This is a genomic window from Natronogracilivirga saccharolytica, from assembly GCF_017921895.1.
Lineage (GTDB): Bacteria > Bacteroidota > Rhodothermia > Balneolales > Natronogracilivirgulaceae > Natronogracilivirga > Natronogracilivirga saccharolytica.
The window spans coordinates 1-47,853 of the sequence record NZ_JAFIDN010000016.1 but is presented as its reverse complement, the minus strand read 5'-3'; the positions used below and the strand labels follow the sequence as shown (position 1 = coordinate 47,853).

Genomic DNA, 47,853 nt, shown 5'->3' with positions numbered 1-47,853 from the left:
GTCAAGGCCAAGGGTATTTGTTAGTGCAGGTTATTGAGCTGGTAGGCAGGTTTTACCAGACTCATCCATGGTTACAAGCCTTTCCTAATGAACAGGAAGGGATTAGTATGAACTCCGAAAGTTGAGTATTTAATCATGTACTTGTGTACCGGGCACCGGTCCAGTCATAAAAATTTCATCTCAGTCTGTCCGTAATCTCTGGATAGATATTCAATTAGTCATTCCTCTTATGTCATTAACAGATTCTTTTCAGAAACAGGAAAATTTTTCCCGGTTTCAACAAATTGCGTATCCATATAAACCAACTTGTTTTCAGGTTCAACAACTCCGTTAATCTCCTTTAACAATAACTCCGTCGCCTTTTTGCCGATATCCATACCCGGTTGATCAACATAATACCGCGGATAAGGGAGAATTCCTCTGACTCCACTGTCACCAAAAGCCAGCATGGCAATGTTGTCTATCATGTTGGCATCTACTTCTCTCATTGCTATATAAGACCCTAAGCCTACCGGAAAGGTAACGGCAAATATGCTGTCAAATTCCACTCCTCGTGATGCAAGCTCCTTGAATCCATGATAACCACTGTTCTCACCGAACCCACCTTCAACAACCAGAGACGGATCGTATTCAATACCTTGTTTTTCAAGTGCATCCTTATAACCCAGCCTTCGTTCTTTACCTATTGAGATATGTTCATAACCAGCTAAATGTGCAATTTTTTTTGAACCGCGCATGATCATCTCCTCTACACCGTTGCGCGCAGCTTCTTTGTCGTTGATTATAACACTGTTAAATCCAAGATCCGGAATGTAGCGGTCGAAGAATACCAGAGGGATCTGCATTTCACGAATCCACTGATAGATTTCCGTATTCTTGGTTTCCATGGATACTGAAACAAGCAGACCATCAACCTGCATTGCAACCAACGACTCAATGTGTTGTTTTTCCAGTTCCTCATTTTCATCGGAAACCGTCAACAAAATCTCATAATCATATTTGTCAGCAATTTTCTGAATACCACCAACAACGTGTGCAAAGAAATTGTGAGCGATTTTTGGGACAACCACTCCGATTGTTTTACTTTTAGACGAAGTCAAAGATCGGGCAATAAGGTTGGGCCTATATCCCATCTCCTGAGCAAGTTGCTTCACTTTAATCCTGGTCTGCTCCGAAATATCAGGATGGTCTCTCAACGCTTTTGAGATACTTACTTTGGTCAGTTTCAGGGTTTTTGCAATATCATTAAGCGTTGTCTTTTTTTTCATCTTTTTTTGTTTTATTCAATTGTAATATGATAGAAATGAAAACTATTCTTCAAAGCTATCTAATTTGGATTTCATTTTATGTCAACAGATAATTATAAATCATATCTTGTTAAAAAAAAATTTATACCAATGGCTGGCATTGAATTAAATCAACTCTCAAAGTTTCAGCTTGATATCTCCAACAATGCCAAACTATTTATATAAATTTACGAAAAGACATATACTTATGTATTATACAATATAAGATATTAGTTACCGGTAAACAAAAAAAGCCTGTCTACCTTTCCGGCAAATCAGGCTTTGAAGCATTACTGCAAGAGATACAGTGAAGGGATTGGTGGAGTGTGAAACGAACACCGATTCTCTTGCATTTTTTATTCACTCAGACCACAGGGACGAAAACCTGAGTGAACATGCTTAAAATGAAATACGTATATCAGCTGAAGTTTTTGATTTGATAAAACCATAGTAATCATCAACCCGGTAATTATTTTTGCTGACCTGGATAATCGACATATGAAAAATATTCCAGAGCATTCCTGTAACATATTTGTTCAAGCAACTGGCCAATCATATCATAGTCTGACGGAATTATACCCTGTTCAATGTCATTACCCAACATATTGCAGAGCACCCGGCGGTAATACTCATGGCGTGGAAGCGACAGAATACTGCGTGAATCGGTAACCATACCCACGAACCGACTCAGCAAACTCATGTTTGCCAGGGTCTGCAGATGATCTTCCATACCTTCTTTCTGATCATGGAACCACCAAGCCGGCCCATGTTGAATCTTTCCTGGTATACCATCACCCATAAAGTTTCCTATCATGGTAGCTAATGTTGCATTGTCAGAAGGATTCAAATTGTAAATAACCGTTTTTGGAAGCTGCCGATTAACCTCCAATCGATCCAGAAAAAGGGCAAGTGGTTTGGCAATTTGAGAATCACCAATCGAATCAAAGCCGGAATCTGGGCCCACTTGTTGATAAGCCCGAGTATTGTTGTTTCTCATCGCTCCGATATGCATTTGAAACGCCCAGCCTTTCTCATGATCCATCAAGGCAAACTCATGCATCAAAGCCGATTTAAACTTGCGGATATCATCTTCCGATAATCTGCTACCGGACATAACCGAGCCAAAAATACGATTGAGTTCTGATTCTTGATACTCTTCAGCAAAAGGCTCTTCAATTCCATGGTCCGATGCGCGGCATCCTAAGGAGTCGAAATAATCATGTCTTCGACGCAGTGCTTCAAGAAACGAAGTGTAATGATCAATCTGAATACCCGAAACCTCTTCAAGCTTTTTTATATACTGCCGAAAACTCTCGGGTTCTTCGACTTTCATCGCTTTATCCGGACGAAATGTGGGGTACATCACGAATTCACCTTCGCTTTCAGCTGCATAAGCTTTATGGTGTTCCAGAGTATCAACAGCATCATCTGTGGTACATACCACATGCACATTCATTTTTTTAAGTAACGAACGGGTGGAAAAAGCAGACTTTTGCAACAATGCCTCTGTTTGTTCCCAGATTTCCCCGGCTGTTTGTTCATTCAGGGGAAGGTCAATATCAAAATATCGTTTGAGCTCAAGGTGCGTCCAATGATACAATGGATTTTTTAGCGTTTGGGGGACAGTTTTGGCCCAGGCCAGAAACTTTTCCAAATCAGAAGAAGCCTCCCCGGTAATATAGTGCTCATCCACCCCGGCGGTTCGCATGGCCCGCCATTTGTAATGATCACCCCTCAGCCAGATTTCTGTCAGATTTCGAAAACGTTTGTCCTGATGAATTTCATCTGGTGCCAGATGGTTATGATAATCTACAATGGGAAGCGACGAAGCATAGTCATGGTACAGCTTCCTCGCAGGTTCACTTTGCAGCAGAAAATCTTCGTGAATGAATGGTGACATAATTCAACCTCCTATATATTTATTAACTGCATTTGAAAAGGCTCGGGCATTTTCACGTACCACATCAAACCGGCCGTTTCGCACCGCCTTGGTATTCACCAGTGCACTTCCTACTCCAAGAGCCGTTGCTCCGGCATCAAGCCACTGGTCAACATTATCCACATTTACACCACCAGTCGGCAAGAGCTTCAAATGCGGCATGGGTGCACGTACACCTTTGATATACGACGGACCCAGCGTATCGGCCGGAAAAACTTTGACAAAATCGCTACCGGCTTCCCATGCAGTCTGTATTTCCGTTGGCGTGTAAGCCCCTACCGATACAGCCGTGTTATAATCCTGGGCAACTTCTATAATACCTTTTCGCATGATCGGACTGACAACAAATGAAGCACCGGACTCTATCACACTTCGAGCCATGTCCTCGTTCAGCACAGATCCGATTCCGAAAACCATATCACCACCAACCCGATTGACAAGCGACGGAACATAATCCAGCAACTTGGGAATAGTCATGGTTGCCTCAATAATGCGAACGCCTCCTTTTAACAAAGAATCTACGGTTGAATCCAAATCAGCCGGATCATCAAGCCTGACCACAGCAATCAGTTTATCCTGCTCAATTTGTTCTATTACTTCCTTTCTATTCATTCTAAAGAAACGTCTTTTGTTTTAACAATTTTTCACCCTGTGATGATTCAAACACCGCTGAATGCAGAAAAACCACCATCGACCGGGACAACAATGCCGTTTACAAATTGAGACGAAGGAGCGACAAGCCACACTACAGTTGAAACCAAGTCTTCCGGATTACCAAACCGGGCAGCCGGGGTATGATCAACAATGGTTTGCCCACGATCAGTGAGACTGCCGTCGTCTTTATTTGTAAGTAAAAACCGGTTTTGATCGGTCAGCAGAAATCCGGGAGCTATGCCATTGACACGAATATCCGTTGAATAATTTTGTGACATATGGACTGCCAGCCATTGTGTAAAATTACTGACCGCTGCTTTAGCCGCGGAATAGGCAGGAATTTTGGTCAAAGGAGTAAAGGCGTTCATCGATGAAACGTTGATGATATTTCCACTTTGCTGTTCAGCGAAATATTTACCAAATACCTGGCAAGGCATAAATGTACCCAGAAAGTTCAGATCGAAAACCCATTTGATAGCATCTTGCGGGAGATCAAAAAATGGTTTCTCCGGACTGGTAGTAGCAGTGGGTTTATTGCCTCCGGCTCCGTTAATCAGGATATCAACTCGCCCGAAACGACTTATCGTTTTATGGGCAGCCTCTTCAATACTGGATTTATCCAGCACATCAGTTTTGATGGCTATATTATCTATGCTTTCGTTGTCCAAATTATGGCTTACTTCAGACATGGCATCTTCGCCGATGTCAAGCAAGGCTATCTTGGCACCGGCCCGACCCAGTGTCAATGCCATTTCAGCACATAATACACCAGCTCCCCCGGTGATAACAGCGACCTGGCCGTTTACATCAAATAAGTCAGATTTACTCATATTTTGTCAATTATTTGCGATTGTTTTTTTAAAAAATCAAAATCCGGCCAGCAAACCGACAGCCTGCCGGAATGACCTGCACTAAAGCTTTATTTACGCAAGCATATTATTTACGTTAGCTTCCAACCTGTTACTCGTTGTCATTTCTTTTCAAACGGAGCAATATGCCGCCGAAAATGTCTGTAAAGACACTTTTCATACACCTTTTCATTGCATTGCAACACCTCCATGATACGTTTACGAAAACCCTGTTCCGGATTATTTTGCGGTACATGAGTCAACACCGATCCGAAAGTAACATGAAAAACCTGCCGTGCGTTATCATCATCCAGCAGTTTGGGTAAATCATCATCCTGGTACTCAAGCGGATCTCGCAAGTGACCGGCATCAGCAGATATGTGATAGGTTTTTCGATCTGTTTCAAAACGCTGCAAAGATAACCCCATGATTTCTCGGAATAACGAGGCGTCAGAATTAGCTACCACCCGGAGTGCTTCAAGATAGCTTGTTCCGGAAGTTTTAATATGGACCCTGCCTGTTCCAAGCGCTCCGATAGACTCATATACCTGAAACTTGTCGCTTCCGGTATGAATGCTCAGTTTATAATCTCCATATTCTTCGGCAATTGCCTGATGCAGCAGATACTCATTGCAAAAAACATCCAGATCCCCACGAAAATCAATTCCTTTTTCAAAAACACCGGAAAACCGGGGTGCAAGGCTTACCAGATGTACACCAATGCGCTGCAGCTCCGAGGTGATGATTAAATGTTCATCGGGCGTTGTTGGATGAGTAGTTTCATCGACGGAAAGTTCAACCTCCACATCATTCCCGGAATAGAATTCGGAAAGATACCGGAACATTTCCTGTGTATGCATCAGCACATTGCCATATTTGACTGCTGCTCTGAGTACGGTAATTTCCGATAGTTCAAGTTCATACTCATTAGCCAAGCGGAATGTTTTCCCCATGTACCGTTTAAGAAACTGGTTGGGACTATCATTCAAGCCATACCATGGCAACTGTTTGAAAGCATCAAGCAGTTGCGGCTTGCTCATCCTCTGGCTTCGGTTGTTGACGTGATCACTCGGATCTATGGTGAACATGGTAAATCCGGCACCTATCATACGGTCAATATCTTCCGGAGTCTTCAGATGATCTGCATCCGCCCCGAATCCGGCAGTGTATCCCTCCTGTAATACCGCCCATGTAGCGGCATCCAAGACTTCCCGGGCACTTCTCCCGGTGCGATCGAGCTCCCGGATAGACTGTTGTGCCAGAACTGGTTTGAACACCGGTTCACTGTCTGCAAGAGCACGTAAATGTGCCGGACCTGCGTTGCCCAGCCGATCCCCAAAGCCGAATGAATTGGCATTTCCCAGAATTACCGGTTTGGTATATGACAGTAAAGATCTTACTGCCCTGGCATTATCGTGATTTTGATTGCATACAAGATAAGAGCACTCTTCATCATCAACTTTTGAACCACGGAATCCGGAAGGTATCCCGGAGGATTCGCCGGCAGCCAGGATCAATTTCTTTTCTGATCCTTTTATGGCCGATGCGAAAAATATGTTGTTTTGCTCAGTAACTGAAGAGGCGATGATTTCAAAATCCGGAAAGCGGTTTTGAAAAACTTCGCTGAACAGGCTCGTGTTGTCCACCATCGACATTACAATAACTGGAGCTTAGAAGTTTTATACATCATTTTTAAAACCCGAGTAATCGCGGGAGAAACAAGCTGAGTTCCTCAAACCATATGACTACGATAAGCGAGAAAATCATTGCGGCGTAAAATGGCAATAAGGGCTTTATCAACTGGGTTATTGAAAGTTTGGCCACCGCACATCCCACAAACAAAACGGTACCTACCGGTGGAGTGCAAAGTCCGACACTCAGGTTTAAAATCATCATAATTCCAAAATGGACGGGGTCCATGCCCAACTCCATGACAACAGGCAGAAAAATCGGGGTAAAAATCAGTACAGCTGGTGTCATATCCATAAAAACTCCTACGGCCAGCAAGGTTACATTGATAATAACCAAAATCAGGAACGGATTGTCACTAAGGGTCAGCAAGCCCGATGTAACCATTTGGGGAATATTTTCATAGGACATGACCCATGACATACCAAGTGATGTTCCGATAAGCAAGGCAACAATGGCCGTAGTATTGCAACTGGCAAGAACAACATGCTTCAATTCAGATAGTTTCAGTTCCCTGTTGATTAAAAACGCAAGTACGAAAGCATAGAGCACGGCAATGGCTGATGCTTCGGTAGCGGTAAAAATCCCGGCTATGATTCCACCTATCACAATTACAATCATCAACAAACTTGGAATGGCGCGTCCGAACTTTATGACCACCTCTTTTAGCGGGAGACGCTCAGATGTGGGATATTTTCGCAGATAGGCAAAATAGCCGGCCACAAACATAATCATAAGCCCGGTAAATGCACCTGGCAAATAGCCGGCCAGAAACAGAGCCGCAATGGAGACACCGCCGCTGGCCAGGGAGTAGACGATAAGAATGTTGCTGGGCGGAATTAGCAGACCCGTGGTTGCTGATGTAATGTTAACCGATGCACTGTAGCCACGCTCGTACCCCTGTTTTTCCATTTGGGGTGTCATAAATGAACCAACTGCAGAGGCGGCAGCAACGGCCGATCCGGATATCGCTCCGAAAAGCATGGCAGCAAGAGTATTAACATAAGCAAGTCCACCCGGCAACATACCCACCAGCGCTTTGGCAAAATCGATCAGCCGTTCGGCTATACCTCCCCGGTTCATAATTTGACCGGCAAAAATAAAAAAAGGAATGGCAAGAAGAGTAAAACTGTCAAGCCCGGTACCCAGTCGCTGGGCTACTGTGGTAACGGCAGGAATAAAATCTACGCTGACAAGCAACGTCAGAATTGTGGCAATTCCGATGCTGAATGCCACAGGAACACCGATAGCCAGCAACAGTGCAAAAGTAATGACCAAAACCAAAATTCCGATAATATCCATAAAAATCTCCAGTTACCCCGTATGTAAATCTTCTTCGCTTGTTGCGGTTTCCGTTACCATATCACTTTCCCTCAATCCCAGCTCCTGCAAAATAAAATCAACGGCATATATGGTAATAGCGACACCACTTAGTGGAACTGCAATGTATACAATGCCCATAGAAATACCCAGTGCTGAAGAATACTGTTCAAGAGCATAGGTCACATATACAAGCTGAATGCCACCTATTACAAGAACCGAAATGGAGAAAAGTCCTATAAGTGCATGAATTATAACGTTCAGCACTACTTTTTGACGACCTCTCATTTTAAGAATCAATAAATCCAGCGCAAGGTGTGACCTCTGTCTGTAGGCATAACTCGCCGCCATTAATCCAAGCCAGATCAGAAGAAAACGAGAAAGTTCTTCGGTAAATGTTACCGGACTTCCAATGATATAGCGCATGAATACCTGTAACAGTACTGTTAGCACAAGGACGGTCATTAATGTGATCGACAGTCGGGAAAGAAAGTAATCGAGAGTTTTAATCAGTAAATTCACGGCCAAGCTCCTGTATTTCTGTAAAAAGTTCATAAAGTTCCGGCTGCTCCGCTCGCATCCTTTCATAAAACGGCTCTGAGGCTTCCATGAATGGCTCCCGGTCGGGATAGATTATTTCGACACCGGCTTTTTCCACAGCTTCAAGTGCTTCTTCAGTGGCTTTTTCCCACTCCTCACGCTGATAAGGCACCGACTCAAGTGCAGCTTCCTGAACTATTTCCCTTTGCTCTTCACTGAGTATGTTTTCCCAGGTGTTGGAGGAAATAAGCAGTACGTCCGGAACTGCCGTATGTTCATTCAGAGTATAATATTTTGACACTTCGTAATGTCTGGAGAGATAAAAGCTGGGGGGATTATTTTCGGCACCATCCACCACCCCCTGCTGCAGAGCAGTGTACAGCTCACCCCATGATATTGGAGTTGCGGATCCTCCCAGAATATTCACCATTCGGATGGCAGAGACACTCTCCTGTACCCTGATACTCAATCCCTCGAGATCTTCCGGCTTACGGACAGGCCGGTCAGTGGTGTAAAAACTTCGACTGCCAGCATCATAATAGCATAATCCGACGAGCCGATAAGGCTCTGCAGCATCCAGAACCCGCTTCCCAATAGGGCCGTCAAGCATCTCATGCATATGCTCTTCATTGACAAACATGAAAGGAACGCTGAAAATCGAAAATTTCCTGGTGAAACCTTCCATCACCGCAGCCGAAACCTTGGTGATATCCACGCTTCCGATTTGCAGCAGCTCCAGAGTTTCCCGCTCTGTTCCCAGCTGTTCGTTTGGATAAATATCAATTCGCATCTCTCCGTCGGATTTTTCATAAACCAACTCGGCCATGCGCTCCATACCTTTATGAACCGGATGAGATGAATCAAGACCATGCCCCAAACGCAGTACCACTGTGTCATCAATGGGTCCGCAAGATGCAAAAGTCAAAAATAATACTGTAAAGCATACAGCCTTTGATTTTATTCCACTTATAACCATGCTTGAAAAATTAATAACAGACATTAGCTGGTTTCTTAACCGTTTAATTAATATATTTACAATATGAAATCGTCAAATCTATATCAAGTACTGTTGCATTTTTTTTGATACTTGCCCTACACTGTCATCACTGCAGAATGGCTGACATAAGTTCACACCGTATTTTTTTTTGTGATAATTTTAAATTTCAATGCAAGACAAGGTAAGAATTGACTTTTTTTTCAGATCTCACTACCCTACGATTCCTATTAAGCGTTTTCTGTTTAATACACAATTTCCTACACCAAGCTAATTAAATGAAACAATTTTGCTCTAAACATAAGAACCATATAGTATTTTACTTAACCGTTTAATCTTCAATAAAATGAGTTCAGACAAACCGACAGAGGTATTGAAAAAACTGAAAATACAACATGAATTTTTTATTGGTATCGATTCCGACGGATGTGTTTTCGACACCATGGAAATAAAGCATAAAGAGTGTTTTATTCCCAATATTATAAAACACTGGAATCTTCAGGCAGTATCAAAATATGCAAGGGATGCAGCCGAATTTGTCAATCTATACTCCAAATGGAGAGGAATAAACCGGTTTCCCGCCCTTGTGATGAGTTTTGACCTGTTGCGTGAATGGGATGAAGTAAAAAAAAGGGGACGTTCCATACCAGAGGTTCCGGAATTACGAAAATTCATCGATTCAGGTCGGCCTCTGAGCAATTCTTCTTTTAAAGAATACATAGAGGAAGTCGGAACAAACGACGAGCTTAAAACAGCACTGGAATGGAGCAATGCGGTCAACCAAACCGTCGATGACATGGTATACGGAATGCCGCCATTCCCGTATGTTCGTGAAAGTCTTGAAAAAATGAATGGTACCGCAGATATGATGGTCGTCTCGGCAACTCCCACCGATGCTTTGGAAAAAGAATGGAGTGAAAATGAGATCGACAATCAGGTTCGCCTTATAGCCGGACAGGAAATGGGGCCTAAAAAACAGCATTTGCAACTAGCGGCTACCGGCAAATATAAACCGGAACACATACTCATGATCGGGGATGCACCCGGTGATATGAATGCGGCAAAAGCCAATAATGCACTATTCTATCCCATTATGCCAGGGAATGAGGATGCCTCGTGGCAGCGTTTTTATGATGAAGCATCTGACCGGTTTATCCGGGGTGAGTATGCAGGATCTTATGAAGAGAACCTTATCCAGGAGTTTCTGGACATTTTGCCTGATACTCCGCCGTGGAAACGGTAGGCAGCTTGGCATGCAGCCGGTAAGCTGAAAACTGCAAAGCCAATAATGTTCTGAGAAATGCAATACGTTAAATCTGTGTGACTATGGTATTAGAAAAGATCAGTACTGAAGATAACCTGACCGAAGACCAACTCGATGAATTTTTTACCAGGGCACTTGCAGACTTGCCTCTGGATAACAAAAATGTCTTGGTCGTCATACCCGACAGCACGCGAACCGCTCCGCTTGACACGCTTTACCGACTACTGCACGAGCAGCTCGGACAACGGGTAAATACCCTTGAGTATCTTATCGCCCTGGGCACTCATCAGCCTATGTCCGAGGAGGCGATCAACAAAATGCTCGGGCGGGGTCAAAACGGTGTGCCCCACTACAAGGTTCATAATCACCGCTGGGATGATCCCGATCAACTGGTACAACTGGGTACGATCAAAAAATCAGAAATCGAAGAAATCTCCGGCGGATTGTTTGGAGAAGATGTGCCCGTTGAAATAAACAAATTGATTTTTGATTATGATCATGTTCTGATGCTGGCACCGACATTTCCGCACGAAGTAGTCGGATTCTCCGGTGGTAATAAATACTTTTTCCCCGGGATATCCGGTGCCAAAATCCTGAATTTCTTTCACTGGCTCGGAGCTGTTATTACCAATCGCAATATCATCGGAACGAGTTACACACCGGTGCGGGCGGTGGTCGACAAGGCAGCAGCCATGATCGATCTTCCCAGAACATGTTTCAGCATGGTTATCAAGGGACGGGGAATCAAAGGCATCTTCATGGGAACTCCGGAGAATGCCTACAAAAAAGCGGCCGAACTGTCGTCACACGAGCACATCCGGTATGTCGGCAAACCCTTCAAGGATGTTCTTTCTATGGCTCCGCCCATGTATCAGGACGTCTGGACTGCCGGCAAATGCATGTACAAACTCGAGCCCGTAATTGCCAAAGGCGGACGTCTTATCATATACGCTCCTCATATTACCGAGGTATCTTACACACATGGAAAATTAATTGATGAAATCGGATATCATGTCCGCGACTATTTCATGAAGCAGATGGACCGGTTCCAGCATATCCCACGCGGCATTCTTGCACATTCCACCCATGTCAAAGGAAGCGGTACATTCGAAAACGGTGTTGAAACGCCCAATGTTGAGGTCGTTCTGGCGACCGGCATCAGCAAGGAGCGATGTGATCAGATCAACCTTGGCTACATGGATCCCGATACCATCGATATTGATCAATGGAAAAACCGGGAAGATGAGGGCATTCTGCTTGTGGAAAAAGCAGGGGAAATCCTGTATCGGCTGAAAAGCGATTCATAACTGTCAATACATATCAGCCAACAGGTTCACAAGTATTAAATATTAAACAAACAACTGTTATCATTTTTAAAATCTGAGGAAGTATTATGGAAAAATTCAATATTGGTTTGATCGGTCTTGCAGTAATGGGTGAGAATCTTGTCCTCAATATGGAATCAAAGGGATTCTCCGTTGCTGTTTACAATCGTACGGAAGAAAAAACCAGAAAATTTGCCGAAAACCGGGGCAAAGATAAAAATATCTACCCGGCCTACTCGCTTGAGGAATTTATTAATGCACTGGAAAGACCGAGAAAAGTCATGCTTATGGTCAAAGCCGGCGCACCGGTGGACAAGACCATTGAAAGCTTGCTGCCGTTGCTCGACAAAGGTGATCTGATCATTGACGGAGGAAATTCCGATTATCGTGATACTGAACGACGTTCAAAAGAGCTTGAAAAAAAGGGGCTGCTGTATATCGGAACCGGTGTAAGCGGCGGCGAAGAAGGTGCTCTCAAGGGCCCGTCGATTATGCCCGGTGGGAAAAAGGAGGCTTACAAGCTTGTTGAACCTATTTTTACACGTATCTCTGCTCAGGTAGATGGAGATCCCTGCTCTACCCATATTGGTGAAGGCGGTGCCGGACACTTTGTCAAAATGGTACACAACGGTATCGAATACGGTGACATGCAGCTTATTACCGAAGCTTATATGCTGCTGAAACATGTTCTGGGAATGAATGCACAGGAACTCCATGAGACCTTTTCGGAATGGAACTCCGGAGACCTGGATTCCTATCTTATCGAAATAACGGCCGATATCCTGAGTAAAACTGATCCCGATACCGGCAAGCCTATGGTGGATGTAATTCTCGATACAGCCGGACAAAAAGGTACCGGCAAGTTGACCGTTCAGGCAGCACTTGACCTGGGAACTTCGGTACCCACAATTGCGGAAGCCGTATTCGCCCGGATCATATCCTCACTAAAAGAACAAAGAGTCAAGGCATCGAGGATACTCACCGGTCCGGATGCGTCATTCGACGGCGACCGCGAAACTTTTAAAAACGCCATACGCGATGCTCTGTACGCTTCCAAAATATGCTCCTACGCCCAGGGATTCGGACTCATGCAGGATGCCAGCGATGAATACAACTGGAATCTTGATTTCGGCGGAATTGCCATGATATGGAGGGGCGGCTGTATCATACGAGCCCATTTTCTCCAGCATATCAAGGATGCGTATACTGAAAATCCGAACCTCGAAAACCTGCTCCTCCACCCCTACTTCAAGGATTCTATAGATAAATCGCAGGATGCCTGGAGGGATGTTGTTGCTGCCGCTTCACGGTTGGGCATACCAATCCCTGCATTCAGTTCGGCTCTGAGCTATTACGACTCCTACCGGCATGAGCGCTTGGGGGCCAACTTACTGCAGGCGCAACGTGATTATTTCGGTGCTCATACATACAAACGCCTTGACAAAGAAGGGGTATTCCATACCGAATGGCTGAATATATAGTACCCCGGCAGGTTTTAATGAGCAGCAAAACCGGTTTGAAAACTGTTTAAATATATTTTTTTCACACTGCCGGGCATACTGTACAGAATGCCCGGTGCAAAAATAAAAACTTATGAAAGCCAAAAATGTACTTGTCGCCCAATCAGGCGGCCCAACGGCGGTTATTAACAATTCACTGCGTGCCATTGTTGAAACCTGCAAGCAATACCCTGATACTTTCGGCACCATCTATGCAGGGCGCCATGGAATTGAGGGCTTATTAAAGGAAGAATTGATTGACATGTCCGCACAATCCGATGAAGAAATCCGGCTTCTGCGAACAACTCCGGCAGCCGGTTCTATCGGAACGTGCAGATATAAACTTAAACCGCATCAGGAAGAAGATTTTGACCGTGTCATTGAAGTTCTGAAAGCTCATAATATCGGTTATTTTTTCTATATCGGTGGAAACGACTCTATGGATACCGCCAACAAGGTGGCAAAGATTGCCGGGGAGAGAGGACTGGACCTTATTGGAACAGGTGTTCCGAAAACCATTGACAACGATGTCGGCGACTCGGAGTTCCAGCTAATTGATCACACACCCGGATACGGAAGTGTAGCACGGTATTGGGCTCTGAACATCCAGAATGCAAACGAAGAAAATGCCGGATCGTCACCTGCTGATCCTGTTCTGGTCATTCAGATGATGGGGCGCAAAATCGGCTATATACCGGCTGCAGCCCGCCTGGCTGATCCCAATCGCGAAATGCCGCTGCAGATATTCATGAAAGAATCGGATATGACTGTGGAAGAACTCACTGATGCTGTTAATGATAATGTAGCTAAATATGGCCGGTCAATCGTGGCCATCAGCGAGGGTTTTCCATTGGGCGATATTGGTGAAACACAGGACTCATTCGGACATACACAATTTTCTGCAAGTAAAATTACCGTCGGACAAAAACTGGTAAATCATCTGAATGAAAATGGAATCAAGGCACGTGGTGCAGCCCGGCAGAATGTTCCCGGCACCGATCAGCGCCATAATATGATTTATGCTTCGGTGACTGACCTTGAAGAAGCCTGGCGCGTTGGTCGAAAGGCCGTAATGATTGCAAAAGAAGACGGATCGGGATACATGGCTACCATACTTCGTAAACCCGGTGATCTTTATTCAGTTTATTATGACAAGGTACCGCTTGAAAAAGTGGCCAACTCGGAGCGAGAGTTCCCGCGGAACTGGATTACGGAGAACCGATGTGATGTTACCGATGACTTCATCCGGTATGCGCAACCATTGATCGGGGAAGACTGGGTAAGCATTCCTCTTGTGAATGGAGTACAGCGATTTGCAAGAATCAAGCCAATATTCGCGGAAAAGAAATGCCGGGAATATATCCCTCAGGAGTATAAAACGACAAAAATCTAAAACAGAATTTTATAGCGAATGAATAAAAAAACAGACCTTGACACCCTTTGCATTAATACTATTCGAACGCTGTCCATAGACGCTGTTGAAAAGGCTAAAGCCGGACACCCGGGCATGCCCATGGGCACGGCACCCCTGGCTTATCAATTGTGGACCAAACACCTGAGACATAGTCCCGAAAATCCGCAGTGGATCAATCGCGACCGGTTTGTGCTTTCCGCCGGACACGGTTCCATGTTGCTCTACTCTCTGCTGCACTTGACTGGTTATAACCTGCCGCTCGAAGAGATAAAGCAGTTCCGGCAGCTGAACAGCATGACCCCCGGTCATCCCGAATATGAACCGGATCTGGGAGTGGAAACCACAACTGGTCCGCTCGGCCAGGGTTTCGGAAATGGTGTCGGAATGGCACTTGCCCAGAAATACCTTGCAGCATATTTCAACCGGGAAGGATTTGCGGTTATCGACTACACCATATATGGTATTGTCAGTGACGGAGATATCATGGAAGGTGTGCAAAGCGAAGCGGCCTCACTGGCCGGACATCTTCGTCTTGACAACATCATTTATTTTTATGACGACAACAGCATTTCCATTGATGGTGAGACAGACCTATCGTTTTCCGAAGATGTCGGCAAACGTTATGAAGCGTACGGATGGAACGTTGTGCATGCTGACGGAAATGATCTTGCATCCATAGAATCTGCGCTTTCCCGATGCCGGACAGACAACGAAGGCCGACCTTCTCTCATCGTAACAAAAACGAACATTGGTTACGGCAGTCCGAATAAGCAGGATACGGCCGCCTCTCATGGAGCTGCCCTCGGTGAAGATGAAGTACGTAAAACAAAAGAGGCCTACGGTTTTGATCCGGACAAGGATTTTTTCATTCCGGAAGAAGCACGGACTCATTTCCGCCAGGCCATTGATGTAGGCTCGCAGCTTGAAAACGAATGGAAAGAGCTGCTCAGTGAATATGCCACCCGTTACCCCGAATTATACAGTGAGTTCAAAGAACTTGAAGAGGGCAAGCTGAATATTGACTGGAAGTCCGTTTTGCCTAAGTTTTCTCCCGATGACGGGAAAATGGCGACTCGCAAGGCATCCGGCACGACTCTTGAGCATATCGTTAAAGAAAGTCCTCAGATTATCGGCGGATCAGCTGACCTCACTCCTTCCAATAATACACGAGTAAGCTATCACGAAGACCATTCAGCCAAAAATCGCCTTGGGCGATACATCCGTTATGGTGTGCGTGAACACAGCATGGGAGCCATCATGAACGGGATGGCATTGTCACATCTTCGACCATATGGCGGGACCTTCCTGATCTTTTCCGATTACATGCGTGCAAGTCTGCGGCTGGCAGCAATGATGAAAGCACCGGTTATTTATGTTTTCACTCATGACAGTATTGGTCTGGGAGAAGACGGTCCCACGCATCAGCCTGTTGAACACCTTTCTTCACTTCGGGCTATGCCGAACATACATGTTATTCGTCCGGCTGATGCCAACGAAACGGCCCTGGCCTGGCAGATGGCCCTGGAACGTACCGATGGTCCGACAGTACTTGCTTTAACACGTCAGGGATTGCCCATAATCGACCGTAATAAATATGCACCTGCTGACGGCGTTCTCAAGGGTGGATATGTACTCGCCGGAGGAGAACAAGACGACATGATTATTATTGCAACAGGTTCGGAAGTTCAGCTAGCGCTCGAGGCCCGTGAAAAACTTCTTGAGCAAGGTATATCCGCCCGTGTGGTTAACATGGCCTGTTTTGAAGTTTTCGATAACCAGTCAGATGAGTACCGTAATTCTGTGCTGCCGCCCCAAATCACCGGACGCATTGCTGTTGAGGCTGGTGTATCCTACGGATGGCAGAAATATACAGGAATTAACGGAGTTCATGTTTCCCTGGAACGATTTGGTGTGTCAGCGAAAGTAAATGACGCTATGCAGGCGCTCGGCTTTACCGCTGATAAGGTAGTAGAAAAAGCACTTAATTTGCAGAAATCTGGAGGTTAAGACTGATCATTATTACTTAAAACTGAGCAACAATAATATATCGGAGCTTTGGAAAAGAGCTCCGATATATTTTAAAATGTTTGATTAACCGGTTAATTCAATTAATTTTTATCTAGTTACAACCATTGTTTAATTTGCATGAACAGATAATAACGCTATGGAAAAAAAAGAGATTGGAGTGATTGGCCTGGCTGTAATGGGCGAAAATATAAGTTTGAATATTGAGTCCAGAGGCTTTTCGGTTGCTGTTTACAACCTGGAAAAGGAAATGACCGAAGATTTCATAAACTCCAAGGCACAGGGCAAGAGTATAGTACCTGCGTACTCTCTGGAGGAATTGGTAAATACGCTGAAACGGCCGCGGAAAATCTGGATGATGATCAAAGCCGGATCTCCGGTGGATCAGACGATTGACGCACTTTTGCCATATCTTGACAAGGGTGATGTACTCATCGATGGAGGAAACTCGGATTTTCGGGACACCGAAAAACGAGAAATGAAGCTTGAGAAACATGGTATTCATTATATCGGCATGGGTGTAAGTGGCGGAGCGAAAGGAGCACTGAATGGCCCGTCACTCATGCCGGGTGGTTCCAGAGAGGGTTACAAGTTAGTGGAACAGATACTGAATGGCGTTGCGGCTAATGTAAATGGCGAGCCCTGCTGCACGTATATCGGTCCGGGCGGTGCGGGACATTTTGTCAAGGCAGTCCATAATGGCATCGAATACAGTGACATGCAGTTGATAACGGAGGCATATATGATCCTGGAGCAAGTTTTGGGTATGGATGCTTCAGATCTTCACAAAACCTTCTCGGAGTGGAACAAAGGTGACCTGGAGTCATATCTTATCGAGATCACGGCTGAAATATTCAAAAAAAATGATCCCGATACCGGAAAACCACTTATAGACATGATACTGGATGCGGCCGGCCAAAAAGGAACCGGCAAGTGGACAGTACAATTAGCTCTTGACCTGGGAGTGCCGATCCCAACCATAGCTGAGGCCGTATTTGCAAGAATTATCTCATCATTCAAAGAAGAGCGGGTAAAAGCATCCAGTATACTTACAGGACCACCACTGCAACATAACGGCAATTCAAAATCTTTTAAATATGACGTGAGGGATGCACTCAGTGCATCAAAAATTTGTTCCTATGCCCAGGGCTTTTTCCTGATGCGCGAAGCAAGCCGTGAATATGAATGGGACTTGAATCCTGCTGAAATTGCCAGAATATGGAGAGGAGGATGTATTATCCGCGCCCGGTTGCTGGACAAAATACAGCATGCTTTTAAATCACTCCCGGATTTGGATAACCTTCTTCTTGACCCGCAATTAAGAAAGTCATTGGAGAATTCACAACCTGCCTGGAGGAAAACCCTGACTAAAGCAATGGAATCCGGCATACCTGTGCCCGGACTCGCTTCAGCACTGAGCTTTTTTGATTCCTATCGGCGGGAGCAGCTGGGTGCCAATTTGATTCAGGCTCAACGGGACTTTTTTGGAGCACATACCTACCAGCGTAAAGACAAGGATGGTGTGTTTCACACGGAATGGGAATAATCTATGAAATTTGAAAAAACCTGGAGGTGGTTCGGTCCCAATGACAGCATCACGCTGGATGCAATCCGGCAGGCTGATGTCAGCGGTATAGTTACTGCATTGCACCATTTACCTACAGGTGCTGTATGGACAATAGAGGAAATCAAAAAGACCAAAGATCTTATACAAAGATCAGGGTTACATTGGTCGGTAGTTGAAAGTATTCCGGTTCATGAAGATATCAAGCGCAGAACCGGAAAATACAAAACCTATATTGATAATTTTAAGGCTTCCATTCGCAATATGGGGGAATGTGGTATTCCTGTTTTGTGCTATAACTTTATGCCGGTTCTTGACTGGACCCGTACGGATATGGAGCATCAATACCCTGCCGGTTACACTACGCTTCGGTTTGATGAGGCGGCCCTTGCTGCATTCGATCTGTTTATTTTGAAACGCTCGAATGCTGAATCGGATTACACTGATGTAATCATTCAAGATGCTGAATCTTATTTCAAAAAGCTGGATAAAAAAGGCATTGCCAAATTAACTTCAAATATCCTGGCTGGACTTCCGGGATCAGAGGCGGGTTACACGTTAAAAGAGTTTCAGGCCATTCTGGAGACATACCTCAATATTTCATCTGACGACCTGAGAAGCAACCTCAGGGATTTCCTGAATGAAGTTGTACCGGTTGCAGAAGAAGCGGGTGTACGAATGGCCATTCACCCTGACGACCCCCCTTTCTCATTGTTTGGGCTACCAAGGGTTGTCAGTACAGAGGCCGATGCCAAAGCTTTGGTGGAAAATGTCAACTCTCCATCTAATGGACTTACATTCTGTACAGGATCATATGGCGTACTGCCAGAAAATGACCTGGCCGGCATGGTTCAACGACTCGGTCACCGGTTTCATTTTCTGCATCTGAGGAATGTGACTAGAGAAAAAGGACGCTCCTTCCACGAGGCGCTTCATATTAAAGGTGATATCCAAATGGAACACATCATCTATGAGCTTATCATGGAGCAGCAGCGACGCAAATCTGCCGGACGAACGGACATTCGAATACCTTTTCGCCCCGATCACGGACAAAACATTATGAATGATATGAAAATTGATTCTCCGCCGGGGTATTCCTATCTCGGACGCCTGCGCGGACTGGCTGTAATACGTGGTGTTGAAATGGGAATCAGAACTGCGATATCTTTGCATAAATAGAAGCCGGATGAGAATAGCGACATAGTTTGCTTATGTTACCATATCCGACACTCCTCAATGTAACTTAGGGTAGATAATTAACCTCGATAATTTGAAACACATGAGCCGAAGGTCGTGAAGCATTATGGCCATTACCGGGCCAGTACCCGGACACACAGGCACAGGATTACATACGCTCATGAAATTACATATTCGACATAAGTACAAACATTTAAGCCTATGAAATACACTATTTTTTTGCTTATAGCCACTTTTTTTTTGACCTCCTGTACGACGGAAAACAGAACATGTCTGGACACGGAGAAATGGCTTGATTTTTCAGTTGAACAGATGGATCAGGCGCTTGATCTTCTGGATGCTGACGAGGATCAGATTCCAAGAAATATTCCTCCCGGTGAGAAGGGCTGGAATACGACCGGCATACATGGATGGACCAGCGGATTCTGGCCTGGTCTGTTATGGTATGCTTACGAATCCACTGAAGAGGAAAAGTGGAGGGAACATGCACATCACTGGAACATGAAACTGGAACCGCTCAGACGTTGGGAAAACATAAACCATGATCTGGGATTCATGATGTATAACAGTTTTGGAAATGGTTTGCGCCTGACTGGTAACGAAGATTATCATCCGATTCTGGTTGACGGTGCTGGCCTACTCATGTCGCTTTACAATCCAACAGTCGGAACCATTTTAAGCTGGCCATTTGCAATTGAACGCTACGATGGCAGGCACAACACCATTGTCGACAACATGATCAATTTGGAGTATCTATTCTGGGCATCAAGTACCACCGAAGATACATCCTATCGCGAAGCGGCAATCAATCATGCGAGACATACTGCTGAACACAATATTCGTTCCAACTCATCCACTTACCATGTTGCTCTGTTCAATAAGGAAACCGGAGATTTCGAGGAGGCTGTCACACATCAGGGTGCATTTGATGAATCCATGTGGGCGCGTGGTCAGGCTTGGGGGATATATGGTTTTACCATGACGTACCGGGAAACCGGAATGGATGAATTCAAGGACACCGCCCGGATGCTTGCTGACAAGTTCATCAAGGAACTGCCGGATGACCTGGTTCCCTATTGGGATTTTGACGCACCCAACATACCCGATGAAGAAAAGGATGCTTCAGCCGCTGCCATAGCCGCATCAGCAATGCTTGAACTTTCAGAATTGGTTACGGAGCCTGTCGACAGAGAGTTTTATCGTGAAAAAGCCGTGAACATACTTAATTCTTTAGTAAACAACTATCGGTCTGACGGATCCAATGTGGCGATCCTCTGGCATTCGGTTGGTAACAGAAACCGTGATGAAGGCGGAGAAGTTGATCAACCGATCATATACGCAGATTACTACTTCGTTGAAGCGTTGCTTCGTGAAGAGGCTTTGCAAAAGAAGTATCCGGATTTCTGCAGTTGATAATTTTCCTACCTGGAAAATAGTTGCATCGGAAAAATGAGTAAAAGAAAGTAAAGGATAATGAAACTACATCTGACGATATTAATCCAGACATTTAAATTGAAGAGATACTACTTTACTCATGAACACGATCGAAGAATTAGATAAAAAACTATCCGAACCATCGGACCGGCTGCTGCAGGATCTTGCCGATCTTGACGGAGATGTGATGATACTTGGTGTGGGAGGTAAAATGGGTCCCAGCCTGGCAGCTTTGGCTCAGCGCACATTTCAGCAAAACGGATCCAATAAGAAAGTGTATGGTGTTTCCCGTTTTTCAGACAAGTCGCACAAAAAAGAACTGGAAAGCCAGGGTATAGTGACTATAACGGCTGACATCCTCAAAGAAAAAGAACTCCAGGCATTGCCTGATGTAAAATATGTCATCTATCTGGTCGGAACCAAGTTCGGAACAAGCGGCAATGAGCATTACGCCTGGGTTATGAACAGTTATCTGCCTGGTCGGGTAGCTGAAAAATATCGAAACTCAAATATTGTCGTTTTTTCTACCGGAAATGTGTATCCGCTGGTTCACGTCAGCACCGGTGGTTCTATGGAAACAGGTCCGACCGGGCCTGTAGGTGAATATGCACAGTCCTGCCTGGGACGTGAAAGGGTTTTTGAGTATTTTTCCAAAACCTGCAACACCCCTGTATTGATGTACCGTCTGAATTATGCCATAGACCTTCGATACGGGGTTCTTCTTGAAGTTGCCCGGTCCGTTTACAATGAGGAGCCTATCGATCTAAAAACCGGGTATGCAAATGTTATCTGGCAGGGTGATGCTAACGAAATAGCCTTGCGGTGCCTGAAACACTGCAATGTGCCTCCAACTGTTCTGAATGTAACCGGACCCGAAACCATTTCTATCCGCTGGCTGGCGCATCAGTTTGGAGCGCTCATGGATACCCCCCCAAAATTTCTGAATGAAGAGGAACCCACAGCGCTGTTGAGTAATGCCTCAAAAGCGCACCGCATGTTCGGATACCCCGGGGTAACATTGCAGCAAATGATTGAATGGACAACCGATTGGGTTCGACATGACCGGGATACACTCGACAAACCCACACATTTTCAACAAAGAGAAGGCAAATTCTGAATCTGGCTATGAAATATCCGGAACTTGAAAAAACAATTAAACAGCACCTGATCCGCGGAATGATAATTCCTGCCCACCCGCTGGCAATAAACCCGGATCGATCATTGAATGAGAGGCGTCAGAGGGCACTGACGCGGTACTACATCGCTTCAGGTGCCGGCGGATTGGCTGTAGGTGTCCATACAACACAATTCGAAATACGGGACAAGGACGTTAATCTGCTGGAACCGGTACTGAGACTGGCAGCGGAAGAAATGGATGCCGTAAATGACCGTCTCTTACTAAAAATAGCTGGAATATGCGGAGAAACCGACCAGGCTGTCAGGGAAGCTGAACTTGCTGTCCAATACGGTTATCATATGGGATTGCTGTCGATGGGCGGCCTGCAGCATTTCACAGAAGCCGACTTGCTTGAAAGGGCAAAAAAAGTCGCGCTCAACATTCCTGTATTCGGCTTTTATCTGCAACCGGCCGTAGGCGGTCGAGTACTCAGCTACTCATTCTGGAAAGAATTTATACAAATACCGGGGGTATATGCCATAAAAGTTGCTCCGTTTAATCGCTATCAGACACAGGACGTCATTCGTGCCGTTGCCGAATCGGAAAGAAATGAAGATATCGCACTATACACAGGCAATGACGATAACATTCTTGTTGATCTGCTGACTACCTTCCGGTTTAATATCGACGGTCGAATCGTGGAAAAACGGTTTGCAGGTGGACTTTTAGGACACTGGGCGATCTGGACTTCAAAAGTTTCGCAACTATTTGAAGAACTTCGCAATATTCCCCATGATAACATTCCGGCAGAATATCTCACATTAGCTGCAGAAATCACCGATGCCAATGCCGCGGTTTTCGATGTCGCAAATAACTTCAAAGGCTGTATTGCGGGTATTCACGAAGTTTTACGAAGGCAGGGGCTATTGGAAGGGATATGGTGCCTGGATTCGTGTGAAACGTTGTCACCGGGGCAAAAGGAGGAAATTGACCGAATATACAGAAATTATCCGCACATGCAGGACGATGATTTTGTCAGAAAACATCTTGATGAGTTTCTTGGGTAATGAGCCAAAAAAACGATCCTTCACGTTCCGGTTCCAGCTCCATTGATCCCGGGACCGGAACTTCACCGACCACACCGGCTTCCACAAAAAATATTAACGGCTTTTTCGGATGGTACCGATCACTGGGCCCCGCTATCATTGTGGCGTCTGTTGTCCTGGGGCCGGGAAGCATTTATCTGTCATCTGCAATCGGTGTAGAGTTCGGGTTTGCCTTGCTTTGGGTACCTTTGTTAACCACAGTATTGATGATATGCCTGGTTATATTGGCCGGCAGGTTGGGGGTCATTTATGACCGCACCCTCCTGGAAGAGCTAGCACACCGGCTTGGGAGGCCTGCAGCCGCTTTTACGGGTTTGATTGTATTTCTGATTACAACCAGTTTTCAAACTGCAAACAACGCGGCCATTTTATTTGCCGTCGATCCCATTCTTGAAATGATTTTCGGACAGCCGGCGAATGAAATACGCGGTGGTGGGACAAGCCTGGTGATATTAGTGATCCTTAATGGCTTTATTCTGGCCGTTTTGTTTGGATTCAAGCGCCTGTACCCGCCTATGGAAAAACTAATGATCGCTCTGGTTTTGGTTATGCTGGTCGGGTTTATCGCAAATCTGGTATACGCCCAACCGGCTCTTCAGGAAATCGGCCGCGGACTGATTCCCTCTATTCCGGCAGCTGCATCCGGGCAGCCTCCGCTGAACTGGACACTTGTAGTCGGGTTTTTGGGAACCACCGTTTCCATGGCCGGTGTGTTCTATCAATCCTATCTTGTGAAGGAAAAGGGATGGAGCATTCGGGATGTAAAAAGCGGTATGACCGATTCACTATTGGGCATCGGTCTCCTCGGTCTTATATCTGCAATTATCATGACCACGGCTGCTGTGGTTCTGCACAACCCGGAGGAACGAATGACCTTCGGATCTGCAGTAGAAATCGCACGTCAACTTGAACCGCTCTTTGGTCCGACTGCGGTAATACTGTTCAGCCTCGGCCTTTTTGCAGGTGCATTTTCTTCGTTTATGATCAATGCGATGATCGGAGGCACTTTGCTGGCGGACGGACTGGGGCAAGGGGGACGAATAGACCAGCAATCCACGCGTATGTTTACCGCTGGTGTACTGCTTCTCGGGATGACTATAGCCCTGGTTTCAGGAGGTACAGCTCCGGAAATTGTGATTACATTTGCCCAGGCACTGACGGTGCTCGGATTACCCGTTCTTGTCCTCGCCATGGTCTATCTGGTTACACGAAGAGAATTGAACGGATCTTATGCTATACCGTTCTGGATGAAATTGGTATTGTACATTGGGACAGTAGCTGTGGTAATAATTGCCGTCAGTATCATGTTTAATCTCTTGTTTACATGATTGATCCGGCATTCTATTCCATGTCCACAACTATTGGGGCATCAAAATGGATCGGTAGTGAGGTAAATCCTCGAAAATTCCGCCACTTTTTTTATAAAATGATTTGTCAAGATTGAATACTCCATTTCGGGACTGTACCCATGATGCATCGGGGTCAGGATGATAATCGAGCATTTCCTTCCAGTATTTATAGTTTTGATGACCGTTGGTTTCCAGAAGACCGGTATTGATTCCCGGGATTGTTGTTAGTCGGGCAGCGACATTTTTGTTCCAATCCACCAATACCGGATTGACGGTAAGGTCAGCACAAAAACAAGGAGTATTGTACTCATAAGCGATTTTCGCCATTTCAAATGTCATGCTCAACGTTTTGACAATGGGTTTCAGGGCCATGGCTCCATATCCCATTTCAATCCGTTCTTTTACATTATCAGCCGTATGCGCGCTTTCATCGGCGACGATGGTAATACCCAGGTCATCTACATGCGCTGTGTACTCTTCCGGGAACGGCTCTTCCAACAAAAAGATCTGATTCATTGCCCCGATTTTTTCGGCATGATCCAGAAATTGTTTCAGAAGCTCCTTGCTCTCGTACCTGCCGTTGATATCCAAATAATAGGGTATCAGTCCGTTTTTGGTGTATTGTGATTTGGTTTCTCCAATAGCCTGATGGATCTGTTCAAATCGCTTTTTGTCGTTTTCAAGCATTTCTTGCTGACCACCTGGTGACCCGATCTTGATTTTAAGTACAAAATACCCCTGTCGGTTCACAAGTTGTTTAATATCGTGTATGGACATGCCATATGAAGCAATAGGAACACAAGCCACTTGATCATGACGATACGAAAGCGCCGGGCGATATTTCTCGGGGATCAATTCATCAAAATTTTTAATCCCGTGATGTTTGGCATATAAAATCCATGCTGCATTATCTATTGCTACAAGAGCATTCATAACAAACGTCATGTTGAGATCCGGCAAACCGGTTATACCTTGTGCGTAGGCATAGACTTCCGGGAACAACTGATTCAAAAGGTCTATAGGAGTGTCAAAAGATCGGCCCTTTGCCAATTGAAGTGCTTTATCCGTTATCGCAAACATGAGACTGTTGCCACCGCTCTCAGATGCAGAAACAAAGATTCTCCGATCAGACCATAGCACACTCTGGCACCCAAGTCCTATGCCGGATAGTTGATCATCGGACTTCAGCAATACTGCGGTCTGCCAGATTTCTTTTAAATATCCTCCTTTAAAACCGAAAGGGTTGGCCAATGGCTCTCGTTCAAACTCGCAATAGGTATCGGTAATTGATATTGACATCAGGGCGGAAACGTTTTCGGCGTAATTATATACAATTTGGTTGACCAAGATCCGGACCTGATACATGCCATCAGAAATCGGATTTTTGCAACTGATGGAGCAATTACCGATCCAAAGCCTCCGCCCCGGCATTTGCAATAATACCATCCTGTTCAGGTGTCACCCCACTCACACCTATCGCACCAATAATCTCATCATCGACAATTATCGGAACGCCGCCTTCAAAAGCACTGAAATGAGGCAATGACAGTAATGACATATTACCATCTGCAACTCCATTCTGAAAAGCCTTTGTTGGTCTTTCGTAATATACCGAGGTTACTGCTTTCTCGATTGCTACATCAATACTTGCAATTTGTGTACCTGGCAAACGGCTAAAACTCAGCAAATGTCCACCGGCATCGACAATGGCGATAGCTACAGTCCATTCATCCTGTTCTGCCCGCTCTTCCGCAGCATTTAAAATTACCCTGGCCTCTTCCAATGTCAGTGAACGGGTATTATAAGATTCTGCCTGAATACCGGTTGTGACAATTAAAAAGACTATCAATGTCAGTAACCATTTTTTTTTCATGTGTTTATAATTATGCAATTAGTTGTCTTTCAATCTGTTAGTTTTTGTTGCTGAATGCCAGGAAGGTAAATTTTCATGTGCATGCTCGCGGCAATAGTCCTGTGTCCTTGGCATTGAAGTCAATTTCATCTACGGGGTTTCCTTGAGCAAACTACTCATGGATATTTCAACCTCCAGTAAAAAACGACCTTTAGGCAACATCTTTGATTTCCACTTGTACACCCAGTTCCTCAAGTTGTTTGAGGTGCCGGTCTATTTTTCGGTTTTTGTTTCGTTGCTGCAAGTACATGGGTCCAAGTTCCTTGTAGGCCTGCTTGTCTTTGAGGATGAAGTAGGCGGCAATCAGGATCTTGCGTCCTACGGCTACCAAAGCTCTTTTTTTGCCTCTTCTTCCTACCAGACTCTCATATTTACTTCGCAGATACGTGTTTTTGGTTCGCGTTGCCGCCCAGGCGCACTGGACCAGCAGAATCTTCAGGTATTTATCGCCATGGGTTATTCGTGTGCTTTTTTTTTTACCGGCCGACTCATTGCTGCCCGGCGACATCCCCGCCCAGCTGCTCAAATGCTGCTCATCGGGAAACTGCTCCATATTATCGCCTATTTCGGCAAGGATGTAGGCCGCGGCTTCTTTGCCTACTCCCGGGATGGTAGCCAGTAACTCCGCGTCGAGCACCAGTTCACTTTCCGCCAGTTGTCGGTCTATTTGTTCATCCAGCTTTGCTATGATCGCTTTCTTGCTTTCTATGGACTCTTTGTAGGTCCGCAGCATAAACCGGTGGTGATCGGTAAGGCGGCCCTGCAGCGAGGCGGCCAGCTTCTGCGGACTGCTGTGCATCTTGCCGTGACGCAGTTTGACCAACTCGGCCACATCTTCCTGCCCGTCCATCATCGCATCGATGATCTTGGCGGCCGTTACCCCGCTGAGATTGCTCACCACACTCGAGAGTTTGATGTTGGCATCCTCCAGCACCTTGTGCACCCGGTTCTTTTCCGAGGAGATCTGTTCGATGACCTTGCGTTTGTAGCGCGTCAGATCCCGAAGCTGGCGGATATGCCCGGGCGGGACAAAGCTGCCTTTCAACAATCCGCTTAACAACAGCTTGGTGATCCACCGGCTGTCCTTTTTGTCGGTCTTCTGGCCCGGTACGTTTTTGATGTGCCGGGCATTGACCAGCAAGATCTCAAAGTCCTCCTCCAGAATATTGTAGACCGGCTTCCAGTACACAGTGGTACTTTCCATGGCTATATGGGTAATCCCATGTTGCTTGAGCCAGTCGCGCAACCGCTCCAAAGATCCGGTGAACGTATCAAAAGAACGCGTTTGTTCTTTGATGCCACGGCCACGTATCGTGGCCACCAAAACTTCCTTGTGGATATCGATGCCACATCCACGCTCAATGACCTGCTCAAAGGCTATACTGGGCTGTTGGTTTTCCATAGTCGCAATGGCTGAAGTGGTGGTTTCGGCTTTATAATCATACCCCTGTGTGTCGAAAGATACTTCCGGCATGAATATTTCATGTGATTAAATGTTTGGATGTATATCGTCACATGTAATGCCATGACCGTATTTAATCATACGCCTGTGCATCTGGACGCCGGCCCGGTCATGAACATTGCATAATTATAATCTAATTTAAAAATTTGATTGGTTTTCTTCCGGGTAGTCACAACTGTCTAAAGTCATTTCTGCCTGAAATGGAATTTATTCCCTTAAGCTTTTTTTTCTCAATGCTGCTTCAAGCAAGTAGTAGTCCGCATAAATAAGTGGTGTATCTATTTCATATCCATGTGGATGATGACCTGTACTGCTGTCCAATAAAAAACCGTGATTACTGCCTATGGGTTGCGAACGATAGTTACTGTACAGATTATCCAGAACCTGATCGGCTGTCTCCCGGTAATATTCCTGTTTTTCCGGGACTTTTTCACTAAGTTCATAAAGAGCTGATGCCATTATTGCAGCTGCAGAGGCATCCCTGGCAGCATCAGGTATTCCCGGAGCATCATAATCCCAAAACGGCACCAGATCCTCAGGCATATTGGGATGATATAACATATAATCCGCTATCTCCTCAGCCAATTCGAGAAACTCGGGAGTTTCGGTATACCGGTACGTCATAACGAAGCCGTACAATCCCCAGGCCTGTCCCCGGGCCCAGGCTGATTCGTCAGCAGTTCCCTGATGAGTGATTTTCTTTCTTGACTCACCAGTGGTTGTATCAAAGTCAACAACATGGTAAGAGCCGTAATCATCTCTGAAGTGCTCTTCATAGGTAGTCCAGGCGTGTTGTTTTGCAATATCAAAGTACTTTTTATCACCAGTCACTTCGCTAGCCCAAAACAACATTTCCAAATTCATCATATTGTCTATAATAACAGGAAAATCCCACCGGTCTCTGTTAAAATCCCAGGAACGAATGGCGCCAACTGTTTCATTGTAACGTGTGATCAACGTATTGGAAGCTTCAATGATGATATCGTAATATTCTTCGTCATTTGTATGTCTGTAACCCTGGCCGAAACTATTGAAGACCTTGAAGCCCATATCATGTGTTCCATCATTCAGCTTTTCACGCTCTATCGGAGCTGTTCGTTCAACAGCCTTTTCCATCCAGTATTCGTCGCCGTGATATTCATACATCATCCAAAGCATACCCGGCAAGAAACCGCTGGTCCAGTCCGACGAGGGTACTACAAACATTTCTCCATCTCTTACAGATCTCGGACTTACTTTTTTCCCCTCCGGATCCTCTTGAATGGCCTCATTCAACTCCTCTATCATGTACCTTAACTGTTGATCAGAAAAATCAAATATCCTGCTGCTCAGATTTTCATTTTCTTCATTGGGTGAGCATGAAATGCTCAAAAATACAAGGGCAGTCAGAAAGCAGCAGGCACTACTAAGAAAATACTTACTAACTGAGTTAATTTTAAAAGCCATTTTTTTGATATTAAGTGAATGTTTTTTTCTCAATAAACACTGTATTGAAAAAATATTTAAATGTTGATTTATCAGAGTTGATAATCTTTCCCTACAGCTTGCCCATCATTTAAAAAAGCACGGAACTTGCATTCAATGCTTTAAAAAATGCACCTCTATCTCGCCATCCACCCACCATCTACCGTTAAGATATGGCCATTTACGTAATCAGAGGCCTTTGAGCTCAGGAATATAACTGCTCCGCTTAAGTCTTCCGGAATACCCCAGCGGCTTGCCGGAATTCTGGCAGAAATTTCAGCAAATCGTTCTTTGTTATTCTGCAACGCCTGAGTGTTATCGGTTTTAAAATATCCAGGAGCAATCGCATTGACCTGAATATTCTTAACAGCCCATTCATTGGCAAGTGCTTTGGTAAGTCCGGCGACAGCATGTTTTGATGCGGCATATGAAGGTACGGTAATACCACCTGAAAAGGAGAGTAAAGATGCTGTATTGACAATTTTTCCCTGCTTTCTTTCAATCATCTTTGCACCAAAATAACGGCTCAGAAAATAGACAGAATTGAGGTTTGTCTGTATGACTCTCTCCCAGGCTTCCGTTGGATATTCCGCTGCCGGGAAACGTTCAATGGTGCCTGCATTATTTACCAGAATATCGATAGTCCTGCTACATGAATTTGCATCTTCGGCCAATTTTTCTACTTCTGAAGAAGAAGACAGATCTCCAAATACAGACCAGCTTTTTCGTCCTTTTTTTTCTATTATCCCGGCCGTTTCATCAGCGCTACCTGGACGTGAACCCGCACAAATTACATTGGCTCCCGCATCTGCAAGAGCAATAGCCATGGCTTGCCCAAGCCCCCTGCTGGCTCCGGTGACTAATGCCGTTTTTTCTTCGAGTGAAAACAATTTCTCAATCATATTACTTACGCTTTTCTATATAGGTTTTATTAAGAATAAAATTATTCATGAAAAGTGTCATAAAATGTCCGATGGAAGAACTATAGCAATGACATATATGCACATCATATCGTTATAAATGGCCATGACATTGCTCGTGACAACATCAATCGAACATTTTAAAACACAAGAATTCCTTTTCTATTTCAGTTTGTCCAATGGCACAGCGTCCATATCCGAAAAACTTTGATTTTCACCTGCCATTGCCCAAACAAAACAATAGTTACTGGTACCAGCTCCGGAATGTATTGACCATGGTGGGGAAATGATGGCCTGATTATTAGCGACCAACATATGTCTTGTTTCTTCGAATTCCCCCATAAAGTGCCATATACGGTCATCTTCTGGAAGATCGCAGTAAAAATAGGCTTCCATTCTTCTTTCATGGAGATGTGGAGGCATGGTATTCCAAATACTTCCTTTTTTTAGCACAGTAAATCCCATCATGAGCTGGCAACTTTTGATACCATCCGGATGTATGTATTTATTAATTGTTCGTTCATTAGATCGCTCAGCGGATCCCATGTACTGTGACTCAGCTTCTGATAAACCCATCTTTGCTACAGGATACTCGGTGTGGGCAGGAGTTGAGGTGAAGTAGAATTTGGCTTTTTCGTTCTTGCCTCTACCGCTGAAAACAACAGATTTTTTTCCCCGGCCGACATACAGACACTCTTTTTCTTCCAATGTATACTTTTCACCGTCAACTGTTACCAGGCCTTCACCTGATATGAGAATAATACCCAACTCCCTTCTTTCAAGAAAATAGTCGGATTTCAACTCATCTGATGTTTCAAGCTCTAGCTCCTTACCGTCAGAAACAGCTCCTCCAATTATTATTCGATCATAATGGCTATAAACCATTTGAATCTTATTATCCTTCATTAGATCTTCGACCAGAAAATGATCTCTAAGATCTTGCGATTTCATATTTTTTACTTCTCTTTTTCCAACAGAATGCCTGATTTCCATATTGTATACTTTTTGTTTTTTTAATTAAACAGATAGAACTTCCTATCTTTTGTTTGCCTTTTACTTTATAATATTAAACTATAAATCTTAACACACACGTTACTTTAGCTTTGTATAATAATACCCATATAAATTACTTGTCAACTTTTTTTTATTTGATAAACATCATTTGTCTGGTTTGCAAAAAATTATTGGTTTGCATCTTGTACAGATACATACCAGATGATAAACCAGAGGCGTCGAAAGTAACCTCATGCATTCCCGCTGAAACAGTTTCATCCAGAAGAGTTGATATCTTCCTCCCTGACACGTCGAATACTTCAAGACGAACCTGCTCGGTATGAGGTAATTCAAACCTGATAATTGTAGTGGGATTAAACGGGTTGGGATAATTTTGATGAAGCTCAACGCTTTCCGGATGGGCTTTATCCCTTTCCTCTGAACTTTGGGTATCAGTTCCGTCACGTTGAATAAAGATCTCAAAGGGTTTCTCAGCCCAGACTTCCAATGGCCCACCAGTGGCCTTTACCGTCCATTGTCCGTGGAATGTCGAGTCGATATCCACTCCTTTTTCACTCAACTTTTGGTAAATGACGCTATGGGGAACTTCGACAAGTTGAATATCAATTTCTTTTTCCAAAAGGGCATCCGAAAAATCCCCATTTGCACGATCCAAATACCAGGTATATGTAATATCAAAATCGCTTTCAACTTCATTCCACCACAAACTCAACTTTTTGTCAGGGTCGTCAGTAACAGTCTCATGCGACCCGCTTTGCGGATCTCTCAGTATAAAATCCGACAGTTTCATATTGAAGCCGCTTTGATTTGACCAGGCTGACATTCGTCCCTGATCCTCTGCTGCAATACGATACCGATACTCATTTTCTCCTGTGTCTTCATCGGTATAGGCAGACACATCAGAGCTTACGACTTCCAATACCTCGAAGTCACCCTGATTTACTGATCGTTCAATTACAATGTCCATTTCGGTCAATCCGAGAAAGGACCACTCAAGCTTCAGGTTTTCATTGTCATCAACCGGTGTCACTTTTAGCGGACCGGGAGTATCGGGAGGCGTTCCATGTGCAAGGCGCTCTTCGAGCTGGGCTTCATACAATGACATGATTTCAGGAGTCTCACCTGTACCTTCAATATGTCCATCGGGACCTTCCCAGGGTCCATCACCCGTCACATACCCACGATTTGCGATGCCGTAGTTTTGTGCTGTGGGAGGTTGCTGAACAACCATGTAGTTGTTATTTCCCGGATCTGTATGCCACACGACAGAGTGAGCCGCACTCCAGCCGTGTCTTGTACCCCAATTTCCACGATTATATAAACCAACAACTCTTTCTCTGTTTGTCTCTCTGAATTCAAGATTATCGAACAGCATTCCCTGACTCCAGTGCCGGTGGCCTTCAGAAGCCCCGTTAGCTCCATAGGATACACTGTTATGGAAGACAGCACCGGAAGCAGAAGCCGTACCGTTGGAAACAAAACAATGCCTTCCTTCCGTTGCCTTGTTTCCTGAAAAGAAAATATTATTTGAACGAGCACTGACATTAAAATTGTAACGCCTGGAGCCGGCGATAGGTGAATGGGGATCCAGTGCGCGTGAATTCTGTATGGTAACAAAACTTGAATTGGTTGTTGAAAATCCGAAAAGTCTGAACTGCATCACCGTTACGCCATCAGCCCAGCTGTCCTCAACACCATCAAAAATAATAGCATGTAACCCATGATCATCGGATTCAGGTCCCTCACTCTCCAGTACAAGTCGAAAATCCTCTACCCCCGACTCGGTTACCAGTTCACTGAAATCAGGTTTGAAGACCTGAACTTGGGAGAGTTTACGATCAAGATGATTATAGACGGGGACATCGACGGCAATGACATTGTTTTCCATGCCAACGATTTCTCGTTTCATTTGGATATGAAGGCTATTTTGACCTGCTTCCCAGGGGTCCGGCTCTGAGAGCGGAAGGCCTCCATAGTCAACAGCCTCTACCCATTCATTCGTGGCCTGGTGCCAAATAATGATATCATCACCAACATTAAAGCCATCCGCATTTTCAACTTCAAATGTTCTTGAGCCAACCAATACCATCTCTGTGCTTATTTCTGTCAAAGGTGAGCCTTGTGCAATAAGCCAGTCTACATTACCACTTCCAATCTGAATGGAAATATTACCTATGTCTTTGTCAGCATAGACGATGGAGTTGGAAGAAGGATCATCACCATCACCGGACCCACGTAACACCACTCCGCTGTCACGAATTATTATTCGATCAGAAATGTGGTATGTACCAGGGTTTAACAACAAAGCCCCCCTGTGCCCATTTTCATCTTTTCCCATTTGACCAACTTCGTCAAGTGCTTGCTGTATTTGTTCGGTGTCATCTCCGGAATCTGAGGGATCCAATGTTTTTACTACCTGTACTTCCGGCAAATCCACGCCTCCACCACGATACCCTGCATGACTGAAATCAGGGATGCGGTTACCATCTTCATCGGAGTGATAGATCAAATGGCCGTCATCACCATGATAAATTATGGATGAATTCCATGTGCCGTTGGCAGGTGAAATACTTTCTCTGCTGACGGAGATATCTGAATTACCAGCAAATAGCAAAGTTGGAAATATAAAGGCAAGTATTAATAAAACTGCAAGGTAATTACAAACAGGAATGTAACCCTCCGGCATTTCCGGTAAATTGTTTTTAAAATACATATTTAGTGCAGTTTTATTTGAAAGGAGTATTTAAAGGATCAGAATCTGTAAAGGCAGATTTAATTACGCCTGCCATGTACTTTTTTTGATTAAATAACTCTTTTTAAAAAAGTTCATGAGTAAAGTATCAGACTTTTATTTAATAAACATCATTTGCCTGCTTTGCAAAAGATGATTGATTTGCATCCTGTACAGGTACAAACCAGATGATAAACCAGAGGCATCGAAAGTAACCTGATGCGTTCCCGCTGATACAGTTTCATCTACCAGCGTCGATATCTTTCTGCCTGACACATCGAATACTTCAAGGAGCACATGTTCGGTATGAGGTACTTCAAACCTGATAACCGTTGTTGGATTAAACGGGTTGGGATAGTTTTGATGAAGCTCAACGTTTTCCGGATGGGTTTTATCTTTGTCCCCGGATTGGGTACCGGTTCCGTCACGTTCTATGAAAATTTCAAAAGGTTCATCGGCCCAAATTTCCGATGGTCCGACAGTAGCCTTCACCGTCCATTGCCCGTGGAAAGTCGAGTCGATATCCAAACCTTCTTCACTCAGCTTTTGGTAAATGACACTATGTGGAACTTCAATAAGCTGAGTATCAACATCCCGTTCCAATAGGGCATCAGAAAAATCTCCGTCTGCATGATCCAAATACCAAGTATAAGAAATCTCATGGTCACTCTCGAAATCATTCCACCATAAACTCAAATCCTTATCAGGATCGTCAGTAACTGTAACATGCGAACCGGTTGCCGGGCTTCGCAAAATAAAAGCTGATAATTTCTGATTAAATCCGCTCAGGTTTGACCAGGCTGACATTCGCCCCTGATCCCTGGCGGCAACGCGATACCGATATTCATTTTCACCCGTATCTTCATCAGTATATGCAGACTCATCAGAGCTTACGATTTCCAAAACCTCGAAGTCACCCTGATTTACCGATCGTTCTATTACAATATCCTTTTCGGACAATCCGGTATATGTCCACTCCAGCTTCAGATTTTTACTCTCATCATCCGGTATCACTTTTAGCGGACCAGGAGCATCGGGAGGCGTGCCATGTGCAAGGCGCTCTTCGAGCTGGGCTTCATACAATGATGCAATAGCTGGTGTCTCACCTGTACCTTCAATATGTCCATCGGGCCCTTCCCAGGGTCCATCCCCCGTCACAATTCCACGATTTGCGATACCGTAGTTTTGTGCCGTTGGAGGTTGCTGAACAAAGATCCGGTTGCCCTGATCCGGATCAGAATTCCAGACTACAGAGTGAGCCGCACTCCATCCGTGCCGGGTACCCCAGTCTCCGCGATTATACACACCAATAATTCGGTTATCATTGGTCTCCCGGAAGACGAGATTGTCAAATAACAATCCCTGGCTCCAGCGCCGGTGACCTTCCGATGTATTATGAGCACCAAATGATTCACTGTCGTGAAATACTACTCCGGAAACAGAAGCCGTACCATTGGATAAAAAACAGTGTCTCCCTTCGGTTGCCTTGTTTTCAGTAAATAAAATATTATTTGAACGGATACTGGCATTATAATTGTACCGTCTGGCACCATCAATCGGGGAGTGCGGTTCCAATGCACGTGTATTTTGTATGGTGACGAAACTTGCGTATCTGGTTCCGAATCCGGTATGTCTGAAATGCATTGCCGTTACGCCATCGGCCCAGCTGTGTTCCACACCATCAAAATAAATGGCATGGTTCCCGTGTTCGTCAGATTGCGGGTCATCACTTTCCAGAACAAGTCGAAAATCCTCTACCCCCGACTCGGTTACCAGATCACTGAAATCAGGCTTGTACATCAATACCTCAGAGAGGGACCGGTCCAGGTGATTATACACTGGCACATCAATGGCAATATTGTTACCCTCCATGCCAACAATTTTTCTCTTCATGTAGATATGCAGATTACTCTCTCCGGCCCGCCAGGGATTCGGAGCTGTAAAGGGACGCCCACCAAAGTCAACCGCTTCTACCCATTCATCAGTTGCACTATGGAATAAAATTATGTCATCACCGACATCAAATCTGTCTGCGTCATTTACTTCAAACACTCTGGAACCTACCGTGACAAAATCTGTAACAATTTCAGTCATCGGTGACCCTGAGGCGGCACCCCAGTTTACGTTGCCGGTCCCGACCTGAATGGAAACATTGCCTATGTCTTTGGAAGCATGGATAACCGAATTGGAAGACGGATCTTCCCCGTCACCGGATCCGCGTAATACAACTCCGCTCTCACCGATTATGATTCGGTCAGAAATATGGTATGTACCAGGGTTCAGCAGCACAGCACCCCTGTGCCCGTTCTCATCTTTTTCCACTTGGCCAACGTCATCAAGCGCCTGTTGTATTTGTTCGGTATCATCTCCGGAATCTGAAGGATCCAGAGTTATTTCTACCTGTACGTCCGGCAAATCCACGCCTCCGCCATGATACCCGGCGTGACTAAAGTCAGGTATACGGTTACCATCTTCATCAGAGTGATAGATCAGGTGACCATCATCGCCAAGATAGATAATGGATGAATTCCAAGTACCGGAATTTGCAGTTCCGGAATCATTGTCGAATGGCATATTGCTATCCTCCGACATGACCATTGAAGGTAAAACTAAAGCGGCAAAAAAAAGTGCAGACTTTTTAAAACAAGATAGTTCCAGCCAATTGCTAAACTGGAACGAGGGTGGATAATTCATAAAAATTTTTGATAAAAAAAGATGAGGGGGATGTAATGTGTAAAAATAGCAAATGGTACTATGCAAGATTTATTTTTCCGTATATAACAGGGGACTGACTGTACCTGAGGCACAGTCAGTCCCATTACCCTGTCGTTTTAGAAATCCAAACCAATCATATCAGCTTAAATGCAGCTTACTTGACTAGCATCATTTGCTGCGTTTGAACAAAGTCGCCCGCCTCCAGTCGATACAGATATACACCGGAAGCAAGTCCAATGGCATCAAATTCTACCGTATATTGCCCCGCACTCTGAACCGAGTTATCTACCAGGGTTGCAACAAGCTGGCCGGTAACGTTGTAGACTTTCAGGGTTACCTCTGCTTGTTCGGGAATTTGATACACAATATTTGTGACCGGGTTGAACGGATTTGGGTAATTGCCTTTGAGCTCAAAAGCAACCGGGGTTTCTTCATTATCAACTCCGGTTGGCAAAGCTTCGGTTTCTACCCATGTGATATCTGTCGGATCGGTTACAAGCCCCTCAGTACTTACCGCAACGATACGATAGTGATAATCGGTTTCCGGTTCTAATCCAGAGTCAGTGTAAGTAGTATTATCGGTGCGGTCGATTTCTTCAAAGTCTTCGAAAGCCACATCATCAAAACCACCGCGATAGACAATATACTCTTCCACACTATCATCTCCTTCCGGCTCTTCCCATAAAAGTACAGCTGATGAATCGGTAATATCAGTTGCAGATACGTCTCTGGGCGGGGTTAAATGCGGGTGAAGCGGGGCATCCGGATCAGTGCTTACAAAGTCTGCAAACATCATAGGAGGGTCATCGGCATAATCGGTATCAAAATTGATCCGAAGTCCCATGCGAGCCAGATTCACATCGTCTCTCATTGTTCGGTCTTCGTCGATCCAGTGAGTTATTTTATTCCATTCCCCTGGTGTTATACCGTCATCACCTGAAAAATTGTAACTAGTTTGGCTGTAGTCAAACCCTCCACCGTGATCATACATATGAAAAATAACTACAGCATCAATTTTTTCAACCTCTGATTCCGGTACATAAACGTAGGCATGAATATCCTGCTGAAGCTGGACCCCCTGTGCATAAGGATTGTCAATAGACATACGGAAGTTATTATCATCACTTAGAGTCTCGGGATTTCCTTTGAATGCTACCGAGTTGATGCCACTATATGACAATGTATCTACCGCTTCCAGTATGGCACGTTCTTGGTACCATGTGTTTTCCTCCCTGTTTTCAGGTCTCTGATCTGAAAGTACATTGGAAGGATTTGTGAAGTGCCATGTCGCAAATGATTCAAATTCAATAGCTTCCGTCTGTGCCCAGGCAATATCAGAGGGATCCGTGTATAATGAATCTGTACTTAAGGCCACAATGCGATAATTATAATCGGTACTGTGCCGCAATCCGTCATCGGTGTATTGCAGATCGTCAGTACGTCCTATTTCGTCATAATCTTCAAGAGCTATGTCCTCGAAATCACCGCGATAAATCACATATTCTTCAACTTCATCATTTCCGGTCGGTTCTTCCCAGTTTAACTCCACTGAGTGTTCACCAACGTATGGCGTGGTTACATTTTGTGGCGTACTGAGATGAGGATGAAGAGCAGCATCAGGATCGGTTGTGATAAAATCCACAAAAATCATGGGAGGATCATCGGATTGCTCCTCATCATAATTCATTCTCACACCCAAACGCGCAATATTTTCGTAATCCTTTTCAGTATCTCTGTCAATGTGATGGGTTATGGTGTTCCATTCACCGGGTGTGATGTCATTGGGATTATAACCGGTTTGAGCATAGTCAAATCCCGTACCCGTATCGTACATGTCATAAATTACGAGTGCATTCATCTTATCCACTGCGGACTCCGGTACGAAAACCCGTACATGAACATCATGTTGCAGTCTGACACCCTGGGCATAAGGATCGTCTATGGACATTCTGACATTATCCGTTTCGGTTTCGGGGTTGCCTTTAAAAGCAACCGAATAGATACCGCTATACGATAGTGTATCGACAGCTTCCAAAATAGACCGTTCCTGGTACCAGCTATTTTGTCTGGAGTCATCTGGCCTTTGATCCGACAGTACACTGGAAGGATTCGTGAAATGCCAGGTAGCATGTGCATCGAATTCCATGTTATGCTCATCTGCAATCAATGATCCCTGTGCAGATGCATAACAGGCAAGAGATGTAATTAATGCGATTGAAAAAGTTATTGTTAGTATTTTTTTCGTCATGATCAAACCTCTTTATTGCTTTTGTTTTTGTTTTATTTAGCTTTTTGCATGGTTGTTGCAAATTTTTAAGACATGCTTATAGCAACTCCTTGCCCTATACCTATAAGCTCTTACATAAAATAAAGTCTGTGCTGCCAGACATAGAACTCAGCTTGTCTTTTTTATAAATCAAAACTTTGTAAATCATCCAGCGATTCGAATTGGCCGGAAATTTCATATTCGGTTTCTGTTACTCCACCTTTCAAAATCATACTAAAATTCCCGGCTATAATTTCTCTCTCAATTCTGGTGATCTCAACTTTTCCGGATATAGAGGCCATCCTTTCCACCGGATCGGCTTCATTGAGCACACATACCATGGCTGTGCGCGCATCTTCTTTCTCCTCCACTTGATATATATCCTGTCTTAGCGGAGTTTTCATATTGAGAAAATGCAATGCACACCGTCCATCATCAGATCTGAGATAAATTGAATAAGATGATGGCGTTCTGCCAAACTCCGAGTAACCTGAAAGAGCCGTGGAGTCTTGCTCTGAATATATTGTCAGAGAAAATCTTGCATCATTACCATTATCCAGATTGTTGTCGATATGGCCATGTTTATGCTCCTTGGAGACTAGTGAGCTAAATAAACCAAGAACAGGAGAAACCGCTTGTTTCAAATCCTTGTCCTGCTTATTACTATTCCCCTCTGCATGTAAAAGCAAATTGAGCGAAATTATCAGAACCCAAATGATGTAATTCAAAATGATCTTAACTAAAAATGACTGTTATGTATTATTAATTAAGAACATCGCCAGCCAAATTACCCGCTGGCGATATTCTTATAATCAAATCATTTGGTTACTTAACCAATGTCATCTGTATCGTTTGAACCTGTTCATTGGCATGCATTCTAACCAAATAGACACCACTACTGAGATCTGAGGCATCAAATGTTACTTCATGACGGCCCTGACTCTTTCTGCCTAATTCCATAGCAGCTACTTGCTGTCCAATCACATTGTATACCTGCATCTGAACATCCGCTGTTTCGCCAAGTTCAAACACAATATTCGTCGTAGGATTGAAAGGATTAGGATAGTTGCCCACCAATTCAAAATCTTTTGCAACCTTTTCAGGTTCATCAGCTGATGTAGGATAATCCCCCTCTTCCCAACGCTGTCTCATCTCAGGGAAGAAGTTCAGATTGCCTACCGGGAAATTATTTTCAGCATGTGTATAAGAAGGCGAATCCGTGTTATAGGCTAAGTTCCTAAACCATGCAGCTGTATTCTCGCTGTCAACAGGAGTGCCGGGTGCAGGATGATAAAAGCGTTGTCCGCTGTTGTCCGCAATATCATCCCATCGGTCATAGTGCCGCGGAGGTGATGTTTCGAACCACCAGGCACGGACCGATTCCCCAAAACTTGAAGGAGGATCCTCGAAATCTACATTTTCGTATATATTGTTTCTGATATCCACCCAAGGTTTTTCTGCTTCTTGCCAGGCAACAAGCAGACTGTCTTTAGCCGGCAAGTTAGTACGCACAACCTCTATGGTATCCCTGGCTCCCCATGCCGGATGCTCTGGATCGATATCCGGATTATCCCAAAGCCATTGGGGATCGGTAACATAATTCTCTTCATCATTTATATCGTCCCACACTGCCAAAACTTCTTCATCGGGCAATCCGCCAAAATTGTTATTCTTTATCACAATACTTCGATCCTCATCGGTTGGCTGATCGGGATCATCCGCGTCTTCAAAGTCTTCCCATGTCTGAGTCCAGAACATACCTGATTGCGAGACATATCGCTCACCGTCATACTCATACCCGTCATCACCTACGAGATCCTTGGACTCCCAGGCTCCGTCGAACCGTACGTTTTGAAAGAGGCTGTTTTTGATGGTAATATCCGGGCTCAGTTTCAAGTTTATACCGCCACCAAATACATTATAGAAATTTGTGACTGTTACATGGTCAAAATAGATATGATCAACTATAGCACCACCCAAACGAAGCAGATGCGAACTCAGGTTGTAAATACTGCTATTTCTGACAATTACCGAATCGGTATCATTTCCTCTCAAGTCAACAAAACGCTGGTTCCCGGCGCTTGTGTGCCGCCCTGCATTGGCGAGTTGCGTATCTTCGATGATGAGGGTGGTACCCTCAGCACCAAGCCACCAGAAGTAGTTACTGCCACCCATAAGATAACAGTGCTCGTACACCAGACGAATGTCTTCACCAGTGGTTCTTTGATTCGTTTCTTTACCCCCTAAATCATCTATGCCATAAAAAAAGATACCTCGAGCATGCAAGTCATCCTCGTACATACCAATTCTGTTGGACGAACCCTCAAGGTCTGTAGCAGCTCTAATGATAGGTGGATTGTCACTGGGCACTTCTTCAGCTTCGAATCGAAGGGGATGATCAAAAGCCAATGAAGCTTCTATAAAATAAGTTGCTCCGTTTTCCAATACATAAACCACATCACCGCCATGCTCTTCAATGGCGAGATTCAAGGCATCAATCTCAGCTGGAAAGTTGTCCGGTTCAACATGAATTCTTTCCAGTTCTTCTGCTTTCAGGGACTGACTTCCAATTAAAATTGTAAACATCAGAATGAAAAACAGCACAGCAGAAGATTTTCCACCAAACTGTTGATAGTTTGAATTTGTAGAGATCATATTCATACTCCAATTGATTGATTTGTCAGGTATAAAACATTGACGTTTTTCGTCAATGTGAAATGTGTTTTGTTACAGATTGCAAACCTGTAGCATAAATCTGTATCAACACAGTTACTTGTTTACTTTGGTTATGGTTTGTTCGAAGTGGTTTATCTGAATCTGCATTGTAGTTAACCGGCCAGTAAATAGATACCACTAAAAGCGGAACTCTACGCCTAAATCAACCGCAGCTCCATAGTATTCTATCGATCGGGGTCTGTCGTAAGTGAATTGAGAAGCACGATCTTCCCGGTTCGTGATATTATGCAAGTTGGCTACAATGTGAAGCTGATCACTGTAAAATCGCTGACGAATGCTTGCATCAAATCGCAGATATTCATCAGTATATTGATCCGTTTCAGGCCGGCTTCCAATGGACCGCAACGTAGCCCCCTGATACTGCATGGAAACACGGGCAGAAAAGCCTCCATAGTCATATCCCAGCGAAACATTCGCGATATGGTCAGCCTGGTGTACCATCGGGGCCGTCCGGAAGGTATCTACTCCTACAATTCCTTCCGCAGTTCGTTCAAATTCAAAACCATGATAGTGCGCTTCGGAATGGAAACGTGAGTAGTTGGCATTGACGACCAGCCCATTGAATGGTGAGGGCAAATGGGTCAGGTTACTTTGCCATTCTACCTCAAAACCCCTGACTTCGGTCATATTTTCATTATTGACCGGTTCACTGATCCTGAAAAGTCGCGTGTTGTCTGGTAACCCCTTGGCCTCGGGGTCGATTATGTTTGCGTTGCGCTGGTATATCACATCTTCTACTTCCTTATAAAATGCTCCAACCGTGAACAAACCGAATCGGTTATGGTGCAGGGTCAGAAACAGGTCATAATTGGTAGATCGCAATGGGTTTATCTGCGTGTTAGCCCTGTTGACGTTTCCGCCATCATAATCAATCCTGAACTGTGGAGAAACATTGCCGAATGAAGGACGGGAGGTTGTTACAGTGCGGGCAGCCCTGATATCCATCCAGGAAGTTACTTGATATCGTGCCTGGACCATTGGAAACCACATGCCCATATTCCGCGATTCCGTGGAATCTCTGAAATCTTCTTGCATCTGCTCCTCATCTATATCTTCCGGATTGTTTTGAAACGTTCCCACCATGGCGGTATAATCGGAATGCTCATATTCGTAGCGAACACCCGGCAGGATCATTAAACGGGGGCCAATGTTGAGTTCCGTCATCACATAACCGGATGAAATTCGCTCTCTTGCCTCGTAATCATTAAAGCGGGGATACAGAATCGTTCTGTACTCATCGCGATAATCATCCCACATTTGATTAACTGTACTAATCGAGGGAATGAAAGCCATTTCATAGTCACCATCCAGTATTGTATAGCTGTGATCAGGATCCTCAATAAAGGGAGCCATGAGCGCTCTTCCTGCATCATCAACCTCCCACTCAAAGGGCATCCCTTCAATACCGTAAAGATCGGGTATTTCCCATTGAAACACCTGATAACCGGTGGTCTCGCGGTCGCGGAAGTTGTTATAGTGTTTACCTCCAAACTTAAAATTTCCGGAAATATGTCTACCAACGACAACGGGAAACTCCAAATCAAGAGAAGCGGTAAGATTTTCCTGTCTTCGCTCTGAATTCTGATGTATCAGTGCTTCAAGATTGGACCGTTCAATCCTGTTATGAGCCAGGCCGGGCAGTTCTTTTGTGGGCATTTCCTGTAAATTCACCCCTGACCGATCAAGTGCGCTGGATTCTGAAAACCTTGCCTGATTGTCATATGGTGTTTCATTGGTTGTAACACTGCGGTTCAGCCGCCAGTCCACCTGAACCACGTTCCAGTCATGCTGACCGGCCAGAGTGGAATTCAACGTGGCAATTTCTCTTTCAATATGACGAGGCCACCATTCCTGTCTGTTGTTATCCAAACTGTATCGGCGCTGCTGGGTTATTTCGTCTCTGTTCTGATAATTATAGGTGTTGTTGAAGAAAAAGTGGCTGTTCTCCATCTCCCAGTCCAGTGACACCCCCCCGCTGTAACGCTGACGGGTGTTACTATTGTCATGAAGTCGCAGTGTATTAATACTAACAGGTGCGTGCGGTTCTCCCGGCCGGCGATCCCGCTCCACTTGATAGTTTGCCGCAAGTTCATGAGAGCTGCGATCTACCTGCTGAACATTAGCTGAAACCATTACGCCAAGACGGTTATCCAAAAAACGGTCATTTCCGCGAAAGTTTATTTTGTAGTTGCTGACTTCTGAAATATGGTTATTGTACCCGCCCTCTGCACTCAAGCGGTATTGGGTTTCTTCCGGAGCTCCGCCCATCCTGAAGTTCACAGAACCTCCGATGGCATCAGCATCCATATCCGGTCGTATGGTTTTATACACTTCAATACCTGCCAGCATATCAGGCGAAATCATACTCAAATCAACGGACCTGTCCTCATGTGTTCCCGGTATCTGATTGCCATCTATGGTAATCGAACTATATTCAGGGCCCAGACCCCGAATAGCTATTCGTTGCCCTTCACCGGCATCCCGCAGTACCGACACCCCGGGCAAGCGGCCGATGGATTCGGCTGCATTGGCATCAGGCAACTCACGGAGCCGGGTCTCAGAAACTACGTTCATTATCGTATTAGAACCGAGTTGCTGGCGAATAGCCCGCGCCTGACCCAGAGCCTGGGTATGAATGATCACTTCCTCGCCTTCAACATGGTCCGGGGTCAATTGGATGTTCAGTTCTATAGTTTCATCAGCTACAACCTCAACCTGAATTTCCTTTCTGTCATATCCCAGGTAACGAATCTCCAGGGTTTGCTCACCTGCCGGAAGTCTGCGAAGAGTAAAATTGCCGTCATCATCAGTTGAGGCACCTATTGACGTATTTTTCAGTACAACATTGGCCCCGGGAAGTGTTTCGTCAGTGGAAGCGTCCACAACGCTGCCGGTAACCGATCCGTGCTCTTCTTCCATGGAAGTCGCTTCTGCAAATGGACCGGCCTCGCCGGCAAAAGTCGCTTTTGCCCCGAATGCAATCAGCAGACAGGAGGTTAACAGCGTAAGTAATCTTAGTTTTTGAAGAGCTTTTATACCTAGCTTATGCATGACAATATGAGCTTATGCATGACAATATGATTTGTGTAATTGCGAATGTATAATAATCAAAACCGGTAACCTCACCTCTGCGGATGACAGTCAAATGACCATTAGAAGATGAGTTATTAAACCCCGGAGAAAATTCAGTCATTTTTTTAAAAAGGAATTCTAATATTAAAATTCAGCTCTTAGAATATATTTAATCAATTTTTTTTGGAACCGCAAGCTTTATCGGTAAAGTTACCGTAAAAATTATGCGCACATTTTTGTTGGCATCTTCATCGAGCTATCGAGCTTCGGTTTTTTTGGTGAAATCAGTCAGGTCAAAAACGCCAGGCTAAAACTTTAAGCTTGGATTCATTTTGTGACTTTTGTTGAATTTATTAATCTCTGGTGCAAATGCAATCCTTACAGTCAAACTCTGTGATTAATGTAAATTGATAAAGTTATTTGAGCCAGATAGTTGAAAATAGAGCAAGATTCGGCTCTTGTTATTCATTGAAAAAAATTGTTGTTTACTTAAGCGTTTAAGTACTATGAGAATTGCAACCTTTTTGTGTGTCTATCAAGTCTTTTAGAATCGTTAAACCCTAAAAGCTTAAAACGAATAAGCAAATATGCCTGTCAAAATTCCATCCGTGAGCCGTCGCAAGTTTTTGACTTCAACTACAACTGCTGCAACCGGATTCCTTCTTGGAATTCCAGGCGTATTGCCGGGAAAAGAACTTTCCCAATACGATGCAGGAGAAGTTGATCCCAATTATTTTGTTCTGATTGCCGATACGCATATAGATGCGAACCCGGACTTATCAAATCGTGAAGGGAATAAAATGATGGACATAAATAGCTCTATGGTAAAAAGGATTTTGGAGAGAGAGGGTCCTCAGCCTTCCGCAGTAATTATCAATGGAGATGCAGCCAACGTCGCTGGAAGAATCGAGGCATACGAGCATTTGGTATCTGTGTTAAAACCTTTGTCAGATGCAGGAATATCAGTTTATATCACAATGGGAAACCATGACAAAAGATCAAACTTTTACGAAGTTTTCCCGGAAAAAATCCCGGAAGAAGTACCTGTTCGAAATCGTCATATAGAAGTACTGGAGACTCCTTATGTGTATCTCTTTTTGTTGGACACGCTCGACCAGGTAAATGAAACATCTGGCATCCTTGGATCTGTACAACTGCACTGGCTCGATTCTGCTCTAAAACAATATAATGATAAACCGGTCAACATCTTAGGACACCATTACCCATGGCCTAATATAGATCGTGGCCTTATGGATTATGATAAATTTTATGATGTAATAGTGCCTTATGACCATGTAAAATCTTACATATTTGGTCATTCACACAGATGGGATCTTTTAAAAGAGGACGGTGTCCATCTTGTCAATCAGCCGGCAAACGGGGGGAATCCAGGATCTGATGAACCTACAGGTATCATGCATGCTCGATTCTATTCAGATAAAATAGAACTTGAAACTGATGCTTTTGATCGAGGTCATTCATGGCATGGGCAGAATATTGAACTTAATTACAGAGAAAGGGCAACAACAAGTTCTGATCAGAATCACACAAATCCCGAAAGCATTACACTTCATGATAACTTTCCCAACCCCTTTAATCCGGAAACCAACATAAAGTATGATTTGGAGTCCGCCGGGCACGTGACTCTCACGGTTTATGATACATACGGTCAGAAGATAACGACGTTGATTGATGAAGCTCAGAGTGCCGGAAGCCACTCTGTTCTCTTCGACTCGAATAAACTGGGTCTCTCAAGTGGAACCTACGTATATCGGATAAAGTCTAATGGGACTACGTTATCTCAAACCATGACCCTAATCAAGTAACCAACCGAAAAATCACAGTTTTTAAAACCGAGAGTTTTTCACAAAAAAATAATTTAACAACCTTACACTCAAATCATCTTATTATGAAAATACAACTGAATCTACTCGCAATTTTCTTTCTTCTAATATTCCTTACACTGTCCTGCAATACCGAACGTGAGACAGAAAATACAGAAGGGCAACAACTGTTATCGGATCCTGGTGTTGTCTCATTTACTTTTCGCCATGAGTTTGAAGAAGACTTTACTGGAACGCTGGACTTCATTAAGGAGATGGGGGTTACCAATATTGAGTTTTCAAATTTATTTGGTAAAACAGCACAGGAAATTCGTGATTTACTCGATGAAAGAGGGATGAGATGCACCTCCTATGGTGTTGGTTATGACGATCTGCTCGAGGATATTGATCGCGTTGCCGAGGAGGCACACATATTAGGTGCGCGTCATGTGAGAGTTGCCACAATACCACATGACAGCCCCTTTGACATAGAGGATGCCAGAAGTGCGGTTAATGATTTCAATCAATTTGGAAGACAACTAAAGGAACGGGACTTGCTGTTTTCATATCATAACCATGGCTATGAGTTCAGAGAATATGAAGATGGTACACTTTTCGACTACATTGTTCAAAATACAAATCCGGAATATGTCAATTTTCAACTGGATGTTTTTTGGGTAGTGTGGCCGGGTCATGATCCTGTCGAATTAGTAGAGCGGTACCCGGACCGCTTCAAAACAGTGCATCTTAAAGACTTGGCCGAAGGTGTAGAAGGTGACCTGTCAGGACGTGCTCCAAGTGAACACATGGTTGTCTTGGGAGAAGGACAGGTTGATTTTAAATCACTTCTGGTCGCAGCCCAGGATTCTAATATCGAATACTTTTATCTTGAAGATGAAGTTGAAGATGTCAAAACAAGTGTTCCTAAAAGCTATGAATATATAACAAGCTTGACATACTGATTCTCAAGGTCATTATGAAACGCAGATCAAATCTGCTATAATGTTTTACATAGAACTGGAAAGTCGTCTGGCCCCGGACGACTTTCTTATGTAAGCTTCACTACTCAACTTTCGGAGTTCATACTAATCCCTTCCTGTTCATTAGGAAAGGCTTGTAACCATGGATGAGTCTGGTAAAACCTGCCTACCAGCTCAATAACCTGCACTAACAA

The 47,853-nt window shown here is 44.5% G+C and carries 33 protein-coding genes; 13 read left to right on the top strand and 20 right to left on the bottom strand.

What is annotated here, in order from left to right; translation table 11 throughout:
• Nucleotides 1-227: 227 nt before the first annotated feature.
• From NATSA_RS14570 to NATSA_RS14535, 8 genes are all read right to left on the bottom strand, one after another.
• On the bottom strand, nucleotides 228-1,268 hold the full coding sequence (locus NATSA_RS14570; protein WP_210513350.1) for a LacI family DNA-binding transcriptional regulator: 1,041 nt from the start codon (nucleotides 1,266-1,268) through the stop codon (nucleotides 228-230).
• 487 nt (nucleotides 1,269-1,755) lie between these two features.
• Nucleotides 1,756-3,186: a glucuronate isomerase gene (uxaC, locus tag NATSA_RS14565; protein WP_210513349.1), complete on the bottom strand. Its 1,431-nt coding sequence runs from the start codon at nucleotides 3,184-3,186 to the stop codon at nucleotides 1,756-1,758.
• Between the two features lie 3 nt (nucleotides 3,187-3,189).
• The gene (locus tag NATSA_RS14560; protein WP_210513348.1) at nucleotides 3,190-3,837 is read right to left on the bottom strand and encodes a bifunctional 4-hydroxy-2-oxoglutarate aldolase/2-dehydro-3-deoxy-phosphogluconate aldolase; all 648 of its coding nucleotides are present in this window, start codon (nucleotides 3,835-3,837) and stop codon (nucleotides 3,190-3,192) included.
• 47 nt (nucleotides 3,838-3,884) lie between these two features.
• The gene (locus tag NATSA_RS14555; RefSeq protein ID WP_210513347.1) at nucleotides 3,885-4,709 is read right to left on the bottom strand and encodes an SDR family oxidoreductase; all 825 of its coding nucleotides are present in this window, start codon (nucleotides 4,707-4,709) and stop codon (nucleotides 3,885-3,887) included.
• Between the two features lie 140 nt (nucleotides 4,710-4,849).
• Entirely contained in the window at nucleotides 4,850-6,376 is a 1,527-nt protein-coding gene (locus NATSA_RS14550; protein WP_210513346.1) for a tagaturonate epimerase family protein, read from the bottom strand.
• A 43-nt stretch (nucleotides 6,377-6,419) separates the two neighbouring features.
• Nucleotides 6,420-7,718 (bottom strand): TRAP transporter large permease, encoded by a 1,299-nt coding sequence (locus NATSA_RS14545; RefSeq protein WP_210513345.1) that lies wholly within the window; start codon nucleotides 7,716-7,718, stop codon nucleotides 6,420-6,422.
• 12 nt (nucleotides 7,719-7,730) lie between these two features.
• Nucleotides 7,731-8,201, bottom strand: coding sequence for a TRAP transporter small permease (locus NATSA_RS14540; protein ID WP_272491788.1), 471 nt, complete (start codon nucleotides 8,199-8,201; stop codon nucleotides 7,731-7,733).
• Between the two features lie 40 nt (nucleotides 8,202-8,241).
• Nucleotides 8,242-9,201: a TRAP transporter substrate-binding protein gene (locus NATSA_RS14535; protein ID WP_210513343.1), complete on the bottom strand. Its 960-nt coding sequence runs from the start codon at nucleotides 9,199-9,201 to the stop codon at nucleotides 8,242-8,244.
• Nucleotides 9,202-9,643: 442 nt separating this feature from the next.
• Between NATSA_RS14535 and NATSA_RS14530 the strand changes: the two genes are divergently transcribed.
• The 11 genes from NATSA_RS14530 (at nucleotide 9,644) to NATSA_RS14480 (ending at nucleotide 24,543) form a co-directional block, all read left to right on the top strand.
• Complete coding sequence (locus NATSA_RS14530; protein WP_210513342.1) at nucleotides 9,644-10,513, top strand: HAD family hydrolase; 870 nt, start codon at nucleotides 9,644-9,646, stop codon at nucleotides 10,511-10,513.
• Nucleotides 10,514-10,596: 83 nt separating this feature from the next.
• Nucleotides 10,597-11,841, top strand: a complete 1,245-nt coding sequence (locus tag NATSA_RS14525; RefSeq protein ID WP_210513341.1) for a lactate racemase domain-containing protein — start codon at nucleotides 10,597-10,599, stop codon at nucleotides 11,839-11,841.
• An 86-nt stretch (nucleotides 11,842-11,927) separates the two neighbouring features.
• A complete protein-coding gene (gene gndA / locus NATSA_RS14520) occupies nucleotides 11,928-13,340 on the top strand; it encodes an NADP-dependent phosphogluconate dehydrogenase (RefSeq protein WP_210513340.1) in 1,413 nt (470 codons plus the stop codon).
• A gap of 112 nt (nucleotides 13,341-13,452) precedes the next feature.
• Complete coding sequence (locus NATSA_RS14515; RefSeq protein WP_210513339.1) at nucleotides 13,453-14,751, top strand: diphosphate--fructose-6-phosphate 1-phosphotransferase; 1,299 nt, start codon at nucleotides 13,453-13,455, stop codon at nucleotides 14,749-14,751.
• An 18-nt stretch (nucleotides 14,752-14,769) separates the two neighbouring features.
• Entirely contained in the window at nucleotides 14,770-16,779 is a 2,010-nt protein-coding gene (gene tkt / locus NATSA_RS14510; RefSeq protein WP_210513338.1) for a transketolase, read from the top strand.
• Between the two features lie 157 nt (nucleotides 16,780-16,936).
• Nucleotides 16,937-18,343: an NADP-dependent phosphogluconate dehydrogenase gene (gene gndA, locus NATSA_RS14505; protein WP_210513337.1), complete on the top strand. Its 1,407-nt coding sequence runs from the start codon at nucleotides 16,937-16,939 to the stop codon at nucleotides 18,341-18,343.
• A gap of 3 nt (nucleotides 18,344-18,346) precedes the next feature.
• Nucleotides 18,347-19,540: a mannonate dehydratase gene (gene uxuA / locus NATSA_RS14500; protein ID WP_210513336.1), complete on the top strand. Its 1,194-nt coding sequence runs from the start codon at nucleotides 18,347-18,349 to the stop codon at nucleotides 19,538-19,540.
• A 219-nt stretch (nucleotides 19,541-19,759) separates the two neighbouring features.
• The gene (locus NATSA_RS14495; RefSeq protein ID WP_210513335.1) at nucleotides 19,760-20,971 is read left to right on the top strand and encodes a glycoside hydrolase family 88 protein; all 1,212 of its coding nucleotides are present in this window, start codon (nucleotides 19,760-19,762) and stop codon (nucleotides 20,969-20,971) included.
• 121 nt (nucleotides 20,972-21,092) lie between these two features.
• Nucleotides 21,093-22,109: an NAD-dependent epimerase/dehydratase family protein gene (locus NATSA_RS14490; RefSeq protein WP_210513334.1), complete on the top strand. Its 1,017-nt coding sequence runs from the start codon at nucleotides 21,093-21,095 to the stop codon at nucleotides 22,107-22,109.
• 8 nt (nucleotides 22,110-22,117) lie between these two features.
• Complete coding sequence (locus tag NATSA_RS14485; RefSeq protein WP_210513333.1) at nucleotides 22,118-23,176, top strand: dihydrodipicolinate synthase family protein; 1,059 nt, start codon at nucleotides 22,118-22,120, stop codon at nucleotides 23,174-23,176.
• Nucleotides 23,176-24,543 (top strand): Nramp family divalent metal transporter, encoded by a 1,368-nt coding sequence (locus tag NATSA_RS14480; protein ID WP_210513332.1) that lies wholly within the window; start codon nucleotides 23,176-23,178, stop codon nucleotides 24,541-24,543. Before NATSA_RS14485 ends, NATSA_RS14480 begins: the two co-directional genes overlap by 1 nt.
• Nucleotides 24,544-24,573: 30 nt before the next feature.
• Here NATSA_RS14480 and NATSA_RS14475 read toward each other — a convergent pair whose 3' ends face one another.
• The 12 genes from NATSA_RS14475 to NATSA_RS14420 all read right to left on the bottom strand — a co-directional run bounded on the left by NATSA_RS14475 (nucleotide 24,574) and on the right by NATSA_RS14420 (nucleotide 44,835).
• Nucleotides 24,574-25,911, bottom strand: a complete 1,338-nt coding sequence (locus tag NATSA_RS14475; RefSeq protein ID WP_210513331.1) for an enolase C-terminal domain-like protein — start codon at nucleotides 25,909-25,911, stop codon at nucleotides 24,574-24,576.
• Nucleotides 25,912-25,966: 55 nt separating this feature from the next.
• Nucleotides 25,967-26,437 (bottom strand): GlcG/HbpS family heme-binding protein, encoded by a 471-nt coding sequence (locus NATSA_RS14470; RefSeq protein ID WP_210513330.1) that lies wholly within the window; start codon nucleotides 26,435-26,437, stop codon nucleotides 25,967-25,969.
• 190 nt (nucleotides 26,438-26,627) lie between these two features.
• Nucleotides 26,628-27,878, bottom strand: a complete 1,251-nt coding sequence (locus NATSA_RS14465; protein WP_473763447.1) for an IS110 family RNA-guided transposase — start codon at nucleotides 27,876-27,878, stop codon at nucleotides 26,628-26,630.
• Between the two features lie 267 nt (nucleotides 27,879-28,145).
• Nucleotides 28,146-29,384 carry a glycoside hydrolase family 88 protein gene (locus tag NATSA_RS14460; protein ID WP_419539900.1) on the bottom strand — a complete coding sequence of 413 codons (1,239 nt, stop codon included), beginning with the start codon at nucleotides 29,382-29,384 and terminating at the stop codon, nucleotides 28,146-28,148.
• A 155-nt stretch (nucleotides 29,385-29,539) separates the two neighbouring features.
• On the bottom strand, nucleotides 29,540-30,304 hold the full coding sequence (locus NATSA_RS14455; RefSeq protein WP_210513327.1) for an SDR family NAD(P)-dependent oxidoreductase: 765 nt from the start codon (nucleotides 30,302-30,304) through the stop codon (nucleotides 29,540-29,542).
• Between the two features lie 180 nt (nucleotides 30,305-30,484).
• Entirely contained in the window at nucleotides 30,485-31,315 is an 831-nt protein-coding gene (gene kduI, locus NATSA_RS14450) for a 5-dehydro-4-deoxy-D-glucuronate isomerase (protein WP_210513326.1), read from the bottom strand.
• 151 nt (nucleotides 31,316-31,466) lie between these two features.
• The gene (locus NATSA_RS14445) at nucleotides 31,467-34,049 is read right to left on the bottom strand and encodes a T9SS type A sorting domain-containing protein (protein WP_210513325.1); all 2,583 of its coding nucleotides are present in this window, start codon (nucleotides 34,047-34,049) and stop codon (nucleotides 31,467-31,469) included.
• A gap of 135 nt (nucleotides 34,050-34,184) precedes the next feature.
• Nucleotides 34,185-36,659, bottom strand: a complete 2,475-nt coding sequence (locus NATSA_RS14440; RefSeq protein WP_210513324.1) for a T9SS type A sorting domain-containing protein — start codon at nucleotides 36,657-36,659, stop codon at nucleotides 34,185-34,187.
• Between the two features lie 277 nt (nucleotides 36,660-36,936).
• Entirely contained in the window at nucleotides 36,937-39,030 is a 2,094-nt protein-coding gene (locus NATSA_RS14435) for a fibronectin type III domain-containing protein (RefSeq protein ID WP_210513323.1), read from the bottom strand.
• 161 nt (nucleotides 39,031-39,191) lie between these two features.
• Nucleotides 39,192-39,776 (bottom strand): hypothetical protein, encoded by a 585-nt coding sequence (locus tag NATSA_RS14430; protein ID WP_210513322.1) that lies wholly within the window; start codon nucleotides 39,774-39,776, stop codon nucleotides 39,192-39,194.
• Nucleotides 39,777-39,873: 97 nt separating this feature from the next.
• Entirely contained in the window at nucleotides 39,874-41,703 is a 1,830-nt protein-coding gene (locus tag NATSA_RS14425) for a T9SS type A sorting domain-containing protein (RefSeq protein ID WP_210513321.1), read from the bottom strand.
• Between the two features lie 198 nt (nucleotides 41,704-41,901).
• On the bottom strand, nucleotides 41,902-44,835 hold the full coding sequence (locus NATSA_RS14420; protein WP_210513320.1) for a TonB-dependent receptor: 2,934 nt from the start codon (nucleotides 44,833-44,835) through the stop codon (nucleotides 41,902-41,904).
• Between the two features lie 608 nt (nucleotides 44,836-45,443).
• Between NATSA_RS14420 and NATSA_RS14415 the strand changes: the two genes are divergently transcribed.
• Both NATSA_RS14415 and NATSA_RS14410 read left to right on the top strand, forming a co-directional pair.
• The gene (locus NATSA_RS14415) at nucleotides 45,444-46,682 is read left to right on the top strand and encodes a T9SS type A sorting domain-containing protein (protein WP_210513319.1); all 1,239 of its coding nucleotides are present in this window, start codon (nucleotides 45,444-45,446) and stop codon (nucleotides 46,680-46,682) included.
• Nucleotides 46,683-46,765: 83 nt separating this feature from the next.
• Nucleotides 46,766-47,641, top strand: coding sequence for a sugar phosphate isomerase/epimerase family protein (locus NATSA_RS14410; protein ID WP_210513318.1), 876 nt, complete (start codon nucleotides 46,766-46,768; stop codon nucleotides 47,639-47,641).
• The last annotated feature ends 212 nt before the right edge of the window (nucleotides 47,642-47,853 follow it).

Bases quoted from the DNA above. Each gene is read 5' to 3' on its own strand.
- NATSA_RS14540 (WP_272491788.1), bottom strand. From the start codon at position 8,201: ATGACCGTCCTTGTGCTAACAGTACTGTTACAGGTATTCATGCGCTAT.
- NATSA_RS14460 (WP_419539900.1), bottom strand. From the start codon at position 29,384: ATGGCTTTTAAAATTAACTCAGTTAGTAAGTATTTTCTTAGTAGTGCC.
- NATSA_RS14465 (WP_473763447.1), bottom strand. From the start codon at position 27,878: ATGGAAAACCAACAGCCCAGTATAGCCTTTGAGCAGGTCATTGAGCGT.
- NATSA_RS14420 (WP_210513320.1), bottom strand. From the start codon at position 44,835: ATGCATAAGCTAGGTATAAAAGCTCTTCAAAAACTAAGATTACTTACG.
- NATSA_RS14455 (WP_210513327.1), bottom strand. From the start codon at position 30,304: ATGATTGAGAAATTGTTTTCACTCGAAGAAAAAACGGCATTAGTCACC.
- tkt (WP_210513338.1), top strand. From the start codon at position 14,770: ATGAATAAAAAAACAGACCTTGACACCCTTTGCATTAATACTATTCGA.
- NATSA_RS14470 (WP_210513330.1), bottom strand. From the start codon at position 26,437: ATGAAAAAAAAATGGTTACTGACATTGATAGTCTTTTTAATTGTCACA.
- NATSA_RS14485 (WP_210513333.1), top strand. From the start codon at position 22,118: ATGAAATATCCGGAACTTGAAAAAACAATTAAACAGCACCTGATCCGC.
- NATSA_RS14550 (WP_210513346.1), bottom strand. From the start codon at position 6,376: ATGGTGGACAACACGAGCCTGTTCAGCGAAGTTTTTCAAAACCGCTTT.
- gndA (WP_210513340.1), top strand. From the start codon at position 11,928: ATGGAAAAATTCAATATTGGTTTGATCGGTCTTGCAGTAATGGGTGAG.
- NATSA_RS14480 (WP_210513332.1), top strand. From the start codon at position 23,176: ATGAGCCAAAAAAACGATCCTTCACGTTCCGGTTCCAGCTCCATTGAT.
- NATSA_RS14555 (WP_210513347.1), bottom strand. From the start codon at position 4,709: ATGAGTAAATCTGACTTATTTGATGTAAACGGCCAGGTCGCTGTTATC.
- NATSA_RS14410 (WP_210513318.1), top strand. From the start codon at position 46,766: ATGAAAATACAACTGAATCTACTCGCAATTTTCTTTCTTCTAATATTC.
- NATSA_RS14425 (WP_210513321.1), bottom strand. From the start codon at position 41,703: ATGATCTCTACAAATTCAAACTATCAACAGTTTGGTGGAAAATCTTCT.
- uxuA (WP_210513336.1), top strand. From the start codon at position 18,347: ATGAAATTTGAAAAAACCTGGAGGTGGTTCGGTCCCAATGACAGCATC.
- NATSA_RS14490 (WP_210513334.1), top strand. From the start codon at position 21,093: ATGAACACGATCGAAGAATTAGATAAAAAACTATCCGAACCATCGGAC.
- uxaC (WP_210513349.1), bottom strand. From the start codon at position 3,186: ATGTCACCATTCATTCACGAAGATTTTCTGCTGCAAAGTGAACCTGCG.
- NATSA_RS14495 (WP_210513335.1), top strand. From the start codon at position 19,760: ATGAAATACACTATTTTTTTGCTTATAGCCACTTTTTTTTTGACCTCC.
- NATSA_RS14435 (WP_210513323.1), bottom strand. From the start codon at position 39,030: ATGACGAAAAAAATACTAACAATAACTTTTTCAATCGCATTAATTACA.
- NATSA_RS14545 (WP_210513345.1), bottom strand. From the start codon at position 7,718: ATGGATATTATCGGAATTTTGGTTTTGGTCATTACTTTTGCACTGTTG.
- NATSA_RS14525 (WP_210513341.1), top strand. From the start codon at position 10,597: ATGGTATTAGAAAAGATCAGTACTGAAGATAACCTGACCGAAGACCAA.
- NATSA_RS14515 (WP_210513339.1), top strand. From the start codon at position 13,453: ATGAAAGCCAAAAATGTACTTGTCGCCCAATCAGGCGGCCCAACGGCG.
- NATSA_RS14560 (WP_210513348.1), bottom strand. From the start codon at position 3,837: ATGAATAGAAAGGAAGTAATAGAACAAATTGAGCAGGATAAACTGATT.
- NATSA_RS14415 (WP_210513319.1), top strand. From the start codon at position 45,444: ATGCCTGTCAAAATTCCATCCGTGAGCCGTCGCAAGTTTTTGACTTCA.
- NATSA_RS14440 (WP_210513324.1), bottom strand. From the start codon at position 36,659: ATGTCGGAGGATAGCAATATGCCATTCGACAATGATTCCGGAACTGCA.
- NATSA_RS14445 (WP_210513325.1), bottom strand. From the start codon at position 34,049: ATGTATTTTAAAAACAATTTACCGGAAATGCCGGAGGGTTACATTCCT.
- NATSA_RS14570 (WP_210513350.1), bottom strand. From the start codon at position 1,268: ATGAAAAAAAAGACAACGCTTAATGATATTGCAAAAACCCTGAAACTG.
- gndA (WP_210513337.1), top strand. From the start codon at position 16,937: ATGGAAAAAAAAGAGATTGGAGTGATTGGCCTGGCTGTAATGGGCGAA.
- kduI (WP_210513326.1), bottom strand. From the start codon at position 31,315: ATGGAAATCAGGCATTCTGTTGGAAAAAGAGAAGTAAAAAATATGAAA.